The following is a 56,297-nucleotide window of genomic DNA, read 5'->3' as shown; positions in this document are numbered from 1 at the left end:
AAATTTTCTGGGTCGGGTATGGAACCGACGACCAAGGGATCTGGTTGCACCAGGGGATCGGGTGCTGGTAAGTCCGGTAGAGAAGCTTCAGGTGTGGAACCGATCGCCACTGTAGCTGGAGCAGATGTTTGTGATTCTGCTACTGCTTCTGATTTATTCTGGAGACTAAAGCCGCACTGTCCGCAGAAACTAGCATCTGTTTGTACTGGTGCGCCGCACTGGGGGCAACTAGTAGTCGCAGGTAAGGGCGTGTAGCAGGCTTCGCATTGTACTGCGCCGTCTGGATTTTGGTGATTGCAGTTTGGACAAACAATCATGAAGTTTTTTTTATCTAGAGGTCGTTTTCGAGGGATTTGGTGGATTTTAGCTGTTATCCAGTTGCTCTCCTAACTAAATTTTATTATGGTTCTGAGGTAACTAAATTGAGATTCTTGGCTGCTGATTCGTCTAATAGCCACCAAAGTTGTCCTTGAGGTTGAATCAGTCGAGCTGGATAGGCGATCGCGTCGGCTTCTGGAGCAAAAACCTCGGCTAGGGCTGCCTGTTTATTGGTACCCGCAACAATAAATACCACATTACGAGCGTTATTGATTAGGGGTACTGTCAACGTTAAGCGGGGTTGACCGTCTTTGTTGCCTACGGTAACTAAACGATCGCTTACTTGCAGCGCTTCTGTATGGGGAAACAAAGAGGCAGTATGCCCATCATCTCCCATTCCTAATAAAACAATATCAAATATTGGTATCTCTCCAGCTGATAGGGAAAAGAATTCTTCTAATTCGGTTTGGTGTTTTTCCGCGTCTGCTGCGGGATCTTCTGCTCCCGTAGGCATGGGGTGAATATTGCTACTGGGGATATTTACTTTGTCTAGCCAAGCTTGTCGCGTCATTCTTTGATTGCTGTCGGGGTGGTTTGCTGGGACGTAGCGTTCGTCGCCCCAGAATACATGAATTTTTTCCCAAGGCAGGTTTTGTTTGGCGATCGCTTCATACAGCGCTTTGGGTGTACTGCCCCCGGAAAGGGCAATGGTACAAATTCCCCGTTGGTCGATCGCTTCGGTAATCTTTTCTACGACTAAACTCAGCGATCGAGAAATTAATTCTTCCGTCGCAGGAAGTACTTCCACAATCTTACCCATAAGTTTCTGCCTCCTCAACTTTCTTTGTTCCCGACTAAAGCATAATCTATCGAGAATCAGAGAGTAATTTCTGTGTTAACCTTGCCTTTTAGCCTGGTCAATAGTAACCTTAAACTAAAAAAATCTCTGTTGAGCGTATTTGCGTCCATCTATTTAACTGGTACTCTAAACTGAAGATTTGCCAAAAACTATTAGGAGCAACTAGCGAACGATTGCTTATCCCAAAATGGTAGACCCGAAAGAAAACGTTGCTAAGCAAGCACGAAGCGGAAGCGTAGCAGCCATAATTCAAGTACTTAATGACAAACTGGCTGATACCGGAGTCAGAACTAGAGCCGTGCGCGAAAATGACTTGCTACAGCTACTATGTGAAGCTGAAAAGGCGGATAAATTGGAAAAATCAATGTTAGTGCCGCAAATTCAGGAAATATTGGCGAGCATTAGTCCCCGCAATATCCGTCGAGCCAAAATTAATAGTCGCATCATTCAAGAACAGCAATTAATCTGGTTAGAAGAGATTAACCGCGATCCCGAAAAGAATTTACTCTGGGTAGAAGAAATTAAATTACCCAAACGTCATTTTTGGGAACGCTGGGCAGAAAGTTTATCCGAGCAAAAAGTTAGTTTGGGTAAACAACCAACACTGAAAGCTTCTTTAACTCCTGTGGAACGTTCTCGACAACAATGGCGCAGAGGCATTATTGTCGGAGCTTTACTCAGCTTATCAGTCTCACTAATTGGCTGGGGTATTTATTACGGTATTAGTCGCCTAACTAGTGAAACCACAGCGAAAACGTCCAAATTATCATCCTCCAATTATCAAGCTAACTCTGCTAAAGCCGTTGTTCAACAAACAGATGTATCGGTTGACACAGATCCCTTTAATATAGCGGTGAAGTTAGCGGAACAAGCTGTAGCCGCAGGTCAGGTTGCCAAAACTCCGGCTCAGTGGTTAGAAATAGCTGCTAAGTGGCAAAAGGCTTCGGATTATATGGGGAATGTGCCAAAAAATGACGATCGCTACAAATTAGCGCAAAATCGTAAAGTTTTGTATCGTCAAAGTAGCGAAATCGCTTTGAAAGAGGCACAAAAAAAACGCTCTACTGAACCTTAAGTAAGAACTCTCGATGCTAAAGTACAACAATTTGTCAATCTATAGAGAAAACACGGATGCTAGTTTCATCCGCTAGACGATAATCTAGTGCCAGTTGTGTTCAGTTATATAAGTTCGATCGCATTTACTATAAGTCTGGCTAATTGAGAAAGAATATTTCCCAGAGTCAAATACTTAAAGGCAGTGATATCGGCAATTATACTGCTAATCAAACTGCATACGAGTAACATCACCTATCCTAAAGCCAAAGCCAGATGTTAAGGAAATATCTCTACTCTGGAATTTAGTTCCTAACAGCCGGACTGCATCGAAGACAGCAACGACTCCCAGCCTTGTCAGACTAAATAGCAATGGCAACATCACAAATTCATTTGTATAAACAATTGGACATCTCATCAAGGCATCAAGCTTTGCTTAATCAGTTAACGATGGCTATCCGTAGCTGTACCGAACTGGAGCAAATTCTCAAGTTAGCTGTAGATGGTTTAGTACGGAATCTACAAATTGAGCGGTGTCTGGTTTTATTATTAAAGTACGTAGATCCGCTGATCAAAAACCGTTCTCAAACTCCCATTCCTAGAGCCAAAGCCACTGTAATCTATGAATGGCCTATTTTAGCTTTGGAAGGAAATCAACCCTCGTTAAGTTCAATTAACCAATCCTTTTCGCTGTCGGAATGTAGTTTGTGTCAAATGGCTTATCAAAATACTCCCAAGCCATTAATTTTGAACGACTCCATTTTTGCTGGTGATTCTGCTGATAATGTAGCAGCAGTTTTTAATCTTGACAGTATGCCAAACTTACTGTTGATTTCTTTGGAAAGTCAGGGAACTGTGTTGGGTTTTTTGGCGTTACAACAACGTCAACCAAGGATTTGGTTAACCGAAGAGTTGGAATTGGTAGAGTTAGTGAGCGCTCAGTTGAGTATTGCGGTGCTTCAGTTTCAGACTTTGCGCCAAACTTCAGCTTTGGTGGAAGAAAGGACGGCTCAGTTAGAGTGGAGTTTGTCTGTTCAAGCGAAACTTTATGAAAAAACTCGCCAACAAATTGACCAGTTACGCCGTTTAAATACGCTCAAAGATGAGTTTCTCAGTACAATGAGCGACCAAATGCGGAACCCTTTGGCAAGTATGAGAATGGCAATTTGTATGTTACGCCAACCTGGGTTGCCTGTGGAGCGTCAGGTTAGGTATCTGGATATTTTGGAGCAACAGTGTAATTTAGAGATTAATTTGATTAATGATTTGCTGACTTTACAAGAGTTGGAGTCTCAGAAGTCTCGACTGCAACCACAAAAAGTGGATATTAAGGAGGTAATTGAAAGGTTGGAGCAGTCTTTTACTCAGAAGTGGTCGGTGAAGGGATTAAGTATGGAGGTGCATCTACCAAAGCGATCGCTAGTGTTAGATACTGATGCTGATAGCGTCAACCGCATTCTCCAAGAATTACTCACCAATGCAGGTAAGTACTCCGAACCTGACACAAAAGTTGTCTTGAGAGCTACTTACCAAGATAATCAAAAGGTACCGCAAATTATTTTGTCAATCTCAAATGTTGGTGCGAGCATCTCACCAGCGGAACAGGACTATATTTTCGAGAAGTTCCGTCGGGGTGAGGGAGTGATGCAAAAAGGAATTCAAGGTACTGGTTTAGGATTAGCTTTGGTTAAATGTTTAGTAGAGCATTTGAATGGGGTAATTAATGTTTCTAGCTCTCCGATCGATGGTAGTCAGTCATGGTTAACTTGCTTTACTCTGACTTTACCGCAAATGCAGGGCTGAACCACAGATTTTGCTTTTCCAATCTTGATTTTGTACTATTTGAAATATCTACGGTGCATAACTTAATCTGGGAATTGATGATAGGCGGTCTTGGTGATTAAAACTGGAGTTATCTCAATCTAAAGTTCGTTTGCTTTGAGTTTGTTTGTATACTCCTTATAATCTTTGGGTTCCCATCTAAAATTCCTTATCTTAAATGCTATGGCTATAACTGCTACGCCAAATCCACCAAAACTGTGCCGCTGGCAAAGACCTAAATATTCTCAACTGACTCGTCAGATCGATATTTTTAGTGCTGCCATAACTTTTATATTTTATTTGTGGTGGGATGCGACTTTTCCTAATAATTCTGTTTTACATAAAAAACGACGTGCTGAGTGGTTAAAAGAAACTTTCCTGGATTTAGGGCCAACTTTTGTAAAAATTGGACAGGCGCTATCTACTCGTGCGGATTTGTTACCTTCAGAGTATGTGAAAGCGTTATCGGAATTGCAAGATAGGGTTCCCCAAATTACGGCAGAGGAGGCTATTTGTGTAGTTGAGTCGGAATTGGGTAAGTCTATTTATGTGTTATATCGTGATTTTGAACGTTGTCCGATCGCAGCCGCGAGTTTAGGTCAAGTACATCGCGCTTGGTTACACACGGGAGAAGAGGTAGTTGTTAAAGTTCAGCGTCCGGGATTAGAAAATTTGTTTAAATTAGATTTTAAAATTCTCCGTCAATTAGTACAATTTTGCCAGCGCTATTTACCTTGGACTATCAAATATGATTTAGAAGCTATTTACAATGAGTTTTTCAATCTTTTATATCAAGAAATTGATTACGTCCAAGAGGGTAAAAACGCCGATCGATTTCGCCAAAATTTCCAAGATAATCCTGATATTTGGGTGCCGAAGGTATATTGGGAATATACCACCACTAAGGTATTAACTTTAGAATATGCTCCCGGAATTAAAATAGATGATAAGGAAACCCTAGAAACTTGTGGGTTAAATGTGAAAAAAATTAATCAAGTTGGCATTTGTTGTTATTTGAAACAATTATTAATTGATGGTTTTTTTCAAGCCGATCCCCATCCGGGAAATATGGCGGTTAGTTTGGAAGGAAGGCTGATATTTTATGATTTTGGTATGATGGCAGAGGTTAAGTCTTTGGCAAAAGAGCAAATGCTAAAGACTTTTTTTGCTGTGTTAAGGAAGGACACAATTACAGTATTAGACAGCTTGATTAATATGGGTTTAATTGAGCCTGTTGCTGATATGACTCCGGTGAAAAGGCTGATTACTTTTTTATTAGATAAGTTTACGGAAAAGCCGATCGATCTGCAAGCTTTTGGGGAAATTCGCCAAGAGTTATATGCCATGTTTGAGCAACAACCTTTCCGATTACCTGCACAAATGACTTATATTTTAAAGTCATTAACTACTTTGGATGGAGTTGCCAGAACTCTCGATCCCCAATATAGTTTAGTGGCTGCGGCTCAACCTTTTGTCAGAAGTATTACTTTATCTAGAGGACGAATTACTAGTGTTGGGGAATTAGCTAGACAAACGCGAGATTATATTAAATATAGGTTACGACAACCTAGTAAAACGGAACTGGCGCTGCAACGTTGGCAGGAAAGAATTGCTAGTGGTGAGATCCAATTTCGGAGTAAGTCTGAGGCTAGCGATCGCATTCTCAAACGCATTCATCTAGCCATTAAAACTCTGATTTACGCCTGTTTAACTGGATTTACTCTGCTCAGTGCTGCTGTGTTACTCTTGGGACAGTATCGTGCTTTGGCTCCGATCGCTTTTGCTTTATCCGGGTTATGCTCGTTATTTTTGCTACGCTCTTTAATTAACTTGACAGCTAGAGAAAAGCTAGATAAATTGGCAGAAAAATAAGCATTATTAATCTTTCCAGACCACAAAGATAAAAATTAAATTTACCCCTAAAATATAGGAAAGGCGATAAGAAAATCTTTTCCTTTCGCCTTTCATATTTCTGTATTTCTTTGGGATACCCCCAGGGGAATTCGAATCCCCGTCGCATCCGTGAAAGGGATGTGTCCTAGGCCTCTAGACGATGGGGGCGTGTCATCCACACCTTTATAATAATATCCATTATTCCCAAGGCTGTCAACCCCTTATTTCATTTTTTTATGATCTTTTTTTGCTGAGACAGAGCAAGGGGGACAAGGGGACAACAAGAAAATTTATTTCTTCTCCTCTCCCCTGCTCCCCTGCTCCCCTGCTCCCCTGCCTTTCAACTGCGTTGCCAGACTTTGATGGTTTTGTCTTGGCTGGCGCTAACGAGGGTTTTTCCGTCGGGGGTGAAGGCGACGGCATTTACGGGGAGGGTGTGACTTGTGAAGATGCTCAGGAGTTTTCCCGAAGTGAGATGCCAGAGGCGGAGGGTATTGTCTTCGCTGCCGCTGGCGATGATTTCTTCGTGGGGATGGAGGGCGATCGCATAAATCGCACCAGTATCCTCTTTAATAGTGTGAATTAGTTTCCCAGTTTTCCAGTGCCAAAATTTGATCGTGCCATCGCGACTGCTGCTAATTAAAGTTTGATTATCTGGGCAAAAAATTAATCCGGTGACAATGTGAGAATGGGCTGTTAAAGTTTGTAGTAATTTAGCAGCAGGAGATTCCGATCCGGTTTCATCTTGCAAATACCAAATTTTAATTTTCCGGTAACTACCACTGGCAAGAAAAAGTCCATCTTGACTAAAGGTAAGGGAATGAGGAACGCCATCGCCCCAAGAAATAATCCCTGATGCTTCTCGCTGGCGACGGTTCCATAAATGGATTTTGCGATCGTCTCCACCACTAGCCAAAATTTGTCCGTTGGCACTAAAACTTAAACAGCGCACTATACCGTTATGTTGTTCCAAAATATCAATTAAATCTTGAGCACCGGGATGCCAAATTTTTAAATTTGTGTCTGTGCCACCGCTAAACAAAGTCCGATCGTCGGGACTAAATACTATAGCGTTAATTTCATCTATTTCCCAACTTTTAACCCAAGGATATTCTGAAAGAGTGCTGATTAATTGTCCAGTTGTCAAATCCCAAATACGAATTTCTCCGCGACTGCCACTAGCTAAAATTTGCCCGGTTGAATTGATAGCTAAACTATTAATTCCGTTATGGTGTCCTGTCAGAGTGTAAGCAGATTTCCAACCCTCTATTTCTTGAGATAAAGAATGAGTAAAAGATAAGTTTTGCCGCTCTTCTGCAATGAAGACTAGCTCTGTATTAAGTGTATTTGCTTGTAGAAAAGATGCCAAATAACAACCTATTCCTCCAAGGTAGAGTAGATCGGTTAATTTTAGGTATGTTTTTGGCCCAGTAAAGGTAATTTGATTAGTGGGAATAAAACCTGTGAAAATAGCTGAAATTTCTCCAGTTATGGGACTGTCGGGCAAGCCCAGTAAACACATAAATAATAAAATTTGGTGATTTTTCAGGTCATCTGTGGTGACACACCAGCGAACTTTATCTTTTTTGAGGCTGGTAAAACTTTGGCGATCGCAAACATGAACCTGAATTTTTACTCTAGGTACATCAGTTAAGATATACGTAAATTTACTTTCGTTACTTAAATTTCCTTCCGCATCTAATTCTATACTGGCAATGGAGTCAATTTCCAGTTTTTTAATTTGATTTCCCAAGCAGTAGTTAAGACTCGCATCAACCAAATGTTCCCGCATTAAATATTCATAAACTTCTTGCTGCCAAAAGTCATAACTATTTGAGATTTCAGGCGGAATTTTCGCTAATCTTTCAGCTTGATGCTGGCAAAACTCTTTGATTTCAGCAAGCTGTTCTTCGCTAATAGTAACAATTTCACTATGACAACCACGAAGTTTTGTTTCCAGCAGGGAATGCGCCATAGTTTTTTGCTTTTTTAGGCGAAGAATAAAGTCATTTTGAAGAAACTGTAGCGGTGTTGTCCAGTCCATTTTTTCTACTGTAAGTTAGCAGCATCTCCTAAGCTTCTACCTGTCATAGTTTGGGAAGAAAAACTTTTAGTATTTGGTAAATTTCTGACACTAGGAGCTAAACTAATTAAATCTTCGATGTTGCGACGCATATTGGCACAAATTGTATCTAATGGTAAATCGTTGGCATCATAACCAAAAGGATTTTCAATTTCTAATCCAATTTCTTCAATTCCTAATAAGGTAAAGCTAATTATTATTACCACCAATCCTGTAAACCAACCAAAATTAGCAACCATTTGCCAGGGCAATGATAGGCAATAAATTAGTAAAAGTTGCTTTAAATGTATAGCATAAGCTAAGGGGATAGGTGTTTTCAAAATGCGTTCGCAACCTCCTAAACAATCTACTAATTCATTAATTAATGTTTGCAATGCTATTAATTGATAGGTATTTAAACAATTACGCTCGTACTGGTATTGTAAATAATCGGAAATCCAAAAAGCAACTTCTAAGGGAGGATTATTCATTCCTTTAAGTTTACGGCACTGCTCTGGGTTTACTAATCCATCTAATTGTTGATTTATGGGTTCAGAACGTAAGTGTAATTTAGTGGCGATCGCAAAAGCAACCAATAACCTTAATGCAGCGATTTTTCCATTTCTGTCCTGTGGTTCTTTTTCTTCAACAGCAACCCAAATTTGCCGAGCTAAATTACGAGTAGTATTAGTAATTACTCCCCAGATTTTGCGTCCCTCCCAAAATCTTTCATAAGCTGTATTAGTCCGAAAAACTAACAGTAAACCTAAGACAATATTGGGAATAAAACTACCCAAAAAAGGTAAAGATACAGCTAATCCGTAATAGTGCATTGCCGAAACTATTACACCTACTACACCACAAAATATGGCACGGGGTAAAACAGCCGGAAGAACGGAACCTCGCAACTGTACGGCTGATTTGTACCATTGTAATTTGTCTTTTGACATCCGATTTCGATCGACAAACTATTTTGAACTTTCTACAAATGATAATACTCTGACTCTCTGATTTTAGGGACTGGGATACGGGCGATTCATGAATCGCCCCTACGACTAGGGACTGGAATTCCTTATGGCGTAAAGGTTTACACTCCCGAATTATTTGTTTCTCATTTTTGTCACATAAACGTCACAGAATTTTCATAAAAAAATATTGCAATTTCTTGATTTAGTTGCTAAGGTGTGCTTATGCCCGGATTTGGCAGATACTCGTACTTTAGGAGATGTACTACCCATGCTCTACATTGTGAGTGATTCCAGAATTGCCTGAAGATGTTTTTCTGACGGCTCCACGTTTACTGTTTCACTAGGCGGAGGAGAGACATCTTTGTTGTTAGTTGAACTATATCTATGACTCATAATTTTGGTACTTGACTCGGTTACTTTGGGTAGTTTTTATCAACTTTAAACTTCTCTGTTTCCAACTCTAAGACAGATTTCAGATTAAATTTACGGAAAAGAGGTTCCCTGCAATGTTTTTGAGAAATGTCTTGAGTTCCTAACGTCAAATACGAGTGAATTTTGTCTCATTACTTACCGAGATCCTGTTAGTAAAATTTCTCAACTCGGTAAACAAAAGTATTGTGAGACTCCTACTCTGGAGGTTTTTATGAACATTCAAGGAAAGACAGCTCTAGTTACTGGAGCTTCTCGTGGAATTGGTCGTGCGATCGCTCTGGAATTAGCGGAAAATGGAATAAAACGCTTGTTATTAGTAGCCAGAGATCGCCAACGTTTAGCAGAAGTTGCAACAGAAATTGAGCTTTTAGGGGTAGAAGTTTTTACCCTACCTTTGGATTTGTTGCAGTTAGTAAAAGTCAATATTGTCATAGCTCAAGCTTGGCGAGATTATGGCCCAATTCATCTTTTAATTAACTGCGCTGGAGTCGCGCATCAATCACCTTTCTTAAAATCTCCTTTGCCAAATGTTCAGCAAGAAATCGCGATTAATTTGATAGGAATGTATGCCATGACGCGGATAGTTGCGCGACGGATGGCGGCGCAAAAAGAAGGAACAATTGTCAATGTTTCTAGCTTAATGGGTAAAATTGCTGCACCCACAATGGCAACTTATTCAGCTACCAAGTTTGCCATTTTAGGATTTACTCAAGCTTTGCGAGGCGAGTTAGCACCTTACAATATTCGAGTTGTAGCTTTGCTACCTTCTTTAACAGATACCGACATGGTAAAGGAATTGCAATGGTTTAAATGGGTACAGCCAACAACTACCCAAAAAGTTGCTCGATCGCTAATAGTTGGATTGCAAAAAGAACGGTCAGAAATTTTAATTGGATGGCAAAGTCATTTAGCAGTTTTGTGCCAAAAAATAGCCCCTTGGCTGTTAGATAGAGTTTTACTGATGGCTGCACCTTTACCTGAAAATAAACCGAAACGATACCGACGATTGCGAGAGGTAAGAATCTCTGGTTAATTAAGTAAATTAGCGATCGCTTTTCTTAGAGAAAGGCGATCGCGAAAATTTTAACTGGTTTTTATTATCACAAAACAAACTTTTAATTTTTTGATGCTATGTATTTAGTAGTTAACCACATTTCAAAATCTTCAGAAGCAGCAATTGTTTCTAACTTCTTCAGCCGTCTTTCAATTTCTTCTACTTGCTCTTCTTCTAAAGATTCTGACGATTCTTGCTCGGAAATCCAAACAAAGGCTGTCCCTGCTGCTGCGCTAGAAGCAAGTATAACTGGTACAGTAATATTACTTTTTGCAGGTGAAAAAATCATCCAAAAAGCAAACATTCCCGTAGCAAAAGACCAAATTCTGGTAGTAGCCGCAACTCGGATATCAGTAGTTTTCTCGTTCTTTCTTGGTTCTGATTCCTCTGGGTAATACATAAATATTGGCATTCCTAAGTCCCTTTACTAAATAAGTTGCCACATTTTGTCAAGATAATGCCTCCTACCAAGGGTTTGTGTCAAATGGATTAAGTAAATTTACATATAACTTGCGGAATATAGGTAAAAGTAAGGTTGTTAGAGGCGATCGTACTCCCTCAAATCCTACATTTCAATTCCCAACTCTCGCAAACGTTGAGCTAAAATTTCCGCTCGACGTTCCGCTGCTTCTGCTCTTTGTTGAGCTTCTGCGGCGCATTTTTCCGCTGCTTCTGCACGCTGCTTTTCCCGTTCTGCATCCGTCAAAATCAAATTTCCCTGTTCATCATACCAACGCAACCACAAACGATTAATTCCTTGATATTCACCTTGCCACAATCCTAAACCCAATTCCAAGGGAGGCATCCAAACTTTTGATTCTGTTAAATTTAACTCTTGATAACGACCAGAAACTAAACTAAATACTCTTAATGTATCAGTGTAGCGATCGAACACCACATAATAAGGAACGCGCAAAATTCGTTCATAAACTTCCCACTTAGTAGGAGGTTGATTAACACTACTACTTGTCTCTCCCAAATCTTCTTTTTCCGTACCAGGAGACAGCAATTCGACTACTACAAAAGGACTAATTCCCTCTTGCCAAATTACATAACTCAGGCGTAAATCTCCCCCATCATAAAGTCTCGGAACTCCTACAACTCCAAACCAATCTGGTCGTTTATACCAGTTTTGATGACGGACATCGTAATAGAGATTCATGTCACTTCCGCAAAACAATTGTTCGGGAAAAAACTGGCGGGGACGAAAAGTAAAACTCAAAAGCTGGGGTTGCAAATCATGAAATTCATCAGGCAAACCTGGTTCCTCTGGGTTTTCGCTGGGTAAATCATACATTGTCGGCAAAGTTTCTCTGGGAGAAAGAGGCGGGTCGTTTTGTACAACAGGATATTTGAATGGAAACATGGGAATACTCATTTGCTAACGTCTAATTTAGTTGCTTAAATATCTAATTTTTTGAGTTTAATTCTTTTGGGATCAATGATTTTTTGGCCTATAGCAAATGTGATTGCCAAGAACATTTTATCCCCCGATCCAATAACGAAAGTTACTTCACCCTTTCCAAATGTTGGATGTATTAACCAATCACCCGCTTTCCAATTTGACGAATTTTGTACTTTTTTATTATTTTTCTCTGTCTTATATATAAAATCTCTAATTAAGTCAGATTTCCACCTAGATTTTTTTCTATATTTTGTACTTGAAGTTTCAATAATTCTATCGCCTCGTGCAATGAATCCCGAACTTGTTCAGGAACTGACTTAATATTTTTGTCCATTTCATCCATTTCTTTTATACGCTGTCTAATCTGTTCATCAAACGAATTATACATAATAAAATTTCCTCTTGGCTAGTTTATATTCAAAATATTACTACAAATCATCAGGATCGACACCCAATTCTCGCAACTTCGCCGCCAATCTGTCTGCTTTTTGTTCTGCTAACTCTTTTTGTCGCCGTTCATCTTCTCCTTCTGTTAAAACCAATTGTTCATCATTAGTAAAAAACCGCAACTTTCCTTGGTAAATTCCTAAATATAGCTCTAATTGTTGACTCCACAACCAGCCTTTTTCATTAGCAATTAACTCTTGATATTGACCATCCAGCAAATGAAATCCAGCTAACTCTAAAGTTTCTGGATCGAATAGAAAATAGTCTGGTGTGCGAAAAATATCTTGATAAATCTGTTTCTTCAAACCTCGATCGATCGCTGCGGTACTTTGTGAAAGAAGCTCAACTATCAAATTCGGATATCTGCCATTTTCTCCCCAAACTACCCAACTTTTGCGGGGGCGGCGTTCAGTTCCCAACACCACAAAAAAATCTGGCCCACGAAAATCTTGTGTTTTTATTTGCTCTGGACTGTAATAAATTGTTAGATTGCCACTAACATAAAAGTCGGTACGATCGCGCCACCACCAGTTAAGGCAGTTAATCAACAAGTCCATTTGTTCTCTGTGGCGATCGCTTTCCAGGGGTGGTTCTTCACTCCATAAATCTGTAGGTGGAACGACAATCTCTTCTGCTACATTTTCCAATGAATCGATATCTTTGGCAAGAGACATAGCGATCGCACCTCCACACAAAAAATGCTTTCTCTTAGTTTAGCTTGAACTATCAACAGCTAACACTTTAACTTAATGTTTAGATGGAACATAACACAGGGAAATCCACCGGGAAGGTACTGCCCCTTCTAAGACACAGTTATCGGCTGTGCGCGTCACTATTTCCGCCTCCGGTGGGTAAAGGAAGATGGAGGAATCGAACCCCCAGGTGTTATCCTGCCCTGCTTTTCAAGAGCAGTTGCCGTCCATTCAGCGGCATCTTCCCTAAATTGGGGTGTCTGGGGGAACTCGAATCCCCTATTACTGATGCCACAAATCAGCGCCGCGACCACTTTGGCTTCAGACACAGTGGATCTGGTGGGGGTCGAACCCACAACCTCTTCTGTGCAAGAGAAGCGTTCTCCCATTGGAACTACAGACCCATTTTGCAATGTGCAAATCGCATCAGATAAAAAGCGTACAAGTTGCTAGAGCATTTGCGTTTTCTCAGTTACTAGAGGAACTCCGCCGATGAGTTATTACACACTCTTTAAAGGATGGCTACCTTCAAGCCCACCTATCGGGTTCTTCGCACTCCCCGTTCTCAAACGCCCACTGCATTTTTGAGCAGCGTTACTTTTCCTCTCGTACTAAAGTATGTAGGCTCTTAGACGTTGGGGTACGCCATTGGATGCGATGCGAAATGCTCGCCATTTCCCAGAAAAATATCAACAACTGAATTTAACACACCTCCTTTAAGTTATCAAAACACTCAACGGGAATGGTAGGACTTGAACCTACACCAATCGATTTAGAAGATCGATGCCCCATCCTTTAGGCGACATTCCCTTGATAAATTTGGTAGTCCTGGTAGGAATCGAACCTACGACCACTTGCTTGTAAGGCAAATGCTCTGCCATTGAGCTACAGGACTGAGAACAGCGAGAGTAGTAGGACTCGAACCTACAACCGTCAGGGTCGAAACCTGAAACTCTGTCCAATTGAGCTATACTCTCAGAAAGTTCTCAAGCGAGTGATGGGACTCGAACCCATGCGTTGAGTGTGGCGCACTCAGATGCTTGCCGCTACATCACACCCGCGTTTTTTCAAGCGGATAACGAGGTTCAAACTCGTGCCTGAAGCTTGGAAGGCTTAAATGCTTTCACTACACCATATCCGCATATTTAAAACCTCAATTAATCAGATTTGTTTTACCCAAAACGATGAGAAAATTCGGTAAAAATCTTTCTCTCTCCTCTAGTGTCGAGAACTGAAATTCTCGCGCAATATCAATTCGGTTGCTTTCAGGAGATTGGTAATAACCATCTTCTAAGATTTTGAGAGTGTCTTGGGCGATCGCTATTCGATCCATAATTTTTGCTTCATCATATATTCTAAAAGAGAAGTAAGAATGCTGACCACTCAGCCAGGTGGAAACCTCAAGGTTTTATGGAACCTACAACCAATACCCTGGATTTTATCGAACTTTAACCTTTAGGGTTTGAGTTTTGATTGGCTAAGGTTTAAGGTTTAAACTTTAATCTTTAAGCTTTAAACTTTAAGCTTTGACTAAAGTAGGAGATGGTTTTCTACCTGCCAATGTAGATCCATCTCAAAACCATAAATTTAGAGATTTTCAAGTAACCAGCAATTCTCTCTATTTTAATCTGGAATTTCGATCGTTGTGCGAGCATTGCTAATGGACAAAACTCGATCGCAAGTTGATTTAAACTCCTCAATAAATGTTTGTCGTCTAGCAATCTCTTCAGCCAAATTTGTCGGATCTAGCAGTTCAACACCTTCTCTTGCTAGGAAGCTATCAGCCAAAGATTGATACTTCTCGGAAGCAGCATTCTTACCCAAAACTTCCATTGCCAGTTTATCAAGTCGCTCTTTAACTTTCGCTTGCGCTAAGTCGTAATCTCGACGGGCGCGAGTAAAAGCTGATTGCATTGTGTTCAGAACTGACTCATAGTAAGCGATAAAACTTTTCATTTCGATCGCCTCTGCCACAGTCATTTCTTGACCTGCAATGGTGACGGTTGTGGAAGCATTAGAAAGTACGATCGCTCTTTTAATAGTACGTCTGCGAGAAATCAAATCGTCAACTCTTTGTAAACCTGCTCTAGCTTTTACCTGATACTCATCTCTCGATCGAAAACCTGTTGGAACTTTGCCAACTTCCAAAACTGTAATTAAAGCATTATTATCTAAACCTAATCTGGCAGAATCAATGCGTTTTTCCAACAAAGTTAACTCTGCCAAAGCATCCGTAACCGTCATCATTACCATAGTTTTCTACTCCTTAAAATTTAGAGATCGACCGTTTTTATTAAGAGGATATGGCGGTTAAAACCGCGACTATACAAACCAAGTCCGCCTACGCGGACTCGTAACCTGCGGAGGCAGGTTTTGTTTGTATAGCCCGCGACTTTAGTCGCAGGGCAAATTTTAAAACACCCTTTAACAAGCAGATGGCGAGACTCGAACTCGCAAATGCAGTTTACAAGACTGCTGTGTTGCCATTGACACCACACCTGCATAAATTGGTGGCAGGGGCAAGATTTGAACTTGCTGATGTGCAGATTATGAGACTGCCGAGCCTTACCATTGCTCCATCCCTGCAATGTCACCAAATACCCCTGACTGGAGTCGAACCAGCAACCTCTTCGTTCTAAGCGAAGCGCCTCTTTCCGGTTGGGCTACAAGGGCATAAATTAATTAAAAAACTCTTGTGGGGCAGGCATCTTGCCTGCCATATTTTGTAAGTTTAGCGATCGACCTTTACCCGTTTACCAGGGTCTTGTTTCCTCACCCAAGCGAGGAATTTCTGCATTTGGCGATCGCTTTTCAGCTTTTCTTTGCTGTTTAATTCTTGAGCCAAATACTTATTATCAAACAATACATGAATCTGGCGATGACAAGCTGAACAAATATCAATTGTTGGGCCGGGATCTAACTTCTTGCGTTTGGTGCTTTGTCGGGGAATTAAGTGATGGACGGTTAATTTATCCATCGCTCGTTCGCAGAGTTCACAGGGTAATGTTTCTTTGGGCAAAACTTTGGAATTCATCCTTGGGTTGGATTGGGAAGTGCGATCGATCTTCAAACATTTCTACTTTCTCCTTCTAAGATTATGCCAAAATTTCATGGGTGCTACAGGAGTTGAACCTGTGTCAACCTGATTAAAAGTCAGGTGCATAACCGTTCTGCCAAACACCCAAATTTGGTACTCCCGACAGGACTTGAACCTGTAAAAAACTAGGATCTCGGCCTAGTGCGTCTGCCAAATTGCGCCACGAGAGCATAAATTGGCTATTAGCCAAGTACCCCTGACTGGAGTCGAACCAGCAAAACACAAGGTTTGAGCTTGCGACGGTTTCCAATTACGTCACAGGGGCAGATCGGGGTGGCAGGATTTGAACCTACGACATTCTGCTCCCAAAGCAGACGCGCTACCAAGCTGCGCTACACCCCGTAATACTCCTGACTGGATTTGAACCAGCAACGCGCAAGGTTTAAGCTTGCTGCCTCTTCCGATTGGGCTACAGGAGCATAAAACTGGGAAGGAAGGAATCGAACCCTCAAACACTTGATCCAAAATCAAGTCGCTTTACCTGTTTGCGTACTTCCCAATAAGTGGATGCCGGAGCAGGTCTCGAACCTGCAATCTCATCGTTCAGAGCGATGCGACTTTGCCTTTCGTCCACCCGGCAATAAATAAATGGCTGCCTCAGTAGGACTTGAACCTACAACCGCGCGGTTAACAGCCGCTTGCTCTGCCATTGAGCTATGAGGCAATGCCAGTCCCCCAGGTCAGTATCGAACTGACGACCTCTTGTTCTTCAGACAAGCGCTACTACCGACTGAGCTACCGGGGGAAACGAGAGCGGAGGGATTTGAACCCCCAAATTCTTCAGGTTCGTAGGCTGAGATGTTATCCAGTTACACCACGCTCTCAAGGCGGAGAAGGAGGGATTTGAACCCTCGGCGGCTGTTACACCGCTCTTTCTTAGCAGGAAAGTGCCTTAAGCCACTCGGCCACCTCTCCATGATTGGACGCGGGAGAAGGAATCGAACCTTCGTAAACGAGCTTATGAGACTCGTGAGTGACCACTACTCTATCCCGCAATGGGCTGGGCAGGAATCGAACCTGCAATGCTTTAAGCTACTGTTTTACAGACAGCTACCCTACCAATTAGGAGAGCCAACCCAGGTTTTTTGGTAGTGCTGACGGGATTTGAACCCGCAAATCACCTGATTGAAAGTCAAGCCGCTTAAGCCATTTGCGTACAGCACTAGGGAAATTTCTACTCCGTGCAAGTTTAAAAAGCTACAGTTTTTCAACCTCCATTTTTGGCGGAGGTTGTCGGATTTGAACCAACTCTGATTTTCATCAGATGACCAGTATGTAAGCTTTCTTTGTGAGGTCACGCAGTAGAACGCAGAGACTAGGACTTGAACCTAGAACAACAGTTTTGGAGACTGTGATGTTGCCAATTACACCATCCCTGCTTATGGTAACAGCGACGGGATTTGCACCCGTATCAACCAAGTTATGAGCTTGGGGCTTTGCTGGTTAAGCTACGCTGCGATGTCCAAAGACTGAGGTGAGATTTGAACTCACGCTTAAGAGTTTTGCAGACTCTCCCCTTCGACCACTTGGGTACTCAGTCATTTGGTAGTCCCGACGAGGTTTGAACTCGCAATCTTCACCTTGAGGGGGTGACGGCTTAAACCAATTCGCCTACGGGACTATTTGAGCGAGGCTGACGGGATTTGAACCCGCGACTTCTTGTTAGACAGACAAGCACTCTTGACCACTGAGTTACAGCCTCAAAAAATTGGGCTTTCTTATTTAGTTTTCAAGGTTCGATCGCGCTTGGGGTCAGGCTTTTGTCGCTTTCCCTTTCCGCTATATTTATATACTACAAAACGTACTACAAAGTGTCAAGGGTTTGGGGAAAAATTTTTTTCTTTTTTTTGCTTGAGGGCTACAAAGCAAGAATGACAAGGAGTTCGGTGTATACTACAAAAAATACAAAATGAAATAGCCCTGAATTGGGTACTACAATTCAGGGCTGGGGATTTGCGATCGCTTTTGCTTCAATACTGCATAAGTGACTATGACTCAGACATATATATAAGGTAAAGGGTTATGCAATCGTTCCTCTGCTTCCCGCTCTGCAACAGGGCGGGGATTTTTTTGGATTTAGCGAGCGATCGGAATCTGCGTTTGAAAACGCTTCTACACAAACAAAGTCCGCCTACGCGGACTAAATCATAAAATTAAACCCAGATTTGGTATCAATTCCCTGACAAAACTCACAACAACCAGGCTGTGCTTATTGAAATAGCCCAAAAAACCGTTACAGATACAGGTAGAAGTGTTCTGAGAATTTTTAGAGATAAATTGGTTCCTACTGGATACAAGTCGTCAAAATTTTTAAATGTTGCCTTTTCCCTAATCAAAAGCTCTGATTCTATCTCTTGATAAATAGCTCTATCGTGATTTATGAAAGCTCGAAATCTCGTAGATATTAAATACCAAAGCCATATAAGGATAATACTTGCAAGACCAACTAAGGTTACTGTCCATTCCCGACCTGTAATTTCATAAATTGCTATACCTGCCAAACTTACAGGTAGAAATGCTGAACTTGCAACCCATATTAGAGAATTACTTTGGCGTAATCTTTCTGCATATTCTTGCAACATCATTTGCAAAATTTGATCCGATAACTTCGATAATCTATGTGGTTCATTCATAAGCTGAAGATACAAATATAGAGCCTTTATACTACTTTTCTTTTTCTAACTCTGGTTCTATAAAATCTTCTTCATCGGTCCAAGTTGCAATCATGGCTGCGATCGGGATTGAGATAAAAATACCCAAGACTCCGGCGACTCTTTCGCCCACAAATATGGCAAAAAATAACAATACTGGATGTAAATCCAGGGAATCTTTCATGATTTTGGGAGAGACAAAGTTATCTTGAATTTGTTGTAATACAATACAAGCTACTAAAACTTTTACTGCCATCCACAAGCCTTGGGAAGATAGGACTAATGTGGTTACTATAAGCACTCCCAAAGTTGCGCCGATTCCGGGTATTGCATCCATAATTCCGATAACTATGGACAAAATTAAGGAATATCTGGTTCCTAAGATGTTGAAGATAATTAAACTGGCAATGGTGAGAAATGCCATTAAGGTTAGTTGGGCGCGAAAGAAGCCTAAGAAACTTTTTTGGGTTTTGTAAGCGAAGCGATCGCGCACATCCAAAGGTACTAATTTTAAAACTCCCTGCCAAATTTTGCTGCCATCAAACAACATATATAAACAGATGACAGCAATAATGATAAATAATAGAAAATTGGAAAATAAAGATTGCACAAAACCTAAGCCTGTAACTAAACCTGACTGGAGAGTTTGCAAAATTCGATCGAAGTTTTCTTCTAATCTCAAATTTTTTAATGGTGGAATTGTCGGTTCGGCAGTATCAATAAAGTCTTTGATTTTTCCTACTAATCCTTGTCCCTGATTTAAAATTTCTAACCCGATAGTGACAATAAAAGTTGTAATCAGCACTAAACTAGCGAGAAAAACTATTAATACTGCTATTTTTCGGGGAATTAACCGAGATAGCCAGTTGACTGGATAATTAAGTAAAGCTGCGGCAATTGACGCTGTAGTAAATACAAAAATCAGCGTACTAAAAAAAGTAATTAATTGTATAAAAGCCCAACCACAAACAAACAGGAGCAAAAACATTAGTAAAGCACGAACTCGCGATGAATTGCTGAGTTGTTGCCAAATACTATTGTTAGGTGATTCATTCATCGTAGTAGTTTTCCTTAATTTCAGTACCTGGGCGTTGATTGACTCGATGTAGTAGCCAGAGGGCGACAATTAAGCCGATAATTTGGGCGGCGATCGCACAAATTACCGCTTGCAATCCCATCATTTGTAAAGGTGTAATTGGCACTCTCGCCAACACAGCTGTACCTTGAGTAGGTGTCAATAATGTAGACGATCCTTGAGGTAATGATAGTAACTTAGCCAACAAACCATTGACTTGGTAGAGGGCAACAATTACCGCAAAAATCATTCCCGCTAAATTTACAATTAACCCAATTGATAATGTACGAATTACTTCTGCTCTAGAGGGACGAATTTCAGGATTTGTTAATTTTTGCCCAATTCTGGTATAACGAAAACACCAATAAAGAGTGAAGATTAAAGCAATTAGCGAAGCATAACCAAAAAAGAAGGCTACGCTTCCAGAACTACCTAATTTATTAGGATTTCTGGGAAGAAACAGAAAAAATATTGCAAAACCAACGGGAATAAAACCAAAAAACAATTGTAACCAAAAACCAGCCCAGCCAATTACTCGCATTTCTTTAGCAATGCGTCCCACACTTGGAGGAGGAGAGTTTGATTGAAGTAAGTTTACCATTTTTGATTACTCTATGCCCTAGAAGTTAGGAGAGAATTCTAACTTGTTCACCTGGCAGATTCTACCATGTCGCAATGATATTTAATCAAGGGAGAATAGCGGTGCGTTATTAACGCACCCTACTAGACTACATTCCTGGTGCTTCGTACTCTAATTCTCCTTTTTCTAGCTTTTCTTCAACTAAACTTCTGTACAGTTCTATTTCTCGACTAAATTGGGCAGCGGAAGTTTTTCCGTGAGCATAAATTTCTAATTTAATTTTTTGATACTCATCAGAAGTAATTTTGCCATCTGCGATTGCTCTTTCAATGATACCTTTGAGTCTTTCTAGTTTTTGTAACTCTTCGGTAGTTGGTTCTTGAACATTAGGGCGATCGATTTCCATTTTTTCCTCCTAATTATAGTGAAAGTGGATTTTTCAAACAGCAATTTAGCGAACAAATTATCATCTGCTATTATTGACAGTGATAGGTTTAGGAATAATTGGTAGTGGTGGTCTACCTCCAAAAGATTGTTCTAATTCTTCAGGAGTTAAAGAACGAATTAAGTCTAATTGCAGCGGTTTCCGACTAATAGATTGAGCAAAAGCTGCATTTAGAAAACCTTTATATTCTGAGCGATCGTTGAGATAAGCTTGCATAAAGACTAAGCTTAACCCTTTAATATAATCTCTGGCTAACTTAGGATCTTGCCCAGCTAATAAAAATCCTAAAGTATTTGGTTGTGGTGCTTGATCTGTGCCATCAAATCGATCGGCAGCAGCGTGTCCGCTGGGAATAATTACTGTGAGATATTTGTCGGAATTTTGCATCCAAATAAAAGGTTGAATTTGTTCTTCAACTACTGAAGCAATAATATCAGCACTTCCACCTAAAATCATAGTGGGAGCTTGAATTTTACTCATACCTTCTGGGCCAAAAACTATACTAGTTAAAGGATTAAGTGCGATCGCCGCTTTAATTCTCGGATCGCTCAAATTCTCAGTTAACGGAGGCAAATCTACCGCCAAACATTGTAAAAAATAAGAAGCATTCAGGGTGATTTGTCTATCATTACATTCTTGGGCGATGCGGGCTTGATTAAATTTTGCTCCTACCAGTGCTAAAGCAGTATAACCGCCAAAAGAATGTCCAATTACCCCAATTTGTTGCAGATTAATTTTTCCGGCTAATTCCGATCGGGATAATCGTTCTAATTCATCAAGAGTATACTTAACATCTAATGGTCGATCGACAAATTCTCTGCGATCGACACTACTTCTAGTTATTCCTAAAAGTAAAGCTTGTCTTCTAGTAGCATCGCTACCAATATGTTGAGGTAAAACAGCCACAAAACCATGAGAAGCTAAATGTTCTCCCAAATAAGAAAATGCTTTGGGATCGGAACCTAAACCATGAGAAATTACCACCACTGGCGCAGGTTGAGACAAACCTTCCGGGATGTACAATTCAACGCGAAAACTATGGGGAGAATTACTTCTTCCTGAAGATTGAATATTCCGAGTTAACTGTAAAGTACGTTGGGAAAAACGAAATCTTCCCGGTTTTTGGAAATCTCCAGGTAAGGGAATTTTAGGAGTTGCTGCTGCTTCTTTTTCTCCTACCTGAGAAACAGCATTCACGGCGGCTTTTTGATAATTAAAAAGTGTGATAAATTGATTTTGTAATTGTAATAATTGATTGGCACTTATGCGGATTTCTGATGTGGGAAACTTTCGCATAATATTAATCATCGTCATTCCTTCTGGGTCGGCAGCTGCTAAAATTAAAGCTGCTCTTAGTGCATAGAACCCATTTAATGTTCTTCCCGATCGAATAACAGTTCCTAATCTTTCTAGTACTTCTTCTCCAATTGGTGCATAAGTTAATTGGGATACTACTACCGGACTAACATCTAAACGTCTCTGCAAGAATTCCCGCAACCTAGCTAAACCATCTTCTCTGATAAACCGAGCATAAAAACTTAAATCTCGATCGACTTCGCCAGTTTTAGCAAAATTTTCTAAAGAACTTACTGGTAAAGAAAACTCTAATGGGCCATAAGATATCAGAATTGTTTCTGCACCTAGTACTGGTTTCGGTTTTACCCCTGAAAATACCATACTTAAAGTTAAAATACAACTGACATAGAAAAAGCTGAGGAATTTTTGCTTGCGTACTGATGAACTGGCGACTCGCTTCATAAACTGGGGTTCTTTATTTCTCAAGGAAGATGCTGTCATTAGCAACATAGGATAAAAGAATACAGTGGATTACAATACTATTGCACAATATGAGCAATCCAGAGCTATCAAGTTCATTCAAACTTAAGAAAAATAGCTCCTGAAATTAAGCCGGAAACAAAAATTATATTTTCCATCCTTGTTTTCGCAAAAATCCGTAACAAAATTCCCCAACAAAAAAGCTGATGTTTAGTTGGGTTACTAACTAAAATCGCTTTTTGCCTAGACCAAATCTCAAGGAGTTTTTTGAGCATCATGAGTGAGTTAATTGTACTTGGTTTTGATGACGAATATAAAGCTGAAGAAGCGCGTCTTACCCTAGCTAAAATGCAAGCAGAGCATTTAGTTGATTTAGAAGATGCCGCAGTAGTAGTTAAGAACAAAGAAGGCAAAGTTAAGTTGAAGCAAGCAGTAGACTTAACAGCTACAGGAGCAATTAGTGGTAGCTTTTGGGGGTTGTTAATTGGTACTCTTTTTCTAATGCCTATTTTGGGTGCTGCTGTGGGTGCTGCTTCCGGTGCAATTGGTGGTGCTTTATCTGATATTGGTGTGAATGACCAATTTATGAAAGAATTAGCACAATCAATGCAACCTGGCACTTCGGCGCTGTTTGTTTTAGTCAGAAAAGCCACACCCGAAAAGGTATTACCAGAACTACAGAAATATCATGCCAAAGTATTGCGAACTTCTCTGTCTAATGATGCAGAAAAGAAATTGCAAGATGCTTTGAGTGGTACTGGTACTACTCCCGCTACTGTTTCCTAAGCCAAATTAAGAAAGAGTTTCGGATTGGCAAAAATCTCAGTATAATATACAGCTAGATCCCCGACTTCTTGAAGAAGTTGGGGATCTGTTTACCCTAAAATAATTATTATTATGCCTGCGACAATTGCTTTAATTGCTCACGATGCGAAGAAAGATGATATAGTTAACTTTGCTAGAAAACACGCACCTTTGTTGGGGCGTTATAGATTAATTGCGACAGCTAATACTGGAGAACGGATTGCCTCAGAAACTGGGTTAATTGTAGAAAAATTGGCTGCTGGTAGTATGGGCGGAGATGTGCAAATTGCCGCTGAAGTAGTTACAGGGAATATTGTTGCTGTAATATTTCTAGTTGAATCTTTTTATGTCCAACCTTATGAACCGAATGTGCAGACAATTTTACAAATTTGTCAGGTACATAATGTTGCCATAGCTACTAATTTAGCAACCGCAGAGGCGATCGCATCATCCCTAGCCAAAACCTTAGTCGCCCACTTAATCTATAATCCCATATCCGGGCAAGGTAACGCCGAACAAGAGTTAAATTTAATTCGAGAATTATTAGAACCACATTTAAATTTACACATTCACTTTACCGAATTAGGAGTCGATCCGGCTACATTGGCTACAGACGCGATCGCCACCAATGCCGATATAATAATAGCCTCTGGTGGAGATGGCACAGTTTCCGCTGTTGCCGGAGCCTTAATTGGTAGTGGCATTCCATTAGGAATTATTCCCAGAGGAACCGCGAATGCTTTTGCCGTTTCTTTAGGAATTCCTAGATTATTACCAATTAGAAATGCCTGTCAAATCATCTTAGCCAACAACACTCGCACAGTAGATGCTGCTAGATGTAATGGTTTACCAATGATTTTATTAGCAGGTATAGGTTACGAAGCCGCAACCGTAGAAAGAGCAAGTCGAGAATTAAAAGATCGTTGGGGTGCAATGGCATACTTAATGGCAGGTTGGCAATTACTTGATGAATCCGGTTTGTTTGATACAGAAATTGAAACCGAAGACGGAAAAAATTACAATTTCCAAGCAACAGCAATCACAATTGCCAATGCTGCACCGCCAACTTCCGTATTAGCTCAAGGTGCAGGACAAGTAATATTTGATGATGGATTGCTAGATGTCACCATTGCCACGCCGGAAAATAAATTAGACGCAGTTTCCGCCATGTTAAGAATGTTTGGTGCAGCAATTACTAGAACTGAATTTGAACATAAAAACGTCGTTCATGGAAGGACTAGGTGGCTGAGATTATCGACAAATCCCCCGCAAAAAGTAGTAGTAGATGGAGAAATTGTTGGTACAACACCCATAGAAGTTGAGTGTATTCCTGGTGGGTTAACAGTTTTGGCTCCCAAACCTTAACGCCCAAATCGCAAGATCGGATAAAATTCTGATCTTGATCCTTTATACTGAAGCGATCGCCAATTATTCCCAACGAAGTGCAACCCTCTACAAGAGTTGTACTTCAGCCTTATTGTATTAGAGACAACGATAAATCTGATAAATTCTTAAAAATTATATATCTCAACCAAATAACTTGTATAATTCGATCCTGTTAATCAGGCTTAGTTACAAATCTAATCAAAAATAAACATGACAAAACTTCATATTACAACTACCAATAGGAAAAAAGTTAATATATCATTCCCAATGCAATTGATCGGTGCAGTCTTACTAGTTTCCTTGACAAGTACAGCTTGTAGTGGCAAGAAACAAACCACCGCCTCAGCAGAAGCTCCACCACCTGCAATTCCTGTCAAATTGCTAAAAATAGAACCTACCAAGGTGGAAGACACAACCCAATACCAAGGGCAACTGCAAGCAGTAAAAAGAGTCTCATTAGCACCCCAAACCAGCGGTCGCATTCAACAGATAAATGTTACCCAAGGACAAAGCGTGAAAACTGGGGAACAAATAATGTTATTGAGTCCCGAAAGGAGTCAAGCAGACGTGCAAGCGGCGCAGGCGCAAGTGCAAGCCCAAAAAAGCAACTTAGCCAACGCCCAAGCCCAAGTGACAGGGCAACAAAGCACCTTAGCCAACGCCCAAGCCCAAGTCAAAGCACAACAAAGCAACTTGGCAACTGCTCAAGCCAGAGTTACTTCCGCCCAAGCAGATGTAGCCCGTCAACAAGCACAAGTAGAAGCGGCGCGAGCCCAGATTAAAGCTAGAGAAGGCGAGTTGCAGTTAGCGCAGGTAAATTTCGATCGCGCCCAGTCCCTAGTCAAACAAGGCGCATTACCCAGACAAGAATTAGACCAAAGAACCGCCCAACTAAATAATGCCAGAGCCGCCGTCAGCGTTGCCCAACAACAACTAGTAGCCGCCCAAAAAGCCTTAAGCAGCGCCCAAGCCAACGTCACAGCCGCCCAATCTGGCGTTACTCAAGCCCAAGCCAGCATCAGATCTGCCGAAGCTACCGTATCGCAAGCCCAAGCCCAAATCAAAGCCGCCCAAGCTACCGTATCCCAAGCCCAAGCAGGCGTATCGCAAGCCGAAGCCAATGTCAAAGCAGCAAACACAGCCCTGGGCTACAACAAAGTCGTCGCCCCCATTAATGGTGTAGTCGGAACTATTCCAGTTAGAGTGGGAGATTTCGTCAATACTGGACAGCAAGTTACAAGTATTATTCAAAACGACGCTTTTGAACTGCAAATTCCCGTTTCTGTGCAACGCACCCCGCAACTAAAATTGGGTTTGCCAGTACAAATTATTAATCCGCAAAATAACAAACCTGCCGTTACAGGAAGCATTAGTTTTATTTCACCGCAAATCGATCAAGCTGGTCAAACAATCCTGACTAAAGCTGTATTTCCTAACGTTAAAGATTATCTCAGAGATCAGTTAACAGTGACAGCAAGAATTGTTTGGAGTGAAAGTACAGGAATTATAATTCCTACTCAATCAGTGACTAGAATTGGCAATCAACCTTTCGTATTTGTGGCAGAGGAAAGTAAAGATAAAGAAGGAAAAGCACAAAAGATCGTCAATCAAACCCCAGTGCAATTAGGGCCAGTTCAAGGCAGTAATTTTCAAGTCAAAGAAGGTTTACAAGCAGGGCAAAGTATTGCTGTGAGCAATATTCTCAGATTAAGAAATGGTGTACCAATTAGTCCCGAACCTTAAGTGCGATCGGATTTCGGAAATTAATCCCTAACAGCTAAACAGAGTTTTAACTCAAAACTCAAAACTCAAAACTCAAAACTAATTAAAAAACATGGCTGTATTCTCAATTTCAGACAACTTTATTAAACGCCCAGTACTGACTACAGTTTGTACAATTCTGATTGTACTGATCGGAACAATTTGTATTCCTTTATTACCGATCAATAACTTACCTGATATTGCGCCGATTCAAGTACAAGCCAACAGTACCTACACTGGTGCTGATGCTCAAACAGTAGCAGATACCGTAACTACCACACTGGAAAGACAAATTAACGGTACAGAAGGTTTACAATACATTACTTCTCAAAGTACCAACTCTGGCGCAAGTTCGATTCAAGCTTTCTTTGGTGTCGATACCGATCGCAACATTAACCAAGTAAACGTTCAAAATCAAGTTGCTCTCGCTCAACCTCAATTACCAGATGTAGTCAGACAAAATGGGGTAGCAGTAAGAACAGCCTCAACTAGTATTTTGTTAGTTTATGGTTTCAACGCCGAAAACAACAAATATGACGATACTTTTATCAGCAATTACTTAGATTTGTACGTTACAGATACTCTGCGAAGAGTGCCAGGTGTAGGGGATTTGACGATTTTAGGTCAACGTCAATATTCGATGAGAATTTGGCTCGATCCTAATAGAATGGCAGCTAGAGGATTAACCCCTAATGATGTAATTTCCGCTCTACAATCTCAAAATATACAAGTTGGTGCGGGGAGAATTGGTAGTCAACCTGCACCTGAAGATCAAGCATTCAGTTTCCCGGTAAGAGTGCAGGGAAGATTCCGCAATGAAGCTGAATTTTCCAACTTAGTTTTGAGAGTCGAATCAAATGGCAATTTAATCAGACTAAGAGACGTTGGTCGAGTAGAATTAGGTGCAGAAAATTATGACCTCCAAGCATTAGTAAATGGTCAACCTGGAGTAGGGATTGCGATCTATCAATTACCAGGAAGTAACGCCGTAGATGTAGCCGCAAAAATCAAAGAAACGCTGGCAGGGTTAGAAAAATCTTTTCCCCCCGGATTAAAATCTTATGTGGTTTATGACATCACCGAGTTTATTGAAACTTCTTTAAGAGAAGTATTTCAAACTCTAATTGAAGCGATTTTGTTAGTAATTTTAATCATTTTCATTTTCTTACAAGATTGGCGCACTACAGTTATTCCGGCAATAGCAATTCCTGTGTCTTTGTTAGGCACAATGGGGTTTACTTTAGCCTTTGGTTTTTCCTTAAACACCCTAACTATGTTTGCTTTAATTTTGGCAACAGGTTTGGTGGTAGATGATGGGATTGTGGTGGTAGAAGCAGTTGCGGGGAAAATGGAACAGGGAATGAGTCCTCGTCAAGCTGCTTTACAATCAATGAATGAGTTAGCTGGTGCGGTCATTTCTACTTCATTAGTATTGATCGCTGTATTTTTACCAGTGACATTTTTCCCTGGTGCAACAGGGATTATGTATAAACAATTTGCCTTAGTTATTATCTTTTCAATTCTCGTTTCTACCTTTAATGCTTTGAGTTTTTCTCCGAGTATGGCGGCGATATTGCTGCGACCTAAACAAGGAGAAGGTAGAGGGCCATTAGCTTGGTTTTTCCGGCAATTTAACCGCGTATTTGAGAAAATAATGGCGGGTTATGCCAAAGTTGTCAAACTTTTAATTAAGCTAAAAGTAGTTGTCTTTGGTGTATTTATTGGCTTGTTAGTAGGTACGGTTCTGCTGTATATGGCAGTGCCTAACGGGTTTATTCCTGAAGAAGACCAAGGGTTGTTTTTAGGGATTATTCAATCACCGGAAGGTGTGGCTTTAAATTACACCAATAGAGTAGCAAATACCGTTTACCAAGACCTTAAAGAAGTGCCGGAAGTAGAAGGGTCGTTAATTGTGAGTGGTTTTGGTTTGGATGGTAGTGGACCCAGTAGAGGCACTTTTTTCGTTAAATTAACAAATTGGGCAAAAAGAACCAAAAAAAGCCAAAGCGTGCAAGCAATTTTGGGGAAATTGAATCGGAAATTTGCTCAGAATCAACAAGCAATAATTCAGGCATTTAACTTACCTGCGGTACCAGGATTTGGTGCTACGGGTGGTTTTGAGTTTCAGTTGCAAGATCGATCGGGCGGGCAATTAAATTTCGAGCAATTCCTGAAAAGTGCTAATGAAATTATTGCTAAAGCAAACCAAAACCCGGATTTAAGTAGAGTTTTCACGCTATTCACTGCTAATACTCCGCAATTAGAAATTGATATTGACCGGGATAGATTAGCTAGTCTAAATGTCGATTTTGCTCAAGCAATGACCACGTTAGGTACTTATATCGGTGGTCGTTACGTGAATGATTTTAGTATGGGGCAACGGAATTATCGGGTGATAGTGCAAGGAGACCAACAGTTCCGTAGTAGACCGGAAGATTTAGAACAAATATATTTGCGATCGCGCACGAATCAACTAGTTCAACTCAAAGATGTAGCGACCATAAAATCGATCGTTGGGCCTTCAGTAATTTCGCAATTTAACCTATTTCGGGCTATTAAAATCCAAGGAAATCCCGCCCCAGGTAAATCTTCTGGACAAGCGATTCAAGCGATGGATCAAGTATTTCGATCGGCAGGATTTTCTAATTTAGGTTACGAATGGTCTGGTCTTACCCGTGAGGAAATTCAGTCAGGCGGTCAAACTGCTTTAATTATGGCATTGGGTCTAGTTATTGTCTTTTTAGTATTAGCAGCACAATACGAAAATTACATCGATCCTTTGATTATTTTGCTAACAGTACCGATGGCAGTATTCGGGGCAATGCTATTTATTTCCATCGATCCTAGAGATTTGGTAAACGATCTTTATTGCCAAATTGCGTTAGTAATGTTGATTGGTTTAGCGTCGAAAAACGCAATTTTGATCGTAGAATTTGCCAACCAATCACGAGAAAGTTTGGGCATGACTATTCCCCAAGCAGCGGCAAATGCGGCGAAGGAACGTTTCCGCCCAATTTTGATGACAGCTTGTTCAACTTTGGTGGGTTTTTGGCCTTTGGTTATTGCTTCTGGTGCTTCTGCTGCTAGTCGTTGGTCTTTGGGAGTGGCAGTTTTTGGCGGGTTCTTCGTAGCAACTATTATGAGTTTCTTCTTAGTACCAGTTTTGTATGTGGTAATTAAGCAAGTGGCAGAATTTGTGTTTGCTGGGAAGAAGAAACAATTAAAAGGCAGAAAAGCAGAGGAAGAAAAAAGTGAAGAAACCGAAGAAATCCCTGAGAATGCTGCTAATTCGGATGCAAATAGTCAAGGTTCTGTAGTCTTAGGTAATGGCAACTCACCAACTATGTACTATCCGCCTTCAACTACTTCGGCAAGTGATACTACAATTCAACCAGAAAATACTGAAGAAAAGCCTGTTTCTACATCTTCAGAAAGTTCAGAAGATGTGGAACCACAAACACCTAGAAAGTTCCAAGGCGACAATAATCCCCTGTAAGTAATAGGTAGTGGGTAAGGTAAAATTACCTGCTACTTAGCATCAACTAAGTAGCAGGTAATAGGGAACAGAGAACAGGCAGAGGGTAGAAGAAAAGATACTTATCCAACTGATCTGTGTAAATCCTTTTAAATAAATCGAATACCATTCATTTAATCAGGGAATTATGCAGCAGAGTAACTCACAAGAATGGGCAAAAGACAAATATAATCGATTACTGTTTGTTCAGCTATTAGCTTTACTAGTGTTTCCTTTTATTCAAGCTAACCCTATAGTAAACTTTGTGCTTACTGTACTGTTTTTCCTAGTTTTTTTAGGGACACTAATTTTAATAATTGCTGAATTAGAACAGAGTAAAAAAATATTTCGTTGGTATTTAATCCTAGCATCTATATCATTGATTTTTGAGATTATTGGTTCATTAGACTTAATGAATCAAAGCGAAAATGTAATTAATTTTATAATTAGTAACTTGATTTTCTTGTTTTTTATGGCTATATCAATAGTTTTAATTATTCGAGAAATCTTTCTGGCTCATAATGTAACTAGTGACACCATTAAAGGCGGAGTGTGCATTTATTTATTATTAGGGTTATTTTGGTACAATATTTATGAAATAATTTATCTGGTTAATTCTAATTCATTTAAAGGAATAGTCAGTTCTAATAGTCAAGCAGATCTACTTTATTTCAGTTATACAACCTTAACGACTGTCGGTTATGGTGACATTACTCCAGTGGTTAATATTGCGAGAATTTTCGCCAATTTAGAGTCAGTTGCAGGAATAATGTATCCGGCGATCTATATTTCTAGATTGGTGGGAATTTACAGTAGTCAAAAGGGAGAATCATCTGAACAACAAAGTATAAAAGCACAGGAGAGAAACAAATGAATTTTAAATTGATAGTTTTTTCCAGTTTAATAACCGCCTTAATTGGGGCAACGATCGGGTTTGCTATAGGTGGACTTTCTCGCCCTAGATTTAACAGTCAAATCTACCGAGATATCCACCGAAATTATGCTGTAGTGGGTGGCGTGACTGGATTAATTATTGGTAGTTGTCAAGAGTCAATTAGACAGATGAAAAAACAGCGAGATGAAGAAGAGAGAGAAGGCAAGGAAGCAGGAGATTAAGGGAAAATAATTGAATTATAAAAGTGTTTGGCAATACAAAAACGATCGCACCTGCCAGTCATAGATTAAAATAATCGAAAACTAACGACAAATAAATCACTTCTTCTGGTTTAATCTTTAGCGAATAGTACTAGTTAACATTAATAGAGGAAGTTGATTTTATGGTAGCGATCGCATCCATTCATGGCAGAGAAATTCTCGACTCTCGCGGCAACCCAACGGTTGAAGTTGATGTTACCCTCGAAGATGGTAGCAAAGGACGGGCAGCAGTACCTTCTGGTGCTTCTACCGGAAGTCGGGAAGCTTTGGAATTAAGAGACTCCGATCCCCAGCGTTACGGGGGCAAAGGCGTACTCAAGGCAGTAAAAAATGTCAATGAAATTATTGCCCCTGCCCTCAAAGGTGTAGATGCCAGCGATCAAGCAGGTGTTGATAAGAAAATGTTGGAAATGGATGGCACCGAGTACAAATCTAACTTGGGTGCAAACTCAATTCTAGGTGTATCGATGGCAGTGGCAAGGGCGGCAGCAATTTCGGCACAATTACCCCTTTACTGCTACTTAGGCAACTTATGCGGCAATGAAGCAATATTACTGCCTGTGCCAATGTTTAATGTTCTCAATGGTGGTGCTCATGCTGATAATAACGTAGACTTTCAAGAGTTTATGATCGGCCCTGTGGGAGCACCAAATTTCAGCGAAGCTTTGCGTATGGGGGCAGAAGTTTATCACGCTCTCAAATCAATTTTGAAGCAGAAAGGTTATAGTACTGGGGTAGGTGATGAAGGCGGTTTTGCGCCTAGTTTGAAAAGCAATGTGGAAGCAATTGAGGTAATTTTAGAAGGGATTAATAAGGTAGGATTAAAAGCTGGGGAAGATGTGGCGATCGCCCTCGATCCTGCGACTAGCGAATTGTACCGGGAAGAAGACGGCAAATACGAGTTTTATAAGTCTGATAAAAGTCGGAAAACTACCGAGGAAATGATCGATCTTTGGGAAGGTTGGGTAAATCAATATCCGATTATTTCTATTGAAGACGGTTTAGGCGAAAAAGATTGGTCAGGTTGGCAATTGTTGACCAAACGCTTGGGCAGTAGAATTCAATTGGTAGGGGATGACGCATTTGTAACTAACCCGAAAATTATTGAGCAAGCGATCGCAGATGGCGTAGGTAATTCTGTTTTAATTAAAGTGAACCAAATTGGTTCGGTTACTGAAACTTTAAACGCGATTAAAATAGCCAACAATGCCGGATATACTAACATGACCAGTCACCGTTCCGGCGAAACTCCTGATGATTTTATCGCAGATTTAGCGGTTGCTACTGGTTCAGGACAAATCAAAACTGGTGCGCCTTGTCGCGGTGAAAGACTCGCTAAATATAACCAACTACTTCGCATTGAAGAAGAGTTAGGAAGTAAAGCGGTTTATTCCGGTTGGTCGAAGTTTAAAAAATCCTAAGTGATAGGAGAGAGAGGAGAAAATTATTCTATAGCGATTCCTAGTTAAGTGAGGTACAGCAAAACCCTTGATTAATCAGCAATTTAGCTCTTAGAGCCGTACCTCATCAGATCGAGAAACGCTATAATTTCCTCCTCTTCCTTTTCATCTGCGTTCATCTGCTTTCATCTGCGTTTCAAAAACAAAGTTTGGATTTTTCCCAAGCCGACTAGCGATATACTCATCAATACTTTGATAATCTCCATTTTTGTAAGCAATCCTAGCTGCTTCGATTTCAGCGACTACAGTCGGGTCTTCTTCCAGTAAATCCTCTTCTGCTTGGGAAATTTCTTCGTCTAACATTTGCCAAAGCTTGCGTTTATCTTCGAGATTTAGTGAGGAAATAACATCTATTAAGGATTCAAACGGAATTGCTACTTGTACAGTTTTTTGTGTCATAAATCTTCACAGCAAATTTTTATTCCTGGCAAACTAGGCATAAGTTGGTTCTTTAACTTCTACATAGCGAAACTCATCACCTTGATTTAATTCATTAACTACTTTTAGGTATGATTCGATCGCATCTTTGATATTTTCCAATGCTTCTGCTTCTGTCTCACCTTGGGAACAACAACCGGGTAAATAAGGACACCAAACGACGTATCCTTCATCAGTTTTTTTCAAGTTGACCTTATATCGCATATTCTTTGTCTCTTTTTGTTCCTTATATAATTCTAGAACGTCTGTCCCAAATATTTAAACCTACCTATCGATAGGTGATCGAATTCCCTACTTGGTTGTTAGATGCTTTTAGCTACTAATTCATAAACTTATGCCACAATATTTCGGACAATTACCCGTAAATGAACAAGCTTGGTCATCTATTGGGGCGGTACAAACTGTTAAACGCGATGAACGTGGCGTTTTATGTGAGTGTGTTGGCGCAACTGTGGCGATCGCTATCCTAGCACCTAACCTTGTCCGAGTTAAAATGTCACCAACTGGCGAATTTTTACCCCGTCGTTCTTGGGCAGTTACTAAAGATGATAACGAATGGTCATCAGTTAATTTTGAAATCCGAGAAACACCTGAAAAAATCGAAATTGAAACCGCACAAATTCGAGTTTATATTCAACGCCAACCTTGTGCGATCGCTTGTTTTGATAAATATAATCGTCCCTTCGCCCAAGATACACAATTAAACATGGGTTGGCGCATGGGTAGCGTTGCAGCTTGGAAAAAAATTGAACCTAACGAAAATTTTTATGGTTTTGGAGAACGCACAGGTTTACTTAATAAATTAAGTGAAATCAAAACTAATTGGACGGTTGATGCTTTAGATTACGGCATTCTCACCGATGAAATGTATCAAGCAATTCCCTTTTTTATTTCCTTGCGCCCCCATGAACAGAAAACAGGGTTTGCTTATGGCATTTTCTTTAACACTACTTTTTGGAGTCAATTTAATATTGGTGCCCAACAACCGGGAATTTTGCAAATGGGATCTCACGCCCCAGAGTTAGATTATTACATTATTTATGGCCCGGAAATTCCCGAAATTCTTCGCACTTATACCGAACTAACTGGACGAATGCCCTTGCCGCCAAAATGGTCTTTGGGATATCATCAATGTCGCTGGAGTTATGAATCAGAAACAGTAGTTAGGGAGTTAGCAGAAGAATTTCGATCGCGCAAAATTCCCTGCGATGTCATCCATTTAGACATTGATTATATGCACGGTTATCGTGTATTTACTTGGAGTCCAAAACGTTTCCCCCAACCAGCAAAATTAATTCAATATTTAGCAAATAATGGTTTTAAAACTGTCACCATTATCGATCCGGGAGTCAAGTACGAACCAGAAGCAAATTACCGTGTTTTCGATCGAGGAATAGAACAAGATTGCTTTGTACGTAATGCTGATGGAAAATTATTTCATGGTTATGTTTGGCCCGATAAAGCAGTATTTCCTGATTTCCTAAATCCAAATGTGCAAAACTGGTGGGGAGACTTACAAAAATCTCTTACAGATATTGGGGTTGCTGGCATTTGGAATGATATGAATGAACCTGCTTTGGACGATCGACCTTTCGGAGATCCAGGTAATAAAATTTGGTTCCCTTTAGATGCACCCCAAGGGCCAAAAAATGAACGGGCAACTCACGCCGAAGTCCATAATTTATATGGATTTTCCATGTCTAAAGCTTGTTTTCAAGGGTTGAAAAAACATCGGGAAAAACGTTCTTTTGTGTTGACGCGATCGGGTTTTGCTGGCATTCAAAAATGGTCATCAGTTTGGATGGGTGATAATCAATCTTTGTGGGAACATTTAGAAATGTCCCTGCCAATGCTTTGTAACATGGGATTATCAGGAGTCGCATTTGTTGGTTGCGATATTGGCGGTTTTGCTGGCAATGCAACGGCGGAAATGTTCGCCCGTTGGATGCAAGTAGGCATACTTTACCCATTAATGCGCGGACATTCTGCGTTAAGTACAGCACAACATGAACCTTGGGTTTTTGGGGAAAGAGTAGAAAAGATTTGCCGAGAATATATCGAGTTACGCTATCAGCTAATCCCTTACATTTACACACTTTTTTGGGAAGCTGCAACCACTGGCGCACCAATTTTAAGACCGCTACTTTATCATTATCCAAATGACCAGAAAACTTATCATCTTTACGATCAAGTATTACTCGGTTCTCATATCTTAGCTGCACCAATTTATCGTCCGGGTGTGGAATGTCGATCGGTCTACTTACCCGCAGGAATTTGGTATGATTGGTGGACGGGTGAAAAGTATCAAGGTGCAACCCATATTTTAGCAGATGCACCATTAGAAAAAATGCCACTTTTTGTGCGTGCAGGAGCAATAATTCCCCTGTCTCCCGTGATGCAATATGTGGGGGAAAGGGCGATCGATCCTTTAACTTTGCGAATTTACCCAGGTGCAAATAGCGAGTTAACTTTCTATGAAGATGACGGCGAAACTTTCGCTTACGAAAATGGCATTTATGCCACGACAAATTACAAATTTTACCATCAAGAACAACAAATAATTGTAGAAATTGCCGCACGTCAAGGTGAATGGAAACCACCAAATCGAGAAGTAATTGTACAAGTTATTGGTGTTGGCAAACAACGCTTTCAAGACGATGGAACTCCCAAAAAATTAACCTTCTAGTTCGTTATTCAAGATAATCCAGTAAAGTTTGTAGTAAAGATTTTAGTCTTCTCTTTGCCAGATAGTAAAGATTAAAATCCTCACAACGAACTAGCTTTGTACCTTTCCTTCTCTCCTCTTCCTTCGCGCTTTTTGCGTCCTTTGCGGTTCAATTATGTAAAATTTAAATTTGATTGAACAAACACTTGTAGAAACAGCCGTGAAAGCAGCATTAATGACAGCAGCAGGAGTTCCAGAAGTCCTGCAAATTCAGGAACTCCCAGACCCTAAAATTGAAAAAGACACAGAAATCCTCGTCCGACTCTACGCCGCTGGAGTCAACCCCATTGACACCAAACTGCGGAAACGAGGAACCTTTTACCCAGACCAAATGCCTGCTATTTTGGGATGTGATGGTGCAGGAGTTGTTGAAGCAGTGGGTAGCGGTGTGCAAAAATTCCGGGTTGGCGATGAAGTATACTTTTGTTGTGGTGGACTAGGCACCAGACAAGGGAATTACGCCGAAAAAGTAGTTGTAGATGAAAAATTTGTGGCGTACAAACCGAAAAACCTGAGTTTTGCTGAAGCAGCAGCCGCACCTTTAGTGATTATTACAGCTTGGGAATCATTGTACGATCGCGCCCACCTAGAAGCCGGAAGAAAAGTTTTAATTCATGCAGGTGCGGGTGGAGTTGGGCACGTAGCCATCCAGCTGGCAAAATTACAAGGTGCAGAAGTTTGCACCACCGTTAGTAACCAAGAAAAAGCTGATTTTGTTCGTCAGCTAGGTGTAGATGAAATTATTTTCTACAAACAAACCGATTTTGTCCAAGCCGCATTAGATTGGACAGATGGAGAAGGAGTAGACTTAGCCTTTGATACAGTTGGTGGCGAAACCTTCTTTAAAACCGTTTCCGCAGTAAAAGTTTACGGAGATCTTGTCAGTATTTTAGAACCCGATGTGACGCAGGGGAATTTAAAAACTGCCAGATTACGGAATTTGCGAATTAGCTTAGAATTAATGCTGACACCGATGCTGCAAGGCTTAGTGGAAGATCAGCGACATCAAGCCAAAATTTTAACAGAATCAGCCCGTTTAATAGAGCAACGTCAGCTAAAAATTCATGTAAGTCAAACCTTTCCTTTAGCCGAAGCTGCTGCTGCTCATCGCTTGTTAGAATCCGGCTCAGTTACAGGTAAATTAGTACTATCGATCGATTAAGTACGTTGTTGCGCTTTAGCGCTCTTATTGCCACTCTCGGTAAGAGCGCTAAAGCGCAACAACTTACGCAGATTATTAAACTAGTTTTGCTTCCAAAGACTTGAGGAACTCGGTATTAACGCCAGATTCACGAGTCAGAGAAATTTTACCAGTGCGGGCAATTTCGCGAATTCCGAATTTTTGGAGTACTTGGACGATCGCCACCATTTTACCAGGATCGCCCACCACTTCAATAGTTAACGAATCTTCCGACACATCCACAACTCGCGCCCGGAAAATTTGCGCCAACTCAAGCACTTCCGAACGAGTACTAGCAGTAGCATTCACCTTTATCAACATCAATTCTCGCTCAACGCAAGGAATCTCAGTCACATCCTGAACTTTCAGGACATTGATTAACTTGTAAAGTTGCTTAGTTAGCTGCTCGATTACTCTGTCATCCCCCGGTACTACCATCGTAATCCGAGAAATGCCCATTTGTTCCGCAGGCCCCACAGCCAGACTTTCAATATTAAAACCCCGACGAGCAAATAAACCTGCAATCCGAGATAATACCCCAGCTTCATCTTCAACTAAAACAGAAAGTGTGTGTTTCATTATCACTAACAAATCCTTCAGTGCAGACAGCTTTTGCTGCGGACAGCACGATGCACTTCTAGTAACACCGACCTTTCTGCTGACCCAAACATTGCAAAAGCAGCTTTAGTAATAATTACTATATTACTGGCATTGTTGGGCTAAAAAATTACTTAAGCATCTTTTATTGATTCTGCCAGCTACCAACCCAAGCGAGCAGAGGAAAGAAAAATATTTATAAATCCTTCTGGCGATTCATGTTGCAAAATGACAAAAATTGTTTAATTTAGTATTGTTCATGTTAGCTGCTATTAGAGGAAAATCCAATGGGTTGGTTACAGCGACTATTTGGAATGGAAAAACCTGCTGATGCTCAGACAAACCCAGCACCGACTGAGGGTAACATTGACCCAGAGCGAGTAGGATTGAATGGTGAGTATGATGAGAGCGGTTTAGCCAAAAGAGTTGCCCTAGCTTTCGATGAAGATCCTAGCTTAGGTGATATCGAAACTCTTTGGGTAGCTCAAACTGGTGGTACTGTAGTTTTGAAAGGAAAAGTTCCCAGTCAAAACATTTTAAACAAAGCGGTGTCGATCGCTGGTGGAATTAGTGGTGCCACTTCTGTAGACACCGATCAAGTTGAGGTTGATTAAGCATTTTTCAGTTCTTTCTAGTCAAAGATGATCTAATGCCTAAGAGCGTTTAACCACTAGTTGCTGAGGTGTCGCTGGAAATTGATTAGTGGCTGTCTGCCATGAATCAATCCAGTTTAGGATAATTTGGTTAACCTGCTCTGGGCATTCATCATGGGGGCAATGTCCGGCATTTTCGATTTCAATTACCTGTAAATTGGGATTATATTTAATGAATTGCTGGGCTAATTTTTTGGGAACCATCTTGTCTTGTGCGCCCCACAATAACAACAGGGGAACATTTAAACCGGGAAGCAAGGATTTGACACTGGGGTTAAATCCCGAAGTGGTCATAGCTTTGAGGATAGCGCAAAAAGCTTGTACTGAACCTCGGTCTTGGGCTGGCCCGGTGAGAATGTCTACTAGTTCATCGGTGACAGCTTCCGGGTTAGAATATGCTAGTCCCGCCCAACTTTTGACTCGTTGGGGATGTCTGACCCAATAAAATAAAGTTTTCAGGAGTAATGGGGACAATACGAGGTTTTTGATGGTGGCGACTAGCGATCGCAATTGCTGCGGAATCATCTCCTCTTCCAAAGAAGGATCTGGTAAACTCATCATTACCACCCCAGCCACCATCTGTGGATATGTAGCGGCTGCTGTCAAAGCTACCAAAGAACCGATCGAATTACCCACTAAAACCACAGGCTGACGGATAAAAGTTTGCCAAAAATCATAAACTTGCTCCACCCAAAGCCTCACATTGTAGCGTGCCGAAGCCTTTTCCGAAGCCCCAAAACCCAACATATCCAGAGCATAAACCGGATGTACCTGACTAAACACATCCAAATTTTGCCGCCAATGTCCGATCGAAGTTCCAAAACCATGCAACAAAATTAATGGTGTAGCATTAGCCGCAGACTGAGGAGAACGAATATAAGTGTACCGAGTTTGCCAACCCCGCCAAACCCAATCTCTCTGAGAGCCAATTCGTTGCTGCCAATGCAGGGAACTTCTCACATTAACCTCTGCTTTAAAAATATTTACAAAACCTACCTTCGACTCTCATTGTAGTCTTTGTTTCGCGCAATAGCTGGCCCCAATCCCCAGTCCCCAGTCCCCAGTCCCCAGTCCCCAGTCCCCAGTCCCCAGTCCCAGCCTTCGATAGAGACAAAACAGGCAAATGGAAAATAAAATTAAGAATGAGCCGAAAAAAACTAAGCTGAGTAGAATCGAAAGACAAGCTGGTAGATAATTGTGGCGGTTTCCTGCTTTGACTTTAAAGTTCACGTTGATGTTGTCTGTAATGCCCATAACTGCCGCTTGTAGGCTCAATTGAGTTGTTAATTAACTTTATACCCAACTAAATGACAGTAATAGAAACAAAACGCACAAATAATCAACCTCAAATCAACGAACGGATTAGATTTCCCAAAATTCGAGTAATCGACACCGATGGTTCTCAACTAGGGATCATAACTCCTAGAGAAGCTATGGCGATCGCCAACGAAAAAGAACTAGACCTAGTTTTAGTCAGTGATAAAGCCGACCCCCCAGTTTGCCGCATCATGGACTATGGCAAATTCAAGTTCGAGCAAGAGAAAAAAGCGCGAGAAGCCCGGAAAAAGCAGCACACAGCTGAAGTCAAAGAAGTAAAAATGCACTACAACATTGACGACCATGACTACAAAGTGAGAATAGCTCACGCCAAGCGCTTTTTAACCGAAGGAAACAAAGTCAAAGCTACCGTAATGTTTCGGGGTCGAGAAATTCAGCACAGCAACTTAGCAGAAGAATTACTCAACCGCATGGCATCAGATTTGCAGGAACTAGGAGAAGTGCAGCAAGCGCCCAAAAAAGAAGGACGCAACATGATGTTACTGTTAGCACCGAAAAAGTAGAGACTGGGGACTGGGGACTAGGGACTGGGAGAGTTTTGCGTTTTAAGTTGGAGAGTCGGAGGAGTTTCAAGTTAGGTACTTTTCTTGCTCCCCTGCCCCTCTGTCCCTCTGCCCCTCTGCTCTCCATCTCCCTTGCCTTCCTTTGTGATACTCTCTTATTATCGTGGTGCAACGATCGGCAAAACTTGTCACACTAGACATTGCCGAGAAATTTTGCCATGAGTATCAGCAATATAATTAATTGTTGATGGTTCATTGTTCATTAATCTGGTAAAAAATGATGATGAACTGTGAATCTTTTATTACAGTGTGGCTAAAATTAGCAGGTGTGCAGTATCGATTCGGAGATTCAGATGACGCTGAAAAATCCGTTGTTTAATGGACGTGGATGGTGGCGGATATTGCTACAAGGGCTGAATCTTCGTGCTGAAGAAAGCGAACGAACCCTGTTGATGTTTGCTGTTTACACTACGACTTCAGTGGGTCTTTTGTGGTTGGAAGCGACAACGGTAGCTCTGTTCTTAGAACAGTATGGCTCGGATAAGTTGCCTTGGATTTACATAGCTAGCGCTGTCATGGGTTCAGGTTTAGGAATTCTTTCTACCTGGATGCAAAGGGTTTTACCACTGCGGCGATTTGTGGTTTTAATTGGTTTAATTTCAGCTATTCCTTTGTTACTGTTTCGGTTAGGTTTAGAGGTTGGTTCTTTAGGTTGGCTGACAATATTTGTATTACCTCTGTGGGTAGATGGTGGTTACTCTCTTAATCATTTAACTACTTCACTAACGGCTAATCAATTATTTAATATTCGCGAAATTAAACGCACCTTTCCTTTAATTAGTAGTGGGGTTTTAGTCGCAGATGTATTAAGCGGTTTTTCTTTACCTCTGTTACTGAGATTAGTAGGTTTAAATAATGTCATTCTGGTATCAGCAGGAATGTTGGTGCTGGGTGCGGGAATATTATTTTATTTGAGTCAACGTTATAAACAAGCTTTCCCTGATGCTCCATATCGAGATTTGCAGGACGAGCAATCAGAGTATACTAACCGACGGTTGAAAGGGCCATTACAAGAATACGCGATTTATTTATTTGGATTTTTTATAATTTCGCAAATCCTCCTGTTGTTAATTGATTTTCAATATTTAACGCAGTTGGAATTAAAGTTTGATGTCAAACAAATTGCGAGTTTTTTGGGTTTATTTAGTGGGATTGTAGGGATTTTTGAATTAATTACTCAATGGTTTATTTCCAGCCGAGTTATTGAACGGATGGGGGTATTTCTGACTGCTATGTTGCCTGGAGCGGTGTTGAGTACGTTGGGTTTATTGCCGCTGATAGGATTGTTACCGTTATTTATTGGTTTAATTGTTTTAAAGTTCTCTGATGAGTTGTTGCGTTACACTTTTGTTGCAAGTACATCTTCGGTTTTATTTCAACCAATCCCTGATAATTTACGAGGAAATGTTGAAACAAAGGCACGCGGTATTGCTGAACCTGTGGCAACTGGGTTAACAGGAATTGGGATTTTATCAGTAATTTGGGTGTTGAATTGGGTTAGTCACAACAGTTCCCGATTAGATAAAGTAAATCTGCTAAGTTGGTTGATTGTTTTAGGAATTGTGTTAATTTCTTTGGTTTGGTTGCTGACAGTTTGGCTGTTACGATCGCGCTACCTAGACCTACTAGTTCTCAGCGCCCAAAGAGGACAATTAAGCGGAGTCGGAGAAGTCGATTTACGCATCCTTAAACGAGCAGTAGTCGAAGCTTTAGAAGGTACAAATAGCTCGGAAGCAGATAAACGTTCCTGTATCGAATTACTAACTCAAATTGACCCGCAAAATGTGGGAGATGTATTAGCACCATTACTAAAAGTTTTACCTCCAGCTTTGCAATACCAAAGTCTGGAAAGTATGCTAATTGCTCCTAACACTAGTTATTTACCTTACGTTAAAGCTCTGATTGATGAAGAAAGAGAAGATGTTAGGGGTCAGGTGTTAGGGGGTAGGGAAGAAGAGAATTCCCCCAACCCCCAACCCCCAACCCCTAAAAATCTTCAGCCGGAAGTGTTGGCATTGGCGTTGCGCTATATCTGGTTAACTGAACCTAACCCAGATTTACGAGCATTAAAACCTTATCTTGAGCCAGAGGTTAACCCGGTAGTGCGGGGAACAGCTGCGGCTTTGTTGCTGAGATTGGGAAATACGGTGCAAAAGGCTGAGGCGACTTCGGCTTTAAGACGAATGCTGACTCACCCTGATGAAGAAGAACGGGTGATGGGGTGTCGGGCGCTGGGAGATGCGTTATATTTACAAGCGCTACGGGTGAATATTCCCGGTTTGTTACAGGATAAATCTTTGCGGGTAAGGCGGGCTTTACTTGAAGCGATCGCAGCTACCCATTTAGAAGAATACTATCCTGCCCTGCTCCGGGGATTGGAACATAAAGCCACCAGAGAAGCAGCAATTCGCGCTTTGGAAAGGTTGGAAAATGAAGCAATTCCAATGGTGCTAAGTTTAGCAACCAATATCCAAAAACCAGATTTAATCAGAAGGTACGCCTGGGATGTCTTGGGAAGAATTGGAACTAAAGAAGCGCAAAATGTGTTAGTGGCTAATTTGATGACTGCTTGGGGAAATACACGCCGCCATATTCTGCAAATTTTGCTGAAATTACCCCAAGAGGCGGGAATTGATGCTGTTCTCGATCGCTTAGGTCGCAGTGGTGTAGAAACATTAATCGGTCAAGAATTAATGTTTATAGGTCAACTTTATGCAGCGATGGTAGACCTGAAAGCAGCAAATTTGGAAATTCCAGAAATAGATTTAATTTTTAAAGCATTTCAAGGCGATCTAACAGATGCGGCTGAACGGTGTTTTCTGTTAATGAAGTTTCTTTATTCGCCAGATACTATCCAAGCAGCAGCATTTAATTTACGATCGGGTTCCATATCAGACATGGCAAGGGGGTTAGAAATATTAGACCAAACAGTTGATATCTTCAGTAAACGAGAATTACTGACCGTTTTAGAAAGACATTCAGAAGAAGAAAAATTGCGGAATCTGGCAGGTATAATAGCTTATCAGCCATTGGAAGCCCGCGATCGCATTCGGCGATTGCTATCTTTAAGGCGCTTTTTATCAGATTGGTCTTTAGCTTGTTGTTTCCATTTAGCTGCTGCGATGCGTTGGAATCTTACAGCTGAACCAACTTTAGCTTGTCTGCGTCATCCCACTGGTTTTGTGCGAGAAGCGACAATTGCTTACCTAAAAGTAGCTTCCCCCCGTTCTTTACCCGAACTACTTCCGAAGCTGAAACAAGACCCCGATCGCTTAGTAGCTGCTCAAGTGCAGCAATTAATGGCAGAGTTTCTAAATAAGTTTTGAGTTTTAAGTTCTAAGTTTTAAGTTATTAATTCAAAACTCAAAACTCAAAACTATTACCAGACCAACAACCTATTCCAGCAATAAATAATTAGTAATAATTAGCAGTCAATGTTAACCAGTGTTGAAAGACTATTATTTGTGAGAAACGTACCGATCTTTCAAGAATTGCGGGATGATTTTCTTGTGAGATTAGCTTCGGTAATGGATGAATTATCTTTTCCGGCTAAACATACGATTTTTACTCAAGGACAAGAAGGACGATCGCTCTATATCGTAGTACTTGGTCAAGTAAAAGTTCACATCGGCAACCAAGAATTAGCTAAACTTGGGCCTGGTGCTTGCTTTGGTGAAATGTCTTTATTTGATGCCGAACCTCGTTCCGCTTCCGTTTCGACTTTAGCAAACTGTGAATGTTTGATGTTAACCCAACAACAACTCTACGATGCCATTGAAGAAACACCAGGAATTGCTATTAACATTATTCGGTTACTTTCCCGTCGCATTCGAGAGTTGAATGACAAAATTAACGCTCAACCTAAAACAAGAGGAGTGGAGGATTCAACTAATGCAGTACGACAGAAATAATCAATTAATCCAAAAATATAAAAAGCTGAGGACTAAAGCTGCGTGTCACGCTTAAATCAACTTTTCGGGTACTCAACTACGATAGAGCGATCGAATGCTTGATTTCTAAGAAATCTCAGCCCCCAGTCGCCAAAACCTTTTTTAATTAATTAATTTCTCTCCCTTCTCCACCGGAATTTCTAAAACTTTAGTCACCAGGCAATTTCTCCCTTGAGCTTTAGCTGCATAAAGCGCTTCATCAGTAATATCAATTAGTTGATTGGGGGCTAAATTTACTTGCGGAATTACACAAGAAACCCCCATACTTAAAGTGACATATTCAGAAACAGAAGATTTGCCATGAACAATTTTTAAATTTTTGATGTTTTGCTGCACTAATTCCGCTATGTGAATTGCGCCTTCAAGATAGGTGTTAGGTAAAATAATGGCAAATTCTTCTCCCCCATAACGTGCTACTAAATCAGCAGGACGTTTTAAGGTATCGTTGATTGTTTGTGCTATTTGCTTTAAACAAAAATCTCCAGCTAAATGTCCGTAGGTATCATTATATAGTTTGAAATAATCAACATCGCAAAGAATCAAAGATAAGGGTGCTTTTTCTCTTTGCATTCTCCGCCATTCTAGGTTAAAGTTTTCATCAAAACAACGCCTATTGCCTACTTGAGTTAAACCATCCAAACTAGCGAGGCGATGAAGCTCTTTGTTGACTTTTTGTAGTTCGGCTTCTGCACGTTGGCGCTCTTTAATTTCTTGAGATAATAGATAATTTTGTTGTTGTAATTTTTTTTGTAATTCTCTAATAGTTAGTTGATTTTTAACTCTAGCTAATACTTCTTGAATTTCAAAAGGTTTGGTGATGTAATCTGCTCCCCCATGAGCGAATGCTTCTACTTTATCTACTACGCCATCAAGAGCACTAATAAAAATTACTGGAATATCTTGAGTTTCTTTCCAAGATTTTAATTTTTGGCATACCATGTAACCATTCATATTGGGCATATTGATATCAAGTAAAATCAAATCTGGTGGCATGATTTGACAAGCTTTGAGTGCTAATTCACCACTAATTACTTTTCTAACTTTATAGCCCTGTTCTGTGAGCATGGTAGATAACAACCGCAAGTTATCAGGTTTATCATCAACAACTAAAATATCGGCTTTGTATGGGGTTGGTTGGCTGGTATTCATTCGACAATTTTTCTTGGTAAACTCATTTTTTTGCTCTAAACAACAGTTGTTAACTAAAGCCGTTCAAGCATTGATTAAATTAGCATTTGTTTATAGGATTTGCTCCAGCAATTAAACTTTTTTTGCATCAGTGCAAATAATAGCTTGATGTATATGTTGAATCTATTCGTTAGAATTATCTACAAAGCTTTGTTGTTTGAAAGTTTGAGTAGATAAATTCACTGAAGTCAATTCTGGAATTGCTGAACATTGGTTGCTATATATATAGCTTATTCCGAAATTTTTATCTATATTTTTGCAAAAAATACATTTTTTGGTAATGGTTTGCTGATAAGTTGATTACAATCTATGGTTAGGCTGGACGATCGATCTTCCTAAAAAAGCACTAGCAGTAATGCCAATAGTACGATATTTTTTCTTTTTAAGGTAGCTTTTTTTCATCGCCTGATAACTATCGATCGCTAGTATTGACATATCCCTAATAACAACTAAAATACTTATTCAGTTAACTTTACTTGATGGCTATCCATGTAAAACTGTTATTATTAATTCAATTTGCTAAATTTATGACAAATAATTCAAGAAATCATTAGTTAAATTAAAATAAATTACGAAGTATTAAAGATTATATCAATTGCCGGAAAAACTTTAAAAATTTAATCAAAATATATAAGGATTTCGGATATAAAAAACGGTAGCTTATGGTGATAAGTAGTTAATCAAAGCTAGTAAATAAAATAAAAGTAAGATAATAGATTATCAGGGGAAAGCTAATAAACAATAAAAAGTGGGCAGCCCGCTTCTGGCTTTTGTTGCTAATGATCCGAATTTATGCTTCAATTCAACAAAATATAAATTAAGCGAGGAGCGATCGAATGTATGACTAGACAAAGTTATTGAAAATCTAGATACACTTATAAGCATCTGTGTAAATAACTTTACTTCGCCTAGTGAATTTACTGTAGCTTACCATTGTCATGAAAATCAAGTTATTCCTTTTTTGGTAAGATACTTCTTTTTATTTATACATCAAATGAAATACACCAAATGAATACTTCCATTTTAATAGTTGGAAGTGTTGAGTTTTACGGCACACTTCTAGATCGTTTGGATGGTTTAGCAACTCGTAACTTTGAAGTAATACAGTCTGAGGAGGAAGTATTGTCTTCAATTCAGGCAAAAAAACCGAATTTAGTAATTTTGCCAGCAGATCGGGCAAGCAGCTTGGAACTTTGTCGCCTACTGAAGCAAAATTCTAATTTAGGCTGGATATACTGCATTCTAGTATTAGACCAACCGATAAATGCTCTGGAAGAAATTTTGCCTGGATGGAATTGGGAGTCAGGATTGAGAGCAGCGGCGTTAGAAGCGGGGGCGGATGCTTGTTGCTGGTTGTCGCCAAAGCAAACTAACAGTAAATTAGCGGAAGCAGAGTGGAGATTACAAAATTTACTGCTCAATTCTCAGATTCAAACGGGAGTGCGGCAAGCACAAATTTACCGGAATTTGATGCAGAGTAATGATTATTTATCGGCGATCGCGCTTGCCGATCCCTTAACAGAATTGAATAATCGTCGCGCTTTAGATTGGGAATTACCACGCCAAATTGAAAATGCTCGAAATCTTTCTACACCTTTAAGTTTGCTAATTTTAGATGTGGATTACTTTAAATCTGTGAATGATATTCACGGTCATTTAGTAGGCGATCGCGTTTTACAATTACTCAGCGCTCGCTTGCGACACAATCTACGTTTTCAAGATACCCCATTTCGCTACGGTGGTGAAGAAATTGTAATTATCCTCAGCAATACCAAACTTCAAGAAGCCAAATTAGTTGCCCAACGACTTAATTCCATAATTGGCGACCAACCCTTCATGATTGACAAAAATCTACCGCTACAAATTACGGTTAGTATTGGAGTTGCCACGCTCAAAGACGATGATGACGATCAAGGAATCAGCTTAATCGATCGGGCCGATCGAAACTTACTCAAAGCTAAAAGTGATGGACGAAATCGAGTCATTGCTCAATCAGAAGAAGATTGATGTTGTTGAATAATTTGTTGACAAACAGCTACCGATTCCCGTTTTTCCATTGCTGCTACTAAAGCTTCATAAGCATCCCAATTAGATTGTAAAAGAGTCCGAGCTTGGAGAATAAAGTGACGTTCTTGCTGAGGATAATTTGATGCGGAAATATCCAATTGAGCCAGAGTAATTCTCAGTTTTTCCCGGTCTTCTGCACCACCTAACGCATTACCGTAAACTAAAATTTCCGCTGCAATTCCAGCCATCCAAATTGTGCCGTAGCGATGCAAAAGTTTAGAGGATAAAATCCCTTGTTCTAACCCAAATGCCAATTCTCGATCGGCAAATCTTACTCCTCCTTGTCCGGGATGTCCTTGCTGCAAAGCTGACCAAGCACTGAGGGAATAAGCTGCGATCGGAATTTCTAATAAAGTCGCCACTAAAAAATGCCCCGCTTCATGACGCACGATCCGGGCGCGATGCTCAGGTGAAGTACTGGCTAACAAATCTATAATTAAATTTCCACCTTGCCCTTGCCAAGTGAAAGTATCCAGGGTGGTAAAACCTAAAACGATCGCAGTGGCGATCGCCGAGACGTAAGGTGATATATGTAGCCAAGGCCCCAGCAGAACGGAAAGTGTCATCGCAAAGACTAAAATAGCGATTAAATTCAAGCTAGTTTTGCTCATCTTGGCAGATAAATTAAACTCTTAAGCACATTTATTATAAACCCATTCTTTAGCATATCAATAAATCTGAGGTTTGACTTTTAAAAATCTAAAATCGCACATCAAAAATCTAAAATTCACTGCCCCTTGACTTAGCGGGAAAGTACTGCTAAAACAGTTAGTTAATTGTTCTTCACACTCAGCAATTATGAAACTGAATCTATCTCTGGCAACCGCTTTATCCACAGCTGCAATCGGCAGCGGTATTTTATTGACTAATATTGCTCCTTCCGAAGCGGTTGGTGGTTGTGCTTTTTCCAAGTTTAAGAATACAAACACAGCAGATTCTACTAATCCATCCGGTTTAATTGTTAACAAATTAAATTTTCCTAAGTTGGCGATCGCAGGTGCAGGAATCGCAGCTGTTGCTGGCTTATTTGCTGCGGGAATGTCCTACAAATCACGTCTAGCCAAAAAAGTCGATGCTACCAGTGCTGATGCTTCTGCTGCACATCCAGAGGTTCCTGTTGATACTAATTCCGCAGATCTTCTGTTTGCACCGAAATTAGAAGATGTTACTTCTACCTTAGACAAACAAGATTTAACTCAGGTTGGTTAATTAATTTTAAATAATTAAAAACCCGGTTTCTTTAAGAAACCGGGTTTTTAGCAATTATTTACTGTTTACCTGCATCTTAGAAGTTTTTCGCAAATCTTTTAATCTCTTTCTTAAGCGTTTTAAATTTGGACTTTCTCCGCCATAACGCCAACTAATGTAGGCTTGAGAAATTTCTGCGATCGCTTCTGCACGTTCGGGAGAATAATGTTGACTGACTACATTGGCATATTCAAAAGGTGTTTGTGCTGGATGTTTACGTAAACCTTTTTCTTTTAACCATTGCAGCATTTGCTGATAGATACTTTCCATTGGTGGCAATTTTTGTAACCATAAATGATAACGCCAAATTTGCCAACCTTGCCAAGCTAACCAAGCTAAAAAAGCGAAAGCAATAGTTACAATTAATCCCAAAAATAACCCCGTCCAACCTTTAGAAAATAACCCAAAAAACCAGGCTATTGCAGTAAATAAAGCAGCTGCGATCGCGCCAAATACAGTATTTAAAAACCCCGTAACTGGTGAAGGTAGCCAACCAGCAATCCACTTCCAAAATTTCTCAATTAAACTAAAAGTTTGATTTTCTTCAACCGAAGGCGGAATTAACGGATGTCCAGGTATAGGATCGAAAGCAAACCAACCATAATTAGGGAAATATACCTCAGTTAGCAAATGAGCATCCGTATTTTTTACAATGTACAAACCTGTGAAATAATTGAAAGTTCCTGGCGCAAAACCTGCGGCTACTCTCGCCGGAATGCCAATGGAACGCAACATTATTGTATAAACTGTAGTGAAGTGATCGGCATAACCTCCAGTTATTTTTTTATTAGCTGGACTGTTCTTATAACCAAACAAAAAAGCTTCTACTAGGTCTTCATTTTCCTGTAAAAATGGAGGTAATCCTTCTAGTTTATAGTTGGGATTTTGTTTGAGATATTGAGCCAAATAAAGTGCCTTTTCGTAAACAGAAGTAATTTCTTTATTAGATTTTGATACCTTGTTTCGATTAGCTAAAATCTCTTCAGTGCGTTTTTTTACCTTTTCCTTAATTGCTTCGGGAACTTGGAGATAATATTGTTTAGTTCTTTGGGTATAATTAGTAGGAGCTTTACCTAATTCAGTACGATCGCGCATCGTAACATTGGAAATTACCGTATAAGTTAAACCTTCATTTAATCCTACAGGCGATCGCAAACTCCTTTCCGCATCTATGGCTATTTGCTGCGTAGGAAAATACAGCTGTCTCGGTTGTGCAAGCGCCGGAATAATATTTGGCATTTCTGACACCACCGTATAACTTTGAATAACTTCCTGAGTCTGACTTAAAGTAGGTAAAGTAGGTAAAATAAATTCAAAAGACCAAACCGGACGTTCAATAGTTTGAGTTTGTTTATTGCGGGAAACTTCCCAACCTTGTCCCGTATATTTATCAAAAGCCATGACTCGCCAAAAACCTTCCGCTTGCGATCGTACCCGCATCACAGTTTTCGGCTTCATTATGCCACGTAAATTTTGATTAATTATCGTATTAAATCCATAATAAAAAGTATCATCCAATTCCCCCGCACCTTTTTCTCGGTTTCTCCCAGCACCCGAACCACTACTTCCCCCAGAATTTCTTCCCCGATTATAAGCAGGGTTATTAATATTACTTGGATCGAAACTTCCGGTTAACTCAATAGGAGCACTTACGGGAAAAGTTCGCAACTGATAACCCGGAACTCGTGGGAGAAAGGCAAAAATACTCAAACCTAACCCAACAACTAATAATAACAATAAACTTAACCGTTTTACCGAAAAAGGTAAAACAACTTTCTCTTTTTTTCCTCTATTTTCTCTACTTACAAGTATAGATTTTAACCCTAATCTAGCGCGATAGTCTAGGACTAAAACAGGTAAAGCGATCGCCAAAAAACACAACAACAACGGCGCAAAAGCCATCGTCTGACTCAGAGTAGCAGCTACTCCCAATAAAATCAGACCAATGACCATTGAATAACCTAAATCCTTACGCCTTGGCAAATCAAAACTGTGCAAAACTTGCAATTGAATTAACAATTCTGCCAGAATTAATCGCGTATCATTCAAAGAATCTCGAAGATTCAACAAAAAAGAAGCTAACGCTAACAACATCCCGATCGCAATACAAAACTTGATCGGAATATTACTGTTTCTGCGTCGATACCAACTCCAAACAGCACCCGCTATACTAGCAGGAACAGCCCACAAACTAATACTAGTCTCAGCCGCCACATCCGTAGCGACAATTCCTATTACTACCAACAATTGCACCAAAATTCTTAACCAAATCGAATCCTCAACCTCTTGATTTGGTCTGGCTTGTAGCATTTGTTGAAATTGGCGGAAAAAAGGTCTATTTTGCAGTTGTTGCATCACCAAACCACCGATTTTATCTAGCTAGATTGTAGGATAAATGGCAAAAATTAACGAATTATGAGCTAACGGGTGAAACTGAACTTCTAGAGGGTAACTTTGGTTAGGCGCTAAATCAAACAATTCTACACTCAAAAAACCCGGATCGGGCCGTTCAGTTCGAGCAGAGGCTTGACCTCCCTGTAATTTTAAAATCCCGCCACAGGGAAATAAACATTGGATTCGCATTGATTTAATTACTTGTGCTTCCAACTTATATTCTACTTGCAGAGTCAGCATTCCCAACTCACACAACCATTCTCGTTCTACTAATTTGTTAGTTGGTGATAAAGCCAAAGTCAGAAAACCAAAAATTTGTTTAGCCACCAGCAGCAGTAATACCATGCGTTCATTTTCTTTCGCTGCTTCGTAAGTGAGAGGAAACTGAGATTTAGCCAGGGAAAAGTCCACTTGGGTTAAATTTTGGGAAAGACTGACAATTTTCTGGGCAAACCTCTTTAATAACTGGGAATGACTAGGAAATAATGCCTCTACAGCCCGGACTATTTTGGCTTCTTCAGCGATCGAAGACTGTAGCACAGACTGCGATCGATTAAACAATTTCAATAAAATTTCCTGGGGAATAGATACAGGTAAAGCTAATTTTTCCATTTGAGTCAGCCATAAAATTTCCCCCACTGCGGCTACAGGCGAAGCAACTTCGTCACTCTCATATTGCCAATCTTCCGTTTCCCAAGGAAACAGCGGCGGATTATTTTCTAACTCTAACTGAATTCGGCGTTTAATCAACGCTTGGAAGCGATCGCGTACCGCCGGAATATCTGCTACTTCCGTCGGTTGAGACGATGCTTCAGGAAAATCCCAATCTGTCGTGCTATCCAATCCTTCTGACTCCAGAAAGTCTAAATCATCTAACTCCCAATTTTCTATATCACAATCTTGGTCATTGGCGCTGAAAATAGAAATTTCCTTATCTTTAGCAGATAAGGTGGATCGATCGCTCAGAAGCAACCAAGCAAAAAAATGTTCAGGGAAAGTTTCAAAGTCTCTGTTCATCAGTCGATGCACCCGATCCGGACAAGAGAGAATTTAAGGTAGAAAGTTACGGATATCCCAAGCTAATTCTAAAAGCTTAAACCACTGCTTCTGAGTATGGCTAACAGTCCAACCAAGACGTTGTGCAATTTCTCGATCGGATAACTTCTGCCGCTTTAACTCTAGTAAAATTTGCTGGTTAGAATCCAGCCTTGACAAAAAAGTTTGCCATTGCTGCGGCCTTAAGCCAAGATTTCTATCCAACTCAGCTTCCAACCACTCATGTACTAACTCCCACTGATGCAACAGCGCAAACCGAATCAGATGATACTTAAAGCGTTGCTGCAAATAGTCCCTTTGACGGGGCGTTAAATTCATGATAGTCTCTATTTCTTGAGTATTACTATCGTTGAGGCGAAGTACAAAGTACTGAACGCAGTCATACTGTTTATGTGCCTCTAAATAGCCGATCAATTCATTAATTACTGACTGGCGCAGTTGATTTTGCTGATTCATTCCCTGTTCTTGAAATAACATCATTTCACCCACTTGCTGCAACAAAACTTCATCCATATTCTGAGGCGAAGATTCTACCCCGCCATTGTCAGCCACCTGTTCCATATCAATCAGTGTTTCTGGTGGTTGTTGTTGGATAAAAGCCTGTGCTCGCAAAATAATTAACTGTTGGCGATTTCTGTTAGTAATGGGAATGCGGCGTTTAGCATAACGTTCTGTAAAACTCAGGAACTCTGCCAACTCCAAAAGCGTCCTTGGTGTATAGGTAGGACTAATGGGAGCAGTTTCGCAGTTTGCTCCTTCCCGACGAAAGGCAGTTAACGCCTCTACATAAAATCCCTGCAAAAAGTCTTCGATCAAAGTCAAACGTCTTTGATATGCTGAAGATGAGCGCGAAGGAGCAATGTAGCGATAAACAATAGCGCTCAAAGTACTATGTAAGTCCAGCCTTGCCATAGTTGCTCTGAGGTGGTAGTAGTGGAGACATTGCTGTAAGCGATGACGAGCTAATTTAGCCCCCCAAACTTCCACATCGCCCAAACTTTGAATCCTTTGACTTTGTTGGCAAATTCGGGTTACTTCTGTCCCTAAACGTGCTGCTACTTCACGGCAATTTTGCTCTGAAGCACTGGTAGAACGTCTAAGTTCGTTGAATATTAGCTCAAATATAGCCTCCACGCCCGCAGATTTCTCCTTGGTTAGTTTTTTCTGAGGGTTCCGCGATCGCTAATGCCAGAGAGCAGCAAGAAAAAAGGCTTTTATCTTCAGCTTTTTAGCTGTTTTTAACTGCTCGCACGAGTAAACTATCTCCTGTGACCACCGCTGGTTAGCTAAATCGTTAGACTCGAAAGTAGACTCCCAGAGCTTTGTTTTATGGATTTAGATCGACAGATTGAACTTTTGATTGATGGCGCACCGAATGATGGGCGAACACCCCAGGCGATGCGAGCGATCGCACCAGCACTTAAGCTCCTGGCAAGTCAGTTGCAACATCCCCAGTACTACGTTCTCCAAACCTTGGATGAAGCCTGGGTACTCACAACTTTCACCAATAGCGAGCAACCTCAAGAAACAAAGCATATCCTCTATGCTTTTTCGACCCTCCAAGATATCACCACTTATACGAGTACCCTAAAAGATCCCGATGTAATGGCGATTCCGGTTCCTGTCACCCATATTTTGTTCCAAATGGTAGCTATGGACACTGTTGATAGCGCGATCTTTTTTGAAACCCCTGGTAATCTTTCGGAAGGAATCCAACTGCGTCGGGAAGATTTACAAAGTTTGGTGCAATCCTATCTAGAACAGGAATTTCCCATTCCTAAGCCTTCGCCTGGGAACATTCCACCCAATATTGCTTAAAATTTAGGATTTTAGCCCCAGGTTTTCAGCCTGTGGGCTTTTCCCAAGAATCGTGTAGGTATTGTTAGAGATGGAGTTTTATACGGGAGCATCCCAATTTTGCAAAAATACAAGCGATTAGAAATCGAGGCTACACAGACAAAGCCTGCCTCCGCAGGCTAAAAGTCCGCGCAGGCGGACTTGGTTTGTATAGCCCCAGACTTCCAGTCTGAGGGGCAATTTACACATTTGGGATGCTCCCGTTTTATACTTTCCTGGTTTACTAACAGAACATTAATTAAAAACTATGACAAAGTTAGAATTAAAAAATCACCAAGTTTGGCAAGATTTGACTGAAATATTAGAAAATATAGATACCAATAAACTGGTGACGGAACATTTAGAGTTATGCGATTATAGCGATCGCACTTTTTTTCCCAAATCCATCCAGCACCGATTCTAACATTGGCAATACTTTATTTACTTGTTCGGCGCGGATAATTAAATCCCACAAAAATTCAAATTTTTTCCAAGCACCAGCATAAATTAAATGGCGCAACTTTTGCTCCCAAGTATTTTTAGTTGAAACTGATTGGAAAATTGCATTCCAGCGATAAAAATCTCGATAAGCACGCAAATATCCAGCTTCTAATACTTCTGCTGTCATTTTGTTTGGTTGAAAAACAACGTGACGAGTGTCGTATAAATCCCAATTATCACTAGTAAGACGGTTTTCCGTCGCCATTCGTTGATATAAATCTGTGCCGGGATAGGGAGTTAAAATATGAAAAGTAGCGGTTTCAATGCCGTTGTTAATTGCCCATTCCACAGTGCGATCGAACACGGTTTCATCATCCTCATCCATCCCAAAAACAAAGCTACCATTAATCATCACTCCTAAATCGTGCAACCGCCGAATTGCTTCTGTATAATCCCGATTTAAATTGTGGTATTTGTGCTGTTGGCGCAAATTAGTTGAATTAAGAGTTTCAAAACCAATAAACAAACTCCGCAATCCACTTTCCACCGCTTTTTCTAATAAATTTGGCTGCAAAACAGCATGAACAGTTCCCGCTGCTTGCCACACTCGTCCCATACCTTTCATACCATCAAATAAACCACTGGCAAATCGCGTATCTCCGAATAAATGATCGTCCAAGAAAAAGAGATGTCTTCCCGGTAATTCAGCAATTTCTTCTAAAGCGCGATCGACTGTTTCTGTATAAAAAGACTTACCGCCTTTAAAGAAAGATTCTTTATAACAAAAATCGCAATGATGCGGACAACCCCGCGACACAACTATAGAATTTGGTACTAAATAAAGATGACGCTTAATTAAATCTCGGCGTATTTTAGGCAAATCAATTAAGCTACGTTCTCGCGAAACATAAACTTTTTCGGGCTTTCCTACTTGCCAATGTTTGAGAAATTGGGGCCAAGTATCCTCACCAGGGCCAATAAAAATAGTATCAGCATGGAGACTAGCTTCTTCAGGTAAAGCAGTGACGTGCAAACCTCCTAAAGCTACGTAAATCCCTCTTTGTCGATAATAATCTGCTAATTCGTAAGCTCGGTAAGCGGAAGTAATATAAACTTGAATTACTACTAAATCTGGCTCATCTTCTAAGTCGATCGCCTCTATATGTTCGTCTTGGATAACAATTTCATCATCTAGTTGAAAAAATGCAGCGATCGTTGCTAACCCCAAAGGCGGAAACAACGAATATTTAATCGGTCGCCAGTGAGGGCTAATAGCTTCCGTAAGAGCGGGCAAAATCATTTTTACTTTCATTTGATTGCCTTTTGAGATGCTGATATAATCAGCAAAATTTGAGTGACTTTATCCTAGCTGTTTAAGGAAGTGATGACAGCGATCTCTACATTTATTTAAAAATCCACACAACAGATTTTAAGTAAATCAAAATTTCGCTATATTTCTTAATTAATTGTTTTAGGGACTGGGGACTAGGGACTAGGGACTGGGAAGCCTTGAGGAGTAAGCATTTTATTAGCTAATCAGGTTTACTTATCACCATGAGTACGGGAGAGCCAACAAAAGTAAAAACTGCGCCCTAAAAAGAGCGCAGTTTTTCATATCTTAATCTCTTAATAAAGACGACTTAAAACATAATCTGCCATATTAATTAAAGCTTGACGCGATTCCGACGCTGGTAAATCTGCTAAAAACTCCACCGCAGTACGCGCATTTTGAGTAGCTAATTCTCTTGCTCTCTCAATACCCTTGGCTTCATTAATCAGTTGTAATGCCTGTTCTAAATCTTCTTCTTGGGAGAATTCGCGATCGATCAAAACTTCCAAAAAAGGTTTCTCTTTTAAAGCAAACAGCGTTGGCGCAGTTAAATTGCCACTTCTTAAATCGGAAAGCGACGGTTTC

The 56,297-nt window shown here is 40.4% G+C and carries 48 protein-coding genes, 30 tRNA genes and 1 pseudogene (2 of these 79 only partly in view); 20 read left to right on the top strand and 59 right to left on the bottom strand.

Going from position 1 to position 56,297, the window contains the following annotated elements:
- Both ACE1CA_RS20805 and pgl read right to left on the bottom strand, forming a co-directional pair.
- Positions 1 to 317: the 5' end (the start) of a double zinc ribbon and FHA domain-containing protein gene (locus ACE1CA_RS20805; RefSeq protein WP_413280008.1), read on the bottom strand. It extends 451 nt beyond the left edge of the window; 317 of the gene's 768 nt are visible here — the first part of the coding sequence; its start codon is at positions 315 to 317; its stop codon lies off the left edge, out of view.
- Positions 318 to 400: 83 nt separating this feature from the next.
- Positions 401 to 1,138, bottom strand: coding sequence for a 6-phosphogluconolactonase (gene pgl, locus ACE1CA_RS20800; RefSeq protein ID WP_413280009.1), 738 nt, complete (start codon positions 1,136 to 1,138; stop codon positions 401 to 403).
- 226 nt (positions 1,139 to 1,364) lie between these two features.
- Between pgl and ACE1CA_RS20795 the strand changes: the two genes are divergently transcribed.
- Positions 1,365 to 2,252: a hypothetical protein gene (locus ACE1CA_RS20795; protein WP_413280010.1), complete on the top strand. Its 888-nt coding sequence runs from the start codon at positions 1,365 to 1,367 to the stop codon at positions 2,250 to 2,252.
- Between the two features lie 104 nt (positions 2,253 to 2,356).
- On the opposite strand, the gene ACE1CA_RS20790 is transcribed toward ACE1CA_RS20795, so the two are convergent.
- Positions 2,357 to 2,482 (bottom strand): hypothetical protein, encoded by a 126-nt coding sequence (locus tag ACE1CA_RS20790; protein WP_413280011.1) that lies wholly within the window; start codon positions 2,480 to 2,482, stop codon positions 2,357 to 2,359.
- Positions 2,483 to 2,602: 120 nt separating this feature from the next.
- Here ACE1CA_RS20790 and ACE1CA_RS20785 point away from each other — a divergent pair, with 120 nt between their 5' ends.
- Together ACE1CA_RS20785 and ACE1CA_RS20780 are read left to right on the top strand one after the other, a co-directional pair.
- A complete protein-coding gene (locus tag ACE1CA_RS20785) occupies positions 2,603 to 4,033 on the top strand; it encodes a GAF domain-containing sensor histidine kinase (RefSeq protein WP_413280012.1) in 1,431 nt (476 codons plus the stop codon).
- A gap of 201 nt (positions 4,034 to 4,234) precedes the next feature.
- Entirely contained in the window at positions 4,235 to 5,923 is a 1,689-nt protein-coding gene (locus ACE1CA_RS20780; RefSeq protein WP_413280013.1) for an ABC1 kinase family protein, read from the top strand.
- 116 nt (positions 5,924 to 6,039) lie between these two features.
- Here ACE1CA_RS20780 and ACE1CA_RS20775 read toward each other — a convergent pair.
- The 3 genes from ACE1CA_RS20775 to ACE1CA_RS20765 all read right to left on the bottom strand — a co-directional run bounded on the left by ACE1CA_RS20775 (position 6,040) and on the right by ACE1CA_RS20765 (position 8,956).
- Positions 6,040 to 6,112: transfer RNA gene (locus ACE1CA_RS20775), tRNA-Glu, on the bottom strand.
- Positions 6,113 to 6,284: 172 nt separating this feature from the next.
- On the bottom strand, positions 6,285 to 7,919 hold the full coding sequence (locus ACE1CA_RS20770) for a WD40 repeat domain-containing protein (protein WP_413280014.1): 1,635 nt from the start codon (positions 7,917 to 7,919) through the stop codon (positions 6,285 to 6,287).
- A gap of 74 nt (positions 7,920 to 7,993) precedes the next feature.
- The gene (locus ACE1CA_RS20765; protein ID WP_413280015.1) at positions 7,994 to 8,956 is read right to left on the bottom strand and encodes a bestrophin family protein; all 963 of its coding nucleotides are present in this window, start codon (positions 8,954 to 8,956) and stop codon (positions 7,994 to 7,996) included.
- Between the two features lie 661 nt (positions 8,957 to 9,617).
- Between ACE1CA_RS20765 and ACE1CA_RS20760 the strand changes: the two genes are divergently transcribed.
- The gene (locus tag ACE1CA_RS20760; protein ID WP_413280016.1) at positions 9,618 to 10,439 is read left to right on the top strand and encodes an SDR family NAD(P)-dependent oxidoreductase; all 822 of its coding nucleotides are present in this window, start codon (positions 9,618 to 9,620) and stop codon (positions 10,437 to 10,439) included.
- Positions 10,440 to 10,521: 82 nt separating this feature from the next.
- Here ACE1CA_RS20760 and ACE1CA_RS20755 read toward each other — a convergent pair whose 3' ends face one another.
- From ACE1CA_RS20755 to ACE1CA_RS20555, 41 genes are all read right to left on the bottom strand, one after another.
- Complete coding sequence (locus tag ACE1CA_RS20755; protein ID WP_413280017.1) at positions 10,522 to 10,872, bottom strand: hypothetical protein; 351 nt, start codon at positions 10,870 to 10,872, stop codon at positions 10,522 to 10,524.
- 153 nt (positions 10,873 to 11,025) lie between these two features.
- On the bottom strand, positions 11,026 to 11,826 hold the full coding sequence (locus tag ACE1CA_RS20750) for a Uma2 family endonuclease (RefSeq protein WP_413280018.1): 801 nt from the start codon (positions 11,824 to 11,826) through the stop codon (positions 11,026 to 11,028).
- Between the two features lie 253 nt (positions 11,827 to 12,079).
- Positions 12,080 to 12,253, bottom strand: coding sequence for a hypothetical protein (locus tag ACE1CA_RS20745; protein ID WP_413280019.1), 174 nt, complete (start codon positions 12,251 to 12,253; stop codon positions 12,080 to 12,082).
- Positions 12,254 to 12,293: 40 nt separating this feature from the next.
- Positions 12,294 to 12,986 carry a Uma2 family endonuclease gene (locus ACE1CA_RS20740; protein WP_413280020.1) on the bottom strand — a complete coding sequence of 231 codons (693 nt, stop codon included), beginning with the start codon at positions 12,984 to 12,986 and terminating at the stop codon, positions 12,294 to 12,296.
- Between the two features lie 181 nt (positions 12,987 to 13,167).
- Positions 13,168 to 13,250, bottom strand: a tRNA-OTHER gene (locus tag ACE1CA_RS20735).
- 85 nt (positions 13,251 to 13,335) lie between these two features.
- Positions 13,336 to 13,408 (bottom strand) — tRNA-Ala (locus tag ACE1CA_RS20730).
- A gap of 333 nt (positions 13,409 to 13,741) precedes the next feature.
- Positions 13,742 to 13,814: transfer RNA gene (locus ACE1CA_RS20725), tRNA-Arg, on the bottom strand.
- 10 nt (positions 13,815 to 13,824) lie between these two features.
- Positions 13,825 to 13,899 (bottom strand) — tRNA-Val (locus tag ACE1CA_RS20720).
- An 8-nt stretch (positions 13,900 to 13,907) separates the two neighbouring features.
- Positions 13,908 to 13,981 (bottom strand) — tRNA-Arg (locus ACE1CA_RS20715).
- A 12-nt stretch (positions 13,982 to 13,993) separates the two neighbouring features.
- A tRNA-Gly gene (locus ACE1CA_RS20710) sits at positions 13,994 to 14,065 on the bottom strand.
- A 9-nt stretch (positions 14,066 to 14,074) separates the two neighbouring features.
- Positions 14,075 to 14,145 (bottom strand) — tRNA-Gly (locus ACE1CA_RS20705).
- A 12-nt stretch (positions 14,146 to 14,157) separates the two neighbouring features.
- A complete protein-coding gene (locus ACE1CA_RS20700) occupies positions 14,158 to 14,337 on the bottom strand; it encodes a TIGR02452 family protein (protein WP_413280021.1) in 180 nt (59 codons plus the stop codon).
- 290 nt (positions 14,338 to 14,627) lie between these two features.
- Positions 14,628 to 15,257, bottom strand: coding sequence for a hypothetical protein (locus tag ACE1CA_RS20695; RefSeq protein WP_459563681.1), 630 nt, complete (start codon positions 15,255 to 15,257; stop codon positions 14,628 to 14,630).
- A 177-nt stretch (positions 15,258 to 15,434) separates the two neighbouring features.
- A tRNA-Thr gene (locus ACE1CA_RS20690) sits at positions 15,435 to 15,506 on the bottom strand.
- Positions 15,507 to 15,512: 6 nt separating this feature from the next.
- A tRNA-Met gene (locus ACE1CA_RS20685) sits at positions 15,513 to 15,591 on the bottom strand.
- Between the two features lie 11 nt (positions 15,592 to 15,602).
- Positions 15,603 to 15,677 (bottom strand) — tRNA-Leu (locus ACE1CA_RS20680).
- Positions 15,678 to 15,735: 58 nt separating this feature from the next.
- Entirely contained in the window at positions 15,736 to 16,038 is a 303-nt protein-coding gene (locus tag ACE1CA_RS20675) for an HNH endonuclease (protein ID WP_073592141.1), read from the bottom strand.
- A gap of 77 nt (positions 16,039 to 16,115) precedes the next feature.
- Positions 16,116 to 16,187: transfer RNA gene (locus ACE1CA_RS20670), tRNA-Lys, on the bottom strand.
- A 5-nt stretch (positions 16,188 to 16,192) separates the two neighbouring features.
- Positions 16,193 to 16,271 (bottom strand) — tRNA-Leu (locus ACE1CA_RS20665).
- A gap of 21 nt (positions 16,272 to 16,292) precedes the next feature.
- Positions 16,293 to 16,366 (bottom strand) — tRNA-Leu (locus tag ACE1CA_RS20660).
- A 3-nt stretch (positions 16,367 to 16,369) separates the two neighbouring features.
- Positions 16,370 to 16,443 (bottom strand) — tRNA-Pro (locus tag ACE1CA_RS20655).
- A 3-nt stretch (positions 16,444 to 16,446) separates the two neighbouring features.
- Positions 16,447 to 16,520, bottom strand: a tRNA-Leu gene (locus ACE1CA_RS20650).
- Between the two features lie 6 nt (positions 16,521 to 16,526).
- Positions 16,527 to 16,600 (bottom strand) — tRNA-Gln (locus ACE1CA_RS20645).
- Positions 16,601 to 16,605: 5 nt separating this feature from the next.
- Positions 16,606 to 16,681 (bottom strand) — tRNA-Gln (locus ACE1CA_RS20640).
- A 9-nt stretch (positions 16,682 to 16,690) separates the two neighbouring features.
- Positions 16,691 to 16,765, bottom strand: a tRNA-Asn gene (locus ACE1CA_RS20635).
- Between the two features lie 7 nt (positions 16,766 to 16,772).
- A tRNA-Phe gene (locus tag ACE1CA_RS20630) sits at positions 16,773 to 16,846 on the bottom strand.
- Positions 16,847 to 16,849: 3 nt separating this feature from the next.
- Positions 16,850 to 16,925, bottom strand: a tRNA-Arg gene (locus tag ACE1CA_RS20625).
- A gap of 4 nt (positions 16,926 to 16,929) precedes the next feature.
- Positions 16,930 to 17,016: transfer RNA gene (locus ACE1CA_RS20620), tRNA-Ser, on the bottom strand.
- 5 nt (positions 17,017 to 17,021) lie between these two features.
- Positions 17,022 to 17,096 (bottom strand) — tRNA-Met (locus tag ACE1CA_RS20615).
- Position 17,097: 1 nt separating this feature from the next.
- Positions 17,098 to 17,179: transfer RNA gene (locus ACE1CA_RS20610), tRNA-Tyr, on the bottom strand.
- A gap of 8 nt (positions 17,180 to 17,187) precedes the next feature.
- Positions 17,188 to 17,265 (bottom strand) — tRNA-Glu (locus ACE1CA_RS20605).
- Positions 17,266 to 17,408: 143 nt separating this feature from the next.
- Positions 17,409 to 17,480 (bottom strand) — tRNA-Trp (locus tag ACE1CA_RS20600).
- Between the two features lie 3 nt (positions 17,481 to 17,483).
- A tRNA-Met gene (locus ACE1CA_RS20595) sits at positions 17,484 to 17,559 on the bottom strand.
- Between the two features lie 8 nt (positions 17,560 to 17,567).
- Positions 17,568 to 17,641: transfer RNA gene (locus tag ACE1CA_RS20590), tRNA-Cys, on the bottom strand.
- Between the two features lie 3 nt (positions 17,642 to 17,644).
- Positions 17,645 to 17,722: transfer RNA gene (locus tag ACE1CA_RS20585), tRNA-Glu, on the bottom strand.
- A 7-nt stretch (positions 17,723 to 17,729) separates the two neighbouring features.
- Positions 17,730 to 17,803: transfer RNA gene (locus ACE1CA_RS20580), tRNA-Asp, on the bottom strand.
- A 487-nt stretch (positions 17,804 to 18,290) separates the two neighbouring features.
- Positions 18,291 to 18,734 (bottom strand): hypothetical protein, encoded by a 444-nt coding sequence (locus ACE1CA_RS20575; protein WP_413280023.1) that lies wholly within the window; start codon positions 18,732 to 18,734, stop codon positions 18,291 to 18,293.
- A gap of 31 nt (positions 18,735 to 18,765) precedes the next feature.
- On the bottom strand, positions 18,766 to 19,809 hold the full coding sequence (locus ACE1CA_RS20570) for an AI-2E family transporter (protein WP_413280024.1): 1,044 nt from the start codon (positions 19,807 to 19,809) through the stop codon (positions 18,766 to 18,768).
- A complete protein-coding gene (locus ACE1CA_RS20565) occupies positions 19,802 to 20,428 on the bottom strand; it encodes a DUF3611 family protein (RefSeq protein WP_413280025.1) in 627 nt (208 codons plus the stop codon). Before ACE1CA_RS20565 ends, ACE1CA_RS20570 begins: the two co-directional genes overlap by 8 nt.
- Before the next feature lie 127 nt (positions 20,429 to 20,555).
- Positions 20,556 to 20,813 (bottom strand): hypothetical protein, encoded by a 258-nt coding sequence (locus tag ACE1CA_RS20560; protein ID WP_413280026.1) that lies wholly within the window; start codon positions 20,811 to 20,813, stop codon positions 20,556 to 20,558.
- A gap of 60 nt (positions 20,814 to 20,873) precedes the next feature.
- Complete coding sequence (locus tag ACE1CA_RS20555) at positions 20,874 to 22,649, bottom strand: alpha/beta hydrolase (protein ID WP_486517465.1); 1,776 nt, start codon at positions 22,647 to 22,649, stop codon at positions 20,874 to 20,876.
- 255 nt (positions 22,650 to 22,904) lie between these two features.
- On the opposite strand from ACE1CA_RS20555, the gene ACE1CA_RS20550 reads away from it, so the two are divergent.
- The 7 genes from ACE1CA_RS20550 (at position 22,905) to eno (ending at position 32,669) form a co-directional block, all read left to right on the top strand.
- On the top strand, positions 22,905 to 23,414 hold the full coding sequence (locus ACE1CA_RS20550; protein WP_413280028.1) for a DUF1269 domain-containing protein: 510 nt from the start codon (positions 22,905 to 22,907) through the stop codon (positions 23,412 to 23,414).
- A gap of 111 nt (positions 23,415 to 23,525) precedes the next feature.
- A complete protein-coding gene (mgsA, locus tag ACE1CA_RS20545; RefSeq protein WP_413280029.1) occupies positions 23,526 to 24,797 on the top strand; it encodes a methylglyoxal synthase in 1,272 nt (423 codons plus the stop codon).
- A gap of 231 nt (positions 24,798 to 25,028) precedes the next feature.
- Entirely contained in the window at positions 25,029 to 26,561 is a 1,533-nt protein-coding gene (locus tag ACE1CA_RS20540; RefSeq protein WP_486517464.1) for an efflux RND transporter periplasmic adaptor subunit, read from the top strand.
- A gap of 91 nt (positions 26,562 to 26,652) precedes the next feature.
- Complete coding sequence (locus ACE1CA_RS20535) at positions 26,653 to 30,075, top strand: efflux RND transporter permease subunit (protein ID WP_413280031.1); 3,423 nt, start codon at positions 26,653 to 26,655, stop codon at positions 30,073 to 30,075.
- A 166-nt stretch (positions 30,076 to 30,241) separates the two neighbouring features.
- Positions 30,242 to 30,967, top strand: coding sequence for an ion channel (locus ACE1CA_RS20530; RefSeq protein ID WP_413280032.1), 726 nt, complete (start codon positions 30,242 to 30,244; stop codon positions 30,965 to 30,967).
- Positions 30,964 to 31,209, top strand: coding sequence for a hypothetical protein (locus tag ACE1CA_RS20525; RefSeq protein ID WP_413280033.1), 246 nt, complete (start codon positions 30,964 to 30,966; stop codon positions 31,207 to 31,209). The genes ACE1CA_RS20530 and ACE1CA_RS20525 overlap by 4 nt, the downstream gene beginning before the upstream one ends.
- 161 nt (positions 31,210 to 31,370) lie before the next feature.
- Positions 31,371 to 32,669, top strand: a complete 1,299-nt coding sequence (eno, locus tag ACE1CA_RS20520) for a phosphopyruvate hydratase (protein ID WP_413280034.1) — start codon at positions 31,371 to 31,373, stop codon at positions 32,667 to 32,669.
- Positions 32,670 to 32,813: 144 nt separating this feature from the next.
- On the opposite strand, the gene ACE1CA_RS20515 is transcribed toward eno, so the two are convergent.
- Together ACE1CA_RS20515 and ACE1CA_RS20510 are read right to left on the bottom strand one after the other, a co-directional pair.
- Positions 32,814 to 33,107: a hypothetical protein gene (locus ACE1CA_RS20515; RefSeq protein ID WP_413280035.1), complete on the bottom strand. Its 294-nt coding sequence runs from the start codon at positions 33,105 to 33,107 to the stop codon at positions 32,814 to 32,816.
- Positions 33,108 to 33,140: 33 nt separating this feature from the next.
- The gene (locus tag ACE1CA_RS20510; protein WP_413280036.1) at positions 33,141 to 33,350 is read right to left on the bottom strand and encodes a type II toxin-antitoxin system HicB family antitoxin; all 210 of its coding nucleotides are present in this window, start codon (positions 33,348 to 33,350) and stop codon (positions 33,141 to 33,143) included.
- 130 nt (positions 33,351 to 33,480) lie between these two features.
- On the opposite strand from ACE1CA_RS20510, the gene ACE1CA_RS20505 reads away from it, so the two are divergent.
- Complete coding sequence (locus tag ACE1CA_RS20505) at positions 33,481 to 35,832, top strand: glycoside hydrolase family 31 protein (protein ID WP_413280037.1); 2,352 nt, start codon at positions 33,481 to 33,483, stop codon at positions 35,830 to 35,832.
- A 199-nt stretch (positions 35,833 to 36,031) separates the two neighbouring features.
- The gene (locus tag ACE1CA_RS20500) at positions 36,032 to 37,033 is read left to right on the top strand and encodes a zinc-dependent alcohol dehydrogenase family protein (RefSeq protein WP_413280072.1); all 1,002 of its coding nucleotides are present in this window, start codon (positions 36,032 to 36,034) and stop codon (positions 37,031 to 37,033) included.
- A 75-nt stretch (positions 37,034 to 37,108) separates the two neighbouring features.
- Here the strand turns inward: ACE1CA_RS20500 and ilvN are convergent, their stop codons facing one another.
- Positions 37,109 to 37,630, bottom strand: coding sequence for an acetolactate synthase small subunit (ilvN, locus tag ACE1CA_RS20495; RefSeq protein WP_413280038.1), 522 nt, complete (start codon positions 37,628 to 37,630; stop codon positions 37,109 to 37,111).
- Between the two features lie 305 nt (positions 37,631 to 37,935).
- Here ilvN and ACE1CA_RS20490 point away from each other — a divergent pair, with 305 nt between their 5' ends.
- A complete protein-coding gene (locus ACE1CA_RS20490) occupies positions 37,936 to 38,262 on the top strand; it encodes a BON domain-containing protein (RefSeq protein WP_413280039.1) in 327 nt (108 codons plus the stop codon).
- Positions 38,263 to 38,301: 39 nt separating this feature from the next.
- On the opposite strand, the gene ACE1CA_RS20485 is transcribed toward ACE1CA_RS20490, so the two are convergent.
- The gene (locus ACE1CA_RS20485) at positions 38,302 to 39,261 is read right to left on the bottom strand and encodes an alpha/beta fold hydrolase (RefSeq protein WP_413280040.1); all 960 of its coding nucleotides are present in this window, start codon (positions 39,259 to 39,261) and stop codon (positions 38,302 to 38,304) included.
- Between the two features lie 347 nt (positions 39,262 to 39,608).
- Here ACE1CA_RS20485 and infC point away from each other — a divergent pair, with 347 nt between their 5' ends.
- The 3 genes from infC (at position 39,609) to ACE1CA_RS20470 (ending at position 44,113) form a co-directional block, all read left to right on the top strand.
- A complete protein-coding gene (infC, locus tag ACE1CA_RS20480) occupies positions 39,609 to 40,142 on the top strand; it encodes a translation initiation factor IF-3 (protein WP_413280041.1) in 534 nt (177 codons plus the stop codon).
- A 353-nt stretch (positions 40,143 to 40,495) separates the two neighbouring features.
- Positions 40,496 to 43,528 (top strand): HEAT repeat domain-containing protein, encoded by a 3,033-nt coding sequence (locus ACE1CA_RS20475; RefSeq protein WP_413280042.1) that lies wholly within the window; start codon positions 40,496 to 40,498, stop codon positions 43,526 to 43,528.
- Between the two features lie 108 nt (positions 43,529 to 43,636).
- A complete protein-coding gene (locus ACE1CA_RS20470; protein ID WP_413280043.1) occupies positions 43,637 to 44,113 on the top strand; it encodes a Crp/Fnr family transcriptional regulator in 477 nt (158 codons plus the stop codon).
- A 141-nt stretch (positions 44,114 to 44,254) separates the two neighbouring features.
- Here ACE1CA_RS20470 and ACE1CA_RS20465 read toward each other — a convergent pair whose 3' ends face one another.
- Together ACE1CA_RS20465 and ACE1CA_RS20460 are read right to left on the bottom strand one after the other, a co-directional pair.
- Positions 44,255 to 45,301 carry a diguanylate cyclase domain-containing protein gene (locus ACE1CA_RS20465; RefSeq protein ID WP_413280044.1) on the bottom strand — a complete coding sequence of 349 codons (1,047 nt, stop codon included), beginning with the start codon at positions 45,299 to 45,301 and terminating at the stop codon, positions 44,255 to 44,257.
- A gap of 339 nt (positions 45,302 to 45,640) precedes the next feature.
- Complete coding sequence (locus ACE1CA_RS20460; RefSeq protein WP_413280045.1) at positions 45,641 to 45,775, bottom strand: hypothetical protein; 135 nt, start codon at positions 45,773 to 45,775, stop codon at positions 45,641 to 45,643.
- A 573-nt stretch (positions 45,776 to 46,348) separates the two neighbouring features.
- Here ACE1CA_RS20460 and ACE1CA_RS20455 point away from each other — a divergent pair.
- Entirely contained in the window at positions 46,349 to 47,347 is a 999-nt protein-coding gene (locus tag ACE1CA_RS20455; RefSeq protein WP_413280046.1) for a GGDEF domain-containing protein, read from the top strand.
- Here ACE1CA_RS20455 and ACE1CA_RS20450 read toward each other — a convergent pair.
- Positions 47,329 to 48,018, bottom strand: a complete 690-nt coding sequence (locus ACE1CA_RS20450; RefSeq protein ID WP_413280047.1) for an ATP-dependent Zn protease — start codon at positions 48,016 to 48,018, stop codon at positions 47,329 to 47,331. The two genes, ACE1CA_RS20455 and ACE1CA_RS20450, sit on opposite strands and share 19 nt — an antisense overlap.
- Positions 48,019 to 48,205: 187 nt before the next feature.
- Between ACE1CA_RS20450 and ACE1CA_RS20445 the strand changes: the two genes are divergently transcribed.
- On the top strand, positions 48,206 to 48,616 hold the full coding sequence (locus ACE1CA_RS20445; RefSeq protein WP_413280048.1) for a hypothetical protein: 411 nt from the start codon (positions 48,206 to 48,208) through the stop codon (positions 48,614 to 48,616).
- A gap of 54 nt (positions 48,617 to 48,670) precedes the next feature.
- On the opposite strand, the gene ACE1CA_RS20440 is transcribed toward ACE1CA_RS20445, so the two are convergent.
- The 3 genes and pseudogenes from ACE1CA_RS20440 to hetZ form a co-directional block, all read right to left on the bottom strand.
- A complete protein-coding gene (locus ACE1CA_RS20440) occupies positions 48,671 to 51,010 on the bottom strand; it encodes a transglutaminaseTgpA domain-containing protein (RefSeq protein WP_413280049.1) in 2,340 nt (779 codons plus the stop codon).
- A 24-nt stretch (positions 51,011 to 51,034) separates the two neighbouring features.
- The gene (locus tag ACE1CA_RS20435) at positions 51,035 to 52,066 is read right to left on the bottom strand and encodes a hypothetical protein (protein ID WP_413280050.1); all 1,032 of its coding nucleotides are present in this window, start codon (positions 52,064 to 52,066) and stop codon (positions 51,035 to 51,037) included.
- Positions 52,050 to 53,239 (bottom strand): annotated as a pseudogene (hetZ, locus tag ACE1CA_RS20430) (heterocyst differentiation protein HetZ). The gene ACE1CA_RS20435 and the pseudogene hetZ overlap by 17 nt, the downstream one beginning before the upstream one ends.
- Before the next feature lie 195 nt (positions 53,240 to 53,434).
- Between hetZ and ACE1CA_RS20425 the strand changes: the two are divergent.
- A complete protein-coding gene (locus ACE1CA_RS20425; RefSeq protein ID WP_413280052.1) occupies positions 53,435 to 53,923 on the top strand; it encodes a hypothetical protein in 489 nt (162 codons plus the stop codon).
- Positions 53,924 to 54,308: 385 nt separating this feature from the next.
- Here the strand turns inward: ACE1CA_RS20425 and ACE1CA_RS20420 are convergent, their stop codons facing one another.
- On the bottom strand, positions 54,309 to 55,694 hold the full coding sequence (locus ACE1CA_RS20420) for a B12-binding domain-containing radical SAM protein (RefSeq protein WP_486517463.1): 1,386 nt from the start codon (positions 55,692 to 55,694) through the stop codon (positions 54,309 to 54,311).
- Positions 55,695 to 56,008: 314 nt separating this feature from the next.
- On the bottom strand, positions 56,009 to 56,297 hold the final stretch of the coding sequence (gene sds, locus ACE1CA_RS20415; protein WP_413280073.1) for a solanesyl diphosphate synthase. The gene runs 683 nt beyond the window's last position; 289 of the gene's 972 nt are visible here — the last part of the coding sequence; the start codon falls outside the window, past its right edge; it ends in the stop codon at positions 56,009 to 56,011.

Source organism: Floridaenema evergladense BLCC-F167, assembly GCF_041929205.2.
GTDB lineage: Bacteria > Cyanobacteriota > Cyanobacteriia > Cyanobacteriales > Aerosakkonemataceae > Floridanema > Floridanema evergladense.
This window is presented reverse-complemented; position numbering and strand designations above follow the sequence as displayed.

Excerpts from the sequence above, each read along its gene's own strand:
- pgl (WP_413280009.1), bottom strand. The coding sequence starts at position 1,138 with ATGGGTAAGATTGTGGAAGTACTTCCTGCGACGGAAGAATTAATTTCT.
- ACE1CA_RS20795 (WP_413280010.1), top strand. The coding sequence starts at position 1,365 with ATGGTAGACCCGAAAGAAAACGTTGCTAAGCAAGCACGAAGCGGAAGC.
- ACE1CA_RS20790 (WP_413280011.1), bottom strand. The coding sequence starts at position 2,482 with ATGTTACTCGTATGCAGTTTGATTAGCAGTATAATTGCCGATATCACT.
- ACE1CA_RS20785 (WP_413280012.1), top strand. The coding sequence starts at position 2,603 with ATGGCAACATCACAAATTCATTTGTATAAACAATTGGACATCTCATCA.
- ACE1CA_RS20780 (WP_413280013.1), top strand. The coding sequence starts at position 4,235 with ATGGCTATAACTGCTACGCCAAATCCACCAAAACTGTGCCGCTGGCAA.
- ACE1CA_RS20770 (WP_413280014.1), bottom strand. The coding sequence starts at position 7,919 with ATGGCGCATTCCCTGCTGGAAACAAAACTTCGTGGTTGTCATAGTGAA.
- ACE1CA_RS20765 (WP_413280015.1), bottom strand. The coding sequence starts at position 8,956 with ATGTCAAAAGACAAATTACAATGGTACAAATCAGCCGTACAGTTGCGA.
- ACE1CA_RS20760 (WP_413280016.1), top strand. The coding sequence starts at position 9,618 with ATGAACATTCAAGGAAAGACAGCTCTAGTTACTGGAGCTTCTCGTGGA.
- ACE1CA_RS20755 (WP_413280017.1), bottom strand. The coding sequence starts at position 10,872 with ATGCCAATATTTATGTATTACCCAGAGGAATCAGAACCAAGAAAGAAC.
- ACE1CA_RS20750 (WP_413280018.1), bottom strand. The coding sequence starts at position 11,826 with ATGTTTCCATTCAAATATCCTGTTGTACAAAACGACCCGCCTCTTTCT.
- ACE1CA_RS20745 (WP_413280019.1), bottom strand. The coding sequence starts at position 12,253 with ATGTATAATTCGTTTGATGAACAGATTAGACAGCGTATAAAAGAAATG.
- ACE1CA_RS20740 (WP_413280020.1), bottom strand. The coding sequence starts at position 12,986 with ATGTCTCTTGCCAAAGATATCGATTCATTGGAAAATGTAGCAGAAGAG.
- ACE1CA_RS20700 (WP_413280021.1), bottom strand. The coding sequence starts at position 14,337 with ATGGATCGAATAGCGATCGCCCAAGACACTCTCAAAATCTTAGAAGAT.
- ACE1CA_RS20695 (WP_459563681.1), bottom strand. The coding sequence starts at position 15,257 with ATGGTAATGATGACGGTTACGGATGCTTTGGCAGAGTTAACTTTGTTG.
- ACE1CA_RS20675 (WP_073592141.1), bottom strand. The coding sequence starts at position 16,038 with ATGAATTCCAAAGTTTTGCCCAAAGAAACATTACCCTGTGAACTCTGC.
- ACE1CA_RS20575 (WP_413280023.1), bottom strand. The coding sequence starts at position 18,734 with ATGAATGAACCACATAGATTATCGAAGTTATCGGATCAAATTTTGCAA.
- ACE1CA_RS20570 (WP_413280024.1), bottom strand. The coding sequence starts at position 19,809 with ATGAATGAATCACCTAACAATAGTATTTGGCAACAACTCAGCAATTCA.
- ACE1CA_RS20565 (WP_413280025.1), bottom strand. The coding sequence starts at position 20,428 with ATGGTAAACTTACTTCAATCAAACTCTCCTCCTCCAAGTGTGGGACGC.
- ACE1CA_RS20560 (WP_413280026.1), bottom strand. The coding sequence starts at position 20,813 with ATGGAAATCGATCGCCCTAATGTTCAAGAACCAACTACCGAAGAGTTA.
- ACE1CA_RS20555 (WP_486517465.1), bottom strand. The coding sequence starts at position 22,649 with ATGACAGCATCTTCCTTGAGAAATAAAGAACCCCAGTTTATGAAGCGA.
- ACE1CA_RS20550 (WP_413280028.1), top strand. The coding sequence starts at position 22,905 with ATGAGTGAGTTAATTGTACTTGGTTTTGATGACGAATATAAAGCTGAA.
- mgsA (WP_413280029.1), top strand. The coding sequence starts at position 23,526 with ATGCCTGCGACAATTGCTTTAATTGCTCACGATGCGAAGAAAGATGAT.
- ACE1CA_RS20540 (WP_486517464.1), top strand. The coding sequence starts at position 25,029 with ATGACAAAACTTCATATTACAACTACCAATAGGAAAAAAGTTAATATA.
- ACE1CA_RS20535 (WP_413280031.1), top strand. The coding sequence starts at position 26,653 with ATGGCTGTATTCTCAATTTCAGACAACTTTATTAAACGCCCAGTACTG.
- ACE1CA_RS20530 (WP_413280032.1), top strand. The coding sequence starts at position 30,242 with ATGCAGCAGAGTAACTCACAAGAATGGGCAAAAGACAAATATAATCGA.
- ACE1CA_RS20525 (WP_413280033.1), top strand. The coding sequence starts at position 30,964 with ATGAATTTTAAATTGATAGTTTTTTCCAGTTTAATAACCGCCTTAATT.
- eno (WP_413280034.1), top strand. The coding sequence starts at position 31,371 with ATGGTAGCGATCGCATCCATTCATGGCAGAGAAATTCTCGACTCTCGC.
- ACE1CA_RS20515 (WP_413280035.1), bottom strand. The coding sequence starts at position 33,107 with ATGACACAAAAAACTGTACAAGTAGCAATTCCGTTTGAATCCTTAATA.
- ACE1CA_RS20510 (WP_413280036.1), bottom strand. The coding sequence starts at position 33,350 with ATGCGATATAAGGTCAACTTGAAAAAAACTGATGAAGGATACGTCGTT.
- ACE1CA_RS20505 (WP_413280037.1), top strand. The coding sequence starts at position 33,481 with ATGCCACAATATTTCGGACAATTACCCGTAAATGAACAAGCTTGGTCA.
- ilvN (WP_413280038.1), bottom strand. The coding sequence starts at position 37,630 with ATGAAACACACACTTTCTGTTTTAGTTGAAGATGAAGCTGGGGTATTA.
- ACE1CA_RS20490 (WP_413280039.1), top strand. The coding sequence starts at position 37,936 with ATGGGTTGGTTACAGCGACTATTTGGAATGGAAAAACCTGCTGATGCT.
- infC (WP_413280041.1), top strand. The coding sequence starts at position 39,609 with ATGACAGTAATAGAAACAAAACGCACAAATAATCAACCTCAAATCAAC.
- ACE1CA_RS20475 (WP_413280042.1), top strand. The coding sequence starts at position 40,496 with ATGACGCTGAAAAATCCGTTGTTTAATGGACGTGGATGGTGGCGGATA.
- ACE1CA_RS20470 (WP_413280043.1), top strand. The coding sequence starts at position 43,637 with ATGTTAACCAGTGTTGAAAGACTATTATTTGTGAGAAACGTACCGATC.
- ACE1CA_RS20465 (WP_413280044.1), bottom strand. The coding sequence starts at position 45,301 with ATGAATACCAGCCAACCAACCCCATACAAAGCCGATATTTTAGTTGTT.
- ACE1CA_RS20460 (WP_413280045.1), bottom strand. The coding sequence starts at position 45,775 with ATGTCAATACTAGCGATCGATAGTTATCAGGCGATGAAAAAAAGCTAC.
- ACE1CA_RS20455 (WP_413280046.1), top strand. The coding sequence starts at position 46,349 with ATGAATACTTCCATTTTAATAGTTGGAAGTGTTGAGTTTTACGGCACA.
- ACE1CA_RS20450 (WP_413280047.1), bottom strand. The coding sequence starts at position 48,018 with ATGAGCAAAACTAGCTTGAATTTAATCGCTATTTTAGTCTTTGCGATG.
- ACE1CA_RS20445 (WP_413280048.1), top strand. The coding sequence starts at position 48,206 with ATGAAACTGAATCTATCTCTGGCAACCGCTTTATCCACAGCTGCAATC.
- ACE1CA_RS20440 (WP_413280049.1), bottom strand. The coding sequence starts at position 51,010 with ATGCAACAACTGCAAAATAGACCTTTTTTCCGCCAATTTCAACAAATG.
- ACE1CA_RS20435 (WP_413280050.1), bottom strand. The coding sequence starts at position 52,066 with ATGAACAGAGACTTTGAAACTTTCCCTGAACATTTTTTTGCTTGGTTG.
- ACE1CA_RS20425 (WP_413280052.1), top strand. The coding sequence starts at position 53,435 with ATGGATTTAGATCGACAGATTGAACTTTTGATTGATGGCGCACCGAAT.
- ACE1CA_RS20420 (WP_486517463.1), bottom strand. The coding sequence starts at position 55,694 with ATGAAAGTAAAAATGATTTTGCCCGCTCTTACGGAAGCTATTAGCCCT.